Raw genomic sequence first — 56,451 nt, 5'->3', positions numbered from 1 at the left:
CAGGCGCGGCGCCTGCCTGGCAATTGCCCGGTGGGGGCGGTGCCGGTGGGTGGGGGAGCCGTCAGGCCGCAGTGTCGGCGAGGCGTTCCAGCTCGCCTCGGGTGTCGAGCTGCGCGTACTCCTCCTCGGCGCGGGCGATGGCCTGCTCGATGGTCATCACCTGCGGGAAGTCGAAGATCTCGACGATCCGCGCGAGGCGCTGTGGGATCGTCCCGCCGACGATGTGCACCGGAATCTCGAGCTCGTCGAGGGTCTCCAGGAGCAGCTGTTCGGCGAGCTGGCGGAATCGCTCGTTCACCGGGCGGTGCCCGTCCTCGACGATCGGGAACTCGATGGGCAGGTGGACGAACGCGTCGTAGTTGCTCTTCGTGTGCTGCTTCGCCGGGATCGCGATCTGCTTCATGACCTCGGCGTAGAAGCGGACGTCGTCCGGCATCTCGACGTTGTCGAGGTCGACGGACTCGTTGGGGTTGATGCCGACTTTGACCCGGACGTTGGCGTACGACCACTCGTGCAGGGCGGAACCATCCGATATGTATCCGCCGGGCAGGTGGCTCTCGGCGACCGCGCGCCCCTGGATCCGCCGTGTGATCAGCATGATGAGCTCGGCGCCGTTGCACTCCTCGAGCGTCTTCCCCGGAAGCGAGAGGGGAAGGAGTTCGCGCATGGTCGGGGCCGCGGTGCGCGGGATCCCGGTCAGGTGGGAGATCGCCATGCTGGTGATCGTCTTGCCGACGGAGTAGGTACCGGAGATGGACAGGTTCACTGATGCTCCCGGTGGAGTCGTGAGGGCGAGAAGTTGGGACGAACGCGGCGTGCCGCACTGCGAGTTGAGGACTCGACGGCCCACGTGAGAAGCATGGCAACGACTCCAGGAGGTGCCCAGACTCCGGATTCAACAGCGTTGGCGGGCCAGTCATTGCGCACACCATTGCTGACACCAACAGGGCGCCGGACACGGCCGGCGCCCTGTTGGTGTCATGGCCCTTGGGTCAGGTGTCTCGATGTGTGTGCTGCGCGAGCGCCGGGTGGCAGTCCTGCAGGCCCGCAAGGATCAAGTCCCACACGTCGGCCAACTCGGCGACCGGAGCCGCGCCGCTGTCGGGCAGGGCGGACTCCTCGAGCCCCGAGACGAGGTAACGCGTCAGCGCCGCGACGGTGGCGGGGGCCGCGCCCGGCTTCAACTCGTCGGCCTCGCGCGCCTGGTCGAGCAGGAGACGCACGCTGGGCAGCCAGCTGTCCTTCCAGTCGGCCTGGCTCGGTGTCCGCTCCCGGGTGAGGCGCGCGGCCGCCCGGACCACGGCATCTTCCGCAAGGAGTTCGCCCAGGACCAGCGTGATCTTCACGATGCGTGACAGGCGGGTGTCGGTGCCGACGGGCGCCGATGCCTCGGCGAGGGCGGACACGGCCTCCCGGGTGCGGGCCGCGCCTTGCACATGGATCGCGTATGCCAGGTCGAGCTTGGCGGGGAAGTGGAAGGTGAGTGCCCCCATGGTCACGCCGGCCGCCTTGCTGATGCGCTGCAGCGACGCGCCGTCGTAGCCGAACTTCGACATCTCCGCGGCGGCGGCGTCGAGCAGACGCTGTCGCGTGCGCTCGGCGCGCCGCTGGCTCGCCATCATCATCTGTCTCCTCGCGTCGAAGGATGCCGCCGTGGCCGGAGCAAAAAAACCAATCAATCTCTATCATTACCCAGGGTCATGGTCGCGGTGCAAGCCGTGTGCGGCAGGCATGCCGCACAGATAAGAGAGTGAACGTTCTGGTTCCATGGGGCGGGCCGTGGTCGACATGGACTGTCAACCTGCCTCAAAATGGGGCAAGTTGACCCAAGACCTCCGGAGGATCCGTCCACGTCCACGGGCGGGAGTCGGGTAGAAACAGAGTAACTCCTCTGTTTGGGGTGGAGAAAAAAAAGAGCAAACGCTATGTTGTTCGGTAGTGCCGCGCCCAAGCGGGCGAGTGTTCGTTGACGCGCGAAGGAGGACGACCACGATGACTGTCACGGGACCACCGGCACCCCGTGTCGCGCTATGGACGCGCGACGCGGGGCGACAGGGGGACAAAGGGGGGTGCCGGCAGAATCTGACGCAGGGCCTCGTATCCGCCAGACCCTCGAGCCTGAAGTTCGCCGAGCTCGGCAGCTTCCTCGCGGCTCGAAGGGCCGAGGTGACGCCCGAGCAGGTCGGCCTGCCGGGCGGCGGTTCGCGGCGGCTGACCGGGCTGCGCCGCGAAGAAGTGGCGATGCTCGCGGGGATCGGAGCGTCCTGGTACGCATGGATCGAACAGGGACGGGCGAAGAACGTCTCTCTCGAGATCCTCGAGGCCATCGCCCATGTGCTGCGCCTGAACGAGGTCGAGTGCCTGCACATGATGCGCCTCGCGGGATACGCCGTCCCGCGGCGGCCGCAGAACCCGGCTGATGGCGACCGTCGCCTCGCGGCACGCGTGGTCGACAGCTTCCTGCCCAAGCCGGCCTACTTCATGGACCGTTACTGGGACGTCCTGGCGGCCAACAGCACCGCGATGCGACTGCTCGGCCTCGACGGAACGAACCACAACTATCTGGAAACGCTGTTCCTCGACCCGCGGGCCCGCGACCGGTTCGCCGACTGGGAACGGGTGGCCGACGAAGCGGTCGCGCGGTTCCGGACCCGCAGCGGCGATTTCCTCGGTGATCCCCGGCTCGCCGCTCTCACTCAGGACCTGTGCGAATCGAGCCCCGCCTTCGCCGAGTTGTGGGAGCGGCACCGCTTCGGCGACGGGGCACATGTCAAGCAGGATGTGAGCCACCCCGACCTGGGGCAGGTGTGCCTGTCCCAGATCTGTCTCGACTTCGCCGCCCGTCCGGGACTCCAGCTCATCCTGCTCGATCCACAGTCCGGCGCCGTCGCGGACCGCGTGGCGCGGTGGGCCCGCGAGGTTCCGCTGTCGGGCACACCGGTCCGCGTATCCGCCTGAACCACTCCTCGGTGGCCGCCCGCGATCCGGTCGACGCGCACCACACACACCTGCCAACTCCGGAACATCCAGAAAGGCATTCAGACCCATGACTTCATCGGGTTCCGCCCGCCGCCCGGCCTTGATCCTGGCTGCGCTGGCGCTGGCGCAGCTGATCATCGCGCTCGACTACAGCATCGTGTTCGTCGCGCTGCCGGACATCGGTGAGGGGGTGGGCTTCTCCGGCCAGCAGTTGCAGTGGGTCATCGGGGCCTACGCCGTCGCCTTCGGCGGCTTCCTGCTCCTGGGGGGTCGGCTGTCCGACCTCCTCGGGCGCCGTCGCATGTTCCTCGTCGGGCTCGCCCTGTACGCGATCTCTTCTGTCGTCGGCGGTCTGGCCACGACTCCGGGCATGCTCGTCGGCGCCCGCGCCGTACAGGGCATCGGCGGAGCGTTCCTGGCCCCCGCGACCCTCTCGCTGCTCACCACCACTTTCGCCGAGGGGCGCGAGCGCAACCGGGCGCTCGGTATCTGGGGCGCCACCGGCAGCAGCGGCATGGTCGTCGGCTCCCTGCTGGGCGGCGTGCTGACCCAGGCCTTCGGCTGGGAGGCGATCTTCTACGTCAACGTTCCCCTCGCCGTCGGCGTCGGGCTGCTCGGCTTGCGGGTGCTGCCCGCCGACCGCCCGGTCGAGCGTCGGCAGGGCTTCGACCTGCCGGGTGGCATCTCCGTGACGGCCGGCGCACTGCTCCTGGTCTTCGGGCTCGTCCAGGGCCCCGAGGCCGGCTGGGCCGCGCCCGCCACGCTGCTCAGCTTCGTGGCCGCGGTGGCCCTCATCGTCGCCTTCGTCGTCATTGAGTCGCGCACCGCCGACCCGCTGGTGCCCCTGAAGGTCTTCTCCTACAAGAGCCTGCGTCTCGGTTCGCTGATCACGTTCATGTTCATGGCCACTTTCGGCGCGAGTGCCTACTTCATCACGCTGGCGCTGCAGACCGTGCGGGACTGGAGTGCCCTGGCCACCGGCCTCGCGTTCATCCTGCCCTGCGCCTGCGTGCTGATCGGTTCCATGGTCGGCGCCAAGCTGTCCACGGCGATCGGTGTCCGCGGCACACTGGTCCTGGGCCTGTCCGTCGGGGCAGTCGGCACCGGTCTCTTCGCCGCCTTCCTGGGGGCCGACGCGAGCTATGCGCAGATGAGCCCCGGCATCGTGATCTTCAGCCTTGCCCAGGGTGTCATCTGGACCGCCATGTTCGCTGCGGCCACCGCGGGCGTCGAGGAGCGCCTGCAGGGTCTGGCCTCCGGACTTGCCACGAGCGGGCAGCAGGTCGGCGCCGCCGTCGGCCTGGCCGTTCTGGTGGCAGTCTCCAACGCCGTCGCCGGCTCCGACCCGACGCCGGCCAAGCTGTCCGACGGCCTGCAGGCCGCGACGTACACCTCGGCCGTGCTCATCCTGCTCACCGTCGGACTCGCCCTGGCGCTGGGCAAGCAGCCCAAGGAGGCCAAGGAGTCCGAGCAGCAGCCGGCCGCGGCTGCTCCGGTGGAGCGCGCTACAGAGCCGCAGAACATCTGACGCACGGTCAAAAGCCGTCGGGGTGCGCCGAGGCCCGGTATCGATTCACTCGATACCGGGCCTCACCCGTGCAAGGACTGCCGCTGTGCGTATTGGTGGCAGCGGCAGGATTCTTGACGGTTGCGTCGTGGAAGCCGGTGACATTGAAGTCTGGGGCGCCGGGTTCTTCGCTGCGATGATTCATTTCGTAAGCAAGAACTTCCATTCGAAGTCCACGAAGAAACCGAACACCGCATTCAGTGTTCCGTCGCGTCGTTTTCCCCTCGCCCAGGCCCAGGAGGTACCGACAGATGAGACGCGCGAAAGTTGCCTTCTTCGATGTGGATCACACCCTGACCACATCGGGCAGCATGTCCCGGCTATTGGCCTATTACCACGCGGCATTGGGTCACCCCCGCCGGGATTTCGACGACCGGATGTGTGAACTCAAGGCCATGACGGCCCTTGGCTGTCCGCGCGAGGCGGTCAACCGCGCCTACTACGCCGGTCTCGCGGGCCTGGACACGGAGCTGATGAGCGCGATGGCGCGGGCCTGGTTCGATGCCGAACTGGCCACCGGCGGCTTCTACCACGAGCCCGCCGTCGGCGAGCTGCGCCGGCACCAGCGCCAGGGCGCACACGTCGTCCTCGTCTCCGGGTCGTTCCCCGCCCCACTGCGCCTCATCGCCGAGCACCTCGGCGCGGACGACATCCGCTGCACCGTCCCGAGAGTCGAACAGGGCCGCTACACCGGCACGTTGGACGGGCCTCCCATGATCGCCTCGGCCAAGGCTGACGCGGCGGTGAAGATCATCATCGAACGAGCGGCGGACGCCCGCGAGTCCATCGCCTACGGCGACCACATCTCGGACCTTCCGCTGCTCAAGGCAGCGGGGTCGGCCGTCGTCGTGGGAGGGGGCGACCGGCTGCGCACGCTGGCACGCGCGCACGGGTGGCCCCTGCTGCCGGGCACACCTCCGGCACCGGACCTCCCCCTGCCGAACTGGTCCGCCCGCCCCGCCCCCTGGACGAGGCCCAGCCGCACGCCACAGACCCTTCTCGCCCCAGCCCTCTATGACATGTCGGAGAGCGCATGACTGCCTGGTTCTTTCAACGACTGGAACAATTCGGGGACGCCGACGCGATCATCTTCGACGGCCGAACCCACAGCTACGAGCACGTACTTGAGCTCACCTCCCAGTGGGGGGCCCTGCTCGACGAGCACGGCATCAGGGCCGGGGACGTCGTCGCGCTGGAGGGGCCGAGCAGTGTCGAGGCCTGCGCCGGGCTGCTCGCCCTGATCGAGCGGGCGGCGATCGTCGTCCCGATGGCCCCGCTGCCCACCGCCAAGCGCGCCGAATTCCTCGAGGTGGCCGAGGCGGAGACGACCATCACCCTCGGGGCGGCCACCGCCGAGCACCGGGTCGAGCGCACGGGGCGCCGTGCGGCGCACGAGCTCTACGGCAGCCTGCGCGACGCCGCGACGCCCGGTCTGGTGCTCTTCAGCTCCGGAACGACCGGGCGCAGCAAGGCCACCGTCCTCGACATGGCCAAGATGCTCGGCAAGTACCGCGAGATCCGCAGGGCGAGCCGGACACTCGGATTCCTCAACCTGGACCACATCGGCGGCATCAACACGCTGCTGCACACTCTCAGCCAGGGCGGGGCCATGGTCACCATCGCCGAGCGCACCCCGGCCACGGTGTGCGCCGCGATCGCCGCCCATCAGATCCACGTACTGCCGACCACGCCGACCTTCCTGAACATGCTGCTGATCTCGGGGGAGTACGCGAGCCACGACCTGAGTTCGCTGCGGCTGATCACCTACGGAACCGAGCCCATGCCGCTCGGAGTGCTCCGCAAGCTCCATGAGGCACTGCCCGATGCGCGCCTCAAGCAGACCTACGGCCTGTCGGAACTCGGCATCCTGGCCACCAAGTCGCGCGGCGACGACAGTCTCTGGGTCAAGCTCGGCGGCGAAGGGTTCGCGTACGAGATACGCGACTCCATCCTGTGGATCCGCTCGGACATGGCCATGCTCGGCTACCTCAACGCGCCTGCGCCCTTCGACGAGCAGGGGTACTTCAACACCCAGGACGCGGTCGAGGTCGACGGCGACTACGTGCGCATCCTGGGCCGCAGGTCGGAGCTCATCAACGTCGCCGGGGAGAAGGTGTACCCGAGCGAGGTCGAGAACGTCCTGCTGGAGATGGAACTCATCGCCGACGCCACGGTCTCGGGCCGCAGCAGCCACATCACCGGCCAGGTCGTCCAGGCGCTCGTGAAGTTGACGCGTCCCGCCGACCCCAGGGACGTGGCCCGCCAGGTGCGCCTGTTCTGCAGCGAGCGCCTGGAGTCGTACAAGGTGCCGCTCCTGGTGGAGGTGTCCCAGGACGACCACCATTCAGAACGCTTCAAGAAGGCCAGGGCCGCGGCATGAACGCGACCCCGGTGCCGACGGACCGCCGCGTCGCCCTGGTGAGCGGAGGCAGCAGAGGGCTCGGCCGTGTCCTGGTCGAGCGGCTGCTCGCCGACGGCTGGTGCGTGTCGACCTTCAGCCGGACGTCCAACGAGTTCATCGCCCAGATGTCCGAGAAGCACCAGGACGCCTTCCACTGGGAATCCGTCGATCTGGCCGACTCCCAGGAGCTGCGCAGGTTCGCCCGCGACAGCGGCCGCCGGTTCGGCCGCCTCGACCTGCTCATCAACAACGCCGACGTACTGCACCAGGAGCTGTTCCTCACCGCCGCTCCCGGGCGGATGGACGAGCTGATCAGGGTCAACCTCCTGGCGCCCCTGCACCTGTCCCAGGCCTGCGCCCGGCTCATGGTGCGGGCGGGCGGCGGAAGCATCGTCAACATCTCGTCCATCAACGCCATCCGGGGGTACCGGGGCGTGGCCGTCTACGCGGCGGCGAAGGCGGGGCTCGAAGGCCTGGGCCGCAGCATGGCGCGCGAACTCGGGCCGCAGGGTGTGCGCGTCAACACCTTGACGCCCGGGTTCTTCGACAGCGACATGACGGCGGAAGTCACCTCGCGCAACCGCGAAAAGATCCAGCAGCGCACACCGCTGGGACGGCTGGGGACCGTGGACGAGATCGCCGACGCGGTCCTTTTCCTCGCCATGCCCCAGTCGCGCTTCATCACCGGACAGACCATGGTCATCGACGGAGGCATCACATGCTGAAGGACACCCAAGCCCCCAACAGCGCAGTGCAGCGGACCATCCTGCGCGAGATCGACAACGTACTGCTCAACGACGAGGGCAGCATCCAGTACAACATCGAGGACCCGCTGCTGACCGTCGGCCTCAACTCGCTGCTGCTCGCCCAGCTGCTGCTTCAGCTCGAGGCCGAACTCGGCGTCGACCCGTTCGCCGGGGACCGGTCCATCACGGACGTCCGTACCGTCCGCGAACTGATCGCCGCCTACGAGGAGTCCATACAGGCCGCAGGGGCGGGGGTGTGACGTGAGCACTGCCGAACGCGTACTGCTGCAGTCCATCGACGACTACCTCGGCCCGGGCGAGACCCGGTTCTTCTCCCGCGGCTACCAGCGGGCGGAGTACCGCGTCGGCGACCTCGTCGTCACGCCGGCCGATGCCCCGGACGCCGGGGTGCGGGGCACTGTCGACGTCGGCTATCCGGCCGACTGGTCCCGAAAGAAGGACGGCACGGATCTGCGGCCGCACCTCAGCACCGTCGACGCCCTGGTCCTGGGCGTCCAGCTGGCCGAACTCCACTTGACGCACGGTTACGGCCTGGACGCCGCGGCCCGCCGTCGCCTGCGGCTGCACAAGGTCGTCCTGCGGGCCGGCGGCGCGCCCCAGGAAGAGCTGAGCGACATCCCGCTCGCAGCCCGCCTGGTGGAAACCGAGGAGCTGCCCGGGCACGGCGGCCGTTTCCGGTCGGTGCACGACTGCACCGTCGGAAATCTGCGGGTCCGCTGCGAGATCGAGCACGAGATCGCCGCCCGCGCCGTGGAGGAGGCCCACCACAACAGCCTCACCGCGGCGCTCGGCCCGGAGGGGGAACGCTTCTGGGGCGGTGGGTTCAAACGCCGACACCACCACATCCGCGACGTCGACATCGACCTGCGGGACTTCTCCGCCCGCGCCGACATCGCCTTCGACCCGGAGCCCGAGGCGGCGCGCGAGGGGATCGAGGGCGACCGGCAGCCGGCCGTCTCCCTGGTCGACGCCTTCGTCGTGAACCTGCAGCTGGCCCAGGTCCTGATGTACGAACTGGACTCGATCAGCCGGGCCGAGAGCAACACGCTGTGGATGATGCAGACCGTCCTCGAAGCGGCGTCCGAGGCCTCGTGGCCGGTGGGAGCCGACTCCCGCGTCGCGCGGACCGCCCTGAGCAGCAGGCGGCTGCTGCCGCTGCGCGGCGGACTGTGGCGCAGCGTCGAGATCACCGGCGAGCTCGCGGGCATGAACCTGCGCTGCGGTTTCGCCCACGAACTGCCGCCAGGCGCTGCGGCCGCGGACTGAAGCAGGCCCGAAAGGCCTGGTCGGCGGCGCGCCGCGGATTCCCGCGACGCGCCGCCGGTCGCCCCTTGACCATGCCCCACAGAGAGACAGATGACAGTGGATCAGGCCGTACTCGACTGGTTCTCCATCAACCCGTCGGACATGACTCAACCCCCGGAACCCGAAGAGCAGTTCATCCCCGACCTACCGCCCGCACCCGTGGCCGCGATACGCGGCGCGGCCCCCGTCGAGCAGGAGCGCCTGCTCGAGGACCTCGTCTGCCAGGAGATCGGGCGTGTCCTGCAGTGCCCGGCGGAGGCGGTCGACCGGCACCAGACAATGACCGACCTGGGCGTCGGATCCATGATCGGCCTGGAGCTTCAGCGCCACATCGCCGCCGCCCTGAAGGTCGAGGTCGAACTCACCTTCATCCTGCGTGCCGCCGACACCGGAACGCTCGCCCGGCATCTCCTCGGGCTCCTCACCCCCTCCAAGGCAGGGACTGACCAGCGTGACATTGCCGATCCCGCCGCAAAGTAGCGCCGACCTGTGGATCCTGCGCCAGCCTCCGCTCGGCAGCTGTACGGGCGTACTCGACCTCACCGAACTCGACGCGACCGAACAAAGCCGCGCCGGGACCTGCCGACGCGAGGCGGGCCGACTCCTGTACAGCTCCGCACACGTGGGCCTGCGCCGGCTGCTCAGCGCCTACCTCGACACCGATCCGCGCAGCCTCAGGATGGGCAGGGAACCCTGCCCGTGCTGCGAGGAGCCGCACGGGAGGCCCGTCCTGGAGTCCCCGAGGACGCTCGTGCACTTCTCCCTCTCCCACAGCAACGGCATGGCCCTCATCGGGATTTCGACCGCGCCGATCGGCGTCGACGTCGAGAAGGTGCCGACGACCGGCACGGCACAGGTGTGCACGCCCGCTCTGCACCCGGACGAACAGCGGGAGCTGGCGGCCGCGTCCGCGGGCGTCGTCGAATTCGGGCAGCTGTGGACGCGCAAGGAGGCCTACCTCAAGGGACTCGGCACCGGCCTCGGCCGCCCCCTGGCGGCCGACTACCTCGGCGCCGACCCGGCGCGGCGGCCCGACGGGTGGGAGGTGGTCGACGTGCCCTGCGGCCCGCAGCACGTCGCGGCAGTCGCGCTGCGCACCGCGCCGCAGGTTCGGGTGCGGGTGCACTGGCTCGCCATGGAATGCCTGTACAAGGACGATCCGGTGCCGCTCGACCAACAGCGTTCCCTCCTAGCGGAGTTGGCGGCCTGAGATGCCGATCCTGGATCTCAACCCCGCCCTGCGCGGCGAGCCTGCCCACACTCTGGTGCTGCTGCACCACGCGGGCGGCTCGTCGCGCGGCTTCGCCCCGCTGCTGCCCCATCTGCCCGCGGACTGGCGGGTCTGGGGAGTCGATCTGCCCGGCCGGCTACTGGACCGCGGGACGCAGCCGTGCCACACGGCCGCGGAAGCCGTCGACTACCTGTGCGCCACCCTGGGGCCCGTGCTGTCGGGCCCGTTCTCCGTCTTCGGCCACAGCCTGGGCGCGCTGCTCGCCTTCGAGGTCGTCCGCACGTTGGAGTCCGAGCGCCGGGCCCCCTGCTGGCTCGGCGTTTCGGGCAGCCGGGCGCCGCGCCGATTCGGCGCGGGTCGCCCCGGCGCCCTGGAGCGGGCCGGGTCGGCGCACCGCATGCTGCGTCAGGTGCACGGCCTGGGCGGCCTGCCCGACGGTCACGGCGACCGTGACGCGCTGGCGAATCTGGTGGCACGGACCCTGCGGGCCGACCTGAGCCTCGTCGACGACTACGCGTACGCCCCCGGAACTCCGTTGCGCACGACGCTGTCCGTGTTCGGGGGCGAGGACGATCCGCTGGCCCCGCCGGCGACGCTCGCCGAGTGGTCGGCCCACACGAGCCGTCCGGTGTCCTGCCACACCTGGCCGGGCGGGCACTTCTATCTCTACGAGCACGCGGAAGCGGTGTGTGCCCGGCTCGTCGCGTCCTGCCGGTCCCAAGGCGCCGTCGCTTGACACCCTCTCGTCCGCACGACGATCGATGCCCTGCCGGCAGCGCCCGGCAGGGCATCGATCGTCGTGCGGTGTGGGGCCGCTACTGGCGGGTCCCGGTCCCGGCGGACCTGGCGATCCGGTCGAGGAGCCGGTGGTGCTCGACCGCGTGCCGGAAGTCGGGAACGGTGCGGCTGCCGGTGTGCAGGTCCTCACGCAGCTGGGCGTACGCGTTCGCCACCACGGCCGCGGGCCCCTCCACCCCGGGTACGTCCTGGAGGCCGTCCGGGACCGGGAGCGGCGCGAGCCGCGTGTCCTTGCCGCGCGCACCGCTGATGGTGAACTGGCCGAACTGGAGGTGGCCGAGGTTCCCCGACACCACCAGGTCGCCGTCGGTCCCGTTGATCTCCCAATGCAGATTGGTGGCCCGGCTCGACCCGCCGCGGTAGTGCAGTGAGGCGACCGCCCCGCCGGCCAGCAGGCCGGAGACGGCGATCTGGTCCTCGGCGGTCATCGGGATGCGCTCACCGGTGTCCGAGACCTGGACCGTCGGGCGCCGCGTGGCCGTCGTCGCGCTCAACTCCTCGAAGGGGGACAGGCACATGGTCAGGGCGTCGAGGGTGTGACCGAACGGGATGGTCATCAGGGTCGCCCCATTGCTCCGGTCGGCCGTGTACGCACCGCCCGACCCCACGGCCGGGCCCCAGCCGCCGCCCGAGCCGACCAGCGTGGTCGACAGGACCTCGCCCACGTAGCCGTCCGTGATCAGGTCGCGGAGGTGGCGCACCGCGGGGGCTGAGCGGGCCTGCAGGCCGACCGCGGTGCGCACGCCGTGCTGATCGGCGAGCAGGGAGAGCTCCTCGGCCTGCGCCAGGTCCGTGGCGAGCGGCCACTCGCTCAGCACGGCCTTGCCGGCCCGGAGCGCCGGCACGATCAACTCGCGGTGCCGGGGCACGCGTACGGCGATCACCACGAGGTCGACGTTCTCGTCGCGGGCCAGGTCGTCCACATCGGCGTAGGCCGTCGGCACGCCGTACGCCTCGGCGGCCCGCTCCGCGGACTGCGCGGAGGAGGCGGCGAGTGCGCGCAGCTCGTAGCCGTCGACGGCCTCGAGTGCGGGCACATGGCCCCGTGAGGCCCACCCGCCGTCGGCGCTCAGGCCGACGATGCCGACGCCGATGGGCTTGCGGGAGTCGGTGCTTGCTGTCATGGAGAGGTACCTCGCGTTGGTTCGGTGGGAAGGGTGAGGCAGGCGCTCAGTCGGCCAGCCGGCCGTACGAGCCGCGATAGAAGAGCAGGGGTGTGTCCGCCCCGTGGCCGCCGATGCGGTGCACCCGGGCCACGACCACGTCGTGGTCACCGGCCGGGTACTCGGCCTCGGTGGAGCACTCCAGCCACGCCGGCGTCCCGTCCAGAACGGGTGTTCCGCTGGGCGTGGTGCTCCAGCTCAGCCCCTGGAACTTGTCGCCTCCTCGGGCGGCGAGCCGGGTGCTGATCTCGCGCTGGCTGTTTCCCAGGATGTTCACGCAAAACCGCCGCGCGGTACGGATCTTGGGCCAGCTGCTGCTCGTGGTGGCCATGCAGAACAACACCAGGGCGGGATCCAGGGAAACAGAGGTGAACGAATTGACGACGACGCCCACGGGCTCGTCGTCGATTCCGTGCAGGGCCGTGATGGCGACCACCCCGGTGGCGAACCTGCCCAAGGTGGCGCGGAATTCATCGTGGTCGACGGGACGCTGAATTTGAGGAGGCGCGGCTGGCGAGGACATGACTCCATGGTTCGTCCGGCTGCGCGCCGCGGGCAAGTGCCCACCGGTGGTATTGGTGACGGCAACACCGAGGCCCGGTGCAACTCCCTTTCAATATCCGTAGGGTCGCACCCTGGGTATCGAGCTTCGGATCACGGATGATTGGGGGATCGACCGCAGCTATGAACATAAAGCAACTCGACGCCTTTCTGGCGGTCGCGGAGTCACGGAGTTTCACCCAGGCCGGGCGCCTGCTCGGGCTGGCTCAGCCGACGGTGACGGCACGCATCAAGGCGCTGGAGCAGATCCTGGACGCGCCGCTGCTCGACCGCACGGCCGACGGCGCCCGGCTCACCGCCGCGGGGCGGCGCCTGCACAGTTACGCGAGCCGGATCGTCAGGCTCAGCGAACTGGCGCAGACCTCCGTCGCCGAACCCGCGGGCCATGCGCCCTCGTTGGCGATCGGCGCGGCCGAGTGCATCACCACGTACCGGCTCGTCCCGCTGATCGAGTATCTGCATCTGCGTCACCGCACCCTGGGGGTGTCCCTGCGCACGCTCGACGACGACCCCGTCGCGCTCGTCCGGGAGGAGCGCGTGGACTGTGCGTTCTTCATCGGGCCGCGTCCGGTGACACCCGACGTGCGTCATCACACCTTGCGCCGGGAGAGCCTGAGCCTGGTGGCCGCCCCGAGCCATCCGCTGGTGGGTGTGTCCCTCGGCTCGGCCCGGGAGTTCGCCGCGAGCACGGTGGTGTGTGCGCATCGCTGGAGCGGTTACCAGCACACCTTCGAGTCCGTGCTGGCCGCCACCGGTGAGCCGGCCGGTGGTGTGCTCGCGGTGGGCTCGGTCGACGCGGTGAAGCGCAGCGTCGGCGAGGGCATCGGGATCGCGCTGCTGCCAACCGTCGTGGTCCGCGACGAGCTGCGGGACGGTCTGCTCGGACGCATCGGGTGGTGGCCCCCCTTCGAGGTCTACTCGCAGTGTGTCTGGCGTCGGGGCCTCGACGAGGACCCCTCCTTCGCGACGGTCCTCGACGCGGCCCGTCAGGTGACGGCCGAGGACGACCCGAGGGGCGGCGCCGTGCTGCGCGCCGCGTGCTGACGTCGACCGGGTTCCCTGCCGCGGAACCCGGTCGACGTTGTGGTGCGGCGGGTGGCTCACACGGTGACCCACGCGGTGAGCCGGTTGGTGAGCGCCTTGCGGTCCACCTTTCCGTTCGCGTTGAGCGGCAGCCCGTCCAGTACGGTGACGGACCCCGGCACCATGTAGGCGGGCAGCCGGGTGCCGAGACGCTCCAGCAAGGCGGCGGTGTCCGGGACCGATCCGGTGCACGCGGCCACGAGTTCGACGTCGTCGCCGTGGCCGGGCACGGCAAGGACGACGGCCTCGGCGATGCCGGGAAGATCGAGCAGGGCCGACTCGATCTCGCCGAGTTCGACGCGGTAGCCGCGGATCTTGAGCTGGTGGTCGAGCCGCCCGAGGTGGACGAGTTGCCCGTCGAGAAGGCCCACCCGGTCGCCGGTGCGGTACCAGTGGGCGTCCGTGAGCGGCTCCGTGCCGTCGTGGACGCGGGCGCGGCCGTCCACCATGCGCAGGAACCTTCCGGCGTTCTCGGCGGGATCCAGATAGCCGGGGAAACGCTGCGAGCCGCGCACGACCAGCTCGCCGTCCGGAGCGGGCCGGCCGTCCTCCCCGAGCACGAGGTGCTCCTGGCCCGGGTAGGGGGTTCCGATGGGGACGGTGCCGTTGGCCGGCCGCGGCCAGTCCGCGCGCTCGCGCGGCAGCCGGAACTCGGTCCAGGTGACGGTCATTTCGGTGGGCCCGTAGATGTTCTCGAGCACGGACTGCGGGGCCGCGGTCTGCCACGCCTCCGCATGACGCAACGTCAGGGCCTCACCGCAGAACAGGCTCCAGCGCAGTGTCGGCATGGAGCCGGGCCTGAGCGCGCGAAGACGCATCGCGATCGAGGCGACCGAGGGAACCGAGTTCCAGTGGGTGATGCGCGCCCGGTTCACGAACCGCACCGGCGCCAGGAGGTCCGCCTTGTCCGGCACGACGAGCGCGGCCCCCGAGCCCCAGGCCGCGAACATGTCGTACACGGACGGGTCGAAGGTGAGGTCGAAGGTCTGCGATACACGTGCCCCGGGGCCCAGTTCGTAGCGCGGGATCACGTGGCTCAGATACGCGGACACGTTGCGGTGGGCGATGGGCACCCCCTTGGGGCGACCGGTCGAGCCCGAGGTGAACAGGATGTAGGCGAGGTCGTCGCCCCCTGCCGGCGGGTTCGGCAGCTCGGGGACCTGTGCCGTACGCAGGGTGTCCATGCGGGTCGCGGAGAGTCGCACTGCCCGGACCCCCAGGTCCGTGTCGTCCTCGGTGATCACGAGGTCGAGTTCCGCGTCCGCGGCGATCGTCGCGTTGCGCGCGGCGGGCCAGAGCGGGTTGAGCGGTACGACGACGGCGCCGAGACGCTGCACGGCGAGATACCCGGCGTAGGCGGCCGTGCTGCGCGCGGCCAGCAGGCCGACCCGGGCGGGCACGCCGCCGTGCGCGGCGACGAGTTCGCCCGCGACGCGTGCGCAGAGTGCGTCGAGTTCGGCATAGGTCATGACCTCGCCGGCGACTTCGAGCGCGATCTGCCGGTCGCCGTGTCGGGAAACGGAGTGCGCGAACCAGTCGTACAGGGTCCTGGTGGCATTCATCTGGACTCCTCGTGGATACTCCGGCCCTGCAGGGCGGAGAGCGAAATGAGCGGCGGCGGGAAAACGGGCCGAGGGCGTCCAGAGAATGTTTTGCCGCGCATTCAGAAAGAGTCAAGGGTGCGGCTCCGCTGTGCGGGGCGGCGATAGAATATCGAAATGCTCTATTTGCGGTGACGGGGTCGAGGGCGGAGGCTATTCGGCGGGTGTCCCGGAGAGCGTCTCCGTGCTCTGCCTGGCGGCGTACCTGCGGGCCTTCGCACGATTTCCGCATACGCGCATGGAGCACCAGCGGCGGCTGCGGTTCTTCGATGTGTCCCAGAAGACCCAGGCGCAGGCGTGCTCGGAACAGCGCTTGAGCCGCGCGGCCTCGCCGGTGACGGCGAGCTCGCTCCAGGCGATCGCGAGGGCCGCGAGCGCCTTCCGGGGTGCCGTGAGATCCGGGTCGGGGACGAGAACGCTGTGGCCGCCGGTGCTCGTGGTGCCGGATTCCGTGGGGACGGTTCCTGCGTCGGCGGCTCCCGTGTCGCCCACTCCCGTGGTGACGACGACGGGCAGCTCCCGCAGTGCCGCGGTCGCCTCGCGCTGGAGCGCCGGGTCGGCCTGATCGCCCACGTGGACGCCCAGCTCTTCGCGGATGCCGGCGCGCATGCGCAGGCACAGGGCGTGGTCCGGTGAGTGCACCTGCGCGCCGCCGCGCAGGAGCCCCTGCTCGCGCAGCCACGTGTCGAGCTTGCGGGCAGTGTCCAGCTCGTCGGTCCCCTCCTCCACGTCGAGCGTGTTGGCGAACGCCTGGACCAGCTGGGCGGATGCCGGGGCGTCGAGCATGAGCCACCTCCCTGGGAAGGGGGCCAGTCTACACGCGACTAACCGGCTATCGCTTTGACCGGGTAGCGGCGGAGTGGCTTCCGTGCCAGACTCGGTCGGGCGAGATTCACCAGCAAAACCGTTTAGACGGTTAGGGGAGACTGATGAGTGAACACAGCGTCGACACCGCGAAGGCGCCGGTGGCGCTCTCCGACCCGCCGCCGGAGCCCGGGCCCGCGCCCTCCGTGCCGCACCCCAACGCCCGCCGCGGCACCCGCAACACCGTCGTCCTCCTCGTCTTCACGGCGATCACCAATCTCGCCGACGGCGTCACCAAGATCGCCCTGCCGCTCATGGCGACCCAGGTCTCCGGCTCCCCGGCCCAGGTCTCCGCGGTGTCGCTCACGCTGTCCCTGCCGTGGCTGCTGGCCGCGCTGCACGTCGGTGTCCTGGTGGACCGCCTCGACCGGCGCCGACTGCTGTGGGGCGCCAATGCGCTGCGGCTGAGCGCGCTCGGCTCGCTGATGCCGCTCGCGGCCGCCGATGCCGTCACCATCCCGGTGCTCTGCGCCGCGGGCGCGGTGCTCGGAATCGCCGAAGTCATCGCCCTGACCTCGGCCACCGCCCTGATTCCGGCGCTGACCCCGCCGGAGGGCAGGGAGCGGGCCAATACGTGGATCGCCGGCGCGGAGACGGTCTGCAACGAGTTCGCGGGCCCCTTCGTCGGCGGTCTGCTCCTGGCGGCGGGCACCGGCATCGCCCTCGGTACGACCTGGGTGTCCTACCTGGCCGCATCGCTCGTCGTGATCCTGCTGGTCGGCCGGTTCCGCGCCGTCCGGCACGACAGCGAGCGAGGTGCGCCCGCGGCCGTGCGGGTACAGATCGGCGAGGGTCTGCGCTACCTGTGGCAGCACGTGCTGCTGCGCACCATGGCCCTCATCCTGACCGTGCTGTGCGCGTGCTGGGGTGCCTGGCTCGCGCTGATGCCGCTGTTCGCCACGTCCGTGATGCACCTGAACTCGCGCGAGTACGGCACGCTGCTGAGCGCCCTGGGGGTCGGTGGCCTGGCCGGCGCGCTGGCCATCACCTGGTTGAACCGCTTCTTCGGGCGCCGCTGGGTGATGTTCGCCGACCTGTTCGGCACCTTCGCGATGATGGCCGTACCCGCGCTGACGACCAATCTGTGGGCCGTGGCGGCCGCCGCCTTCATGGGCGGCATGGGCGGCACCCTGTGGACGGTGAATGCGCGGACCCTGGCGCAGCGCCTGGTGCCCGACGACATGCTCGGCCGGTTCGGTTCCGTCAGCCGCCTCTTCAGCTGGGGCGCCATGCCCGTGGGTGCGGGGATCATGGGCCTGCTCGCCGAGTGGTTCGGTCTGCGACTCGCCTTCGGCGTCTTCGCCGTGTCCGTCGCCCTCACCGTTCCGCCGTTCCTGCGCATCCTGACGCGGCCCGTCCTGACGGAGGCGTTCGGCGACCCGCGCTCCTGAGACGGGCCGGTACGCGGGCGGCGCGTCGCCCAAGCAGCAAAGAGGAGGCCGGGCAACCGGCCTCCTTTTTGTCATTGAATTCCTTGATGAAATCCTTCGGGTGCGGCAGGCAATCAAACCCTTCAATGGGCGGGCAAGGCAGTCATTGACCGCCGCGGCCACCCTGCTGAATGATTTGTTGTGCGCCAGGAAGCGACCTTTTCCCGAGGAGTCTGACTAATGAAGAATGCGGGCGAGAGGGCTGACGGGGAAATCGGCTCAGCCATTTCCAGGCACATTCGAGTGCCCTTCGACGACCATGCCCCGCTGGCTGAAGTGGGGCTGCATTCGCTTTCCGTACTGCGAATAGCCAGTGAACTGATCACCGACCCGGATCAGGAGATCGACCCCACAGGGCTGGCCGCCGTGCACACGGTGGGCGACCTGCGGCGGTGGCTGCACGGACTCCTCGCCCCCAAGGAGAGCGTCCGATGACCATCGCTCCGCAGACCCCGGCCACGAGCACGAGCACGAGCACCGTCACCACCACCCTGCCGTTGACCGCGGCCCAAAAGGGGCTGCTCGTCGTGCACCGCACGGTGCCGGTTCCGCACCTGTACAACGTCGTGGCCGAGCTGGAGCTCGACCCGGACCTGAGCGCCGCCACCGTCGGCTCGGCCCTGACCGCGGTCCTCGCCGTACAGCCGGCGCTCCGGCTGGCCGTGCGCGAAGGAGCCGACCCGTGCGCCGTCCTCCATGACGTGCCAGACGAGGCACCCCTGCGCGCGGTCGCCACCGACCCCGCGGCCTACGCGCGGCGGCGCGACGAACTCCTCGCGGACCTGGGGGAGACCGCCTTCGACCTGACGAGGTCACCGCTGCTGCGGGCCGCACTGCTGCGCTGCGACGACGGCTCGCGCTCGACGCTGCTGCTCGTGGTGCACCACCTCGTGTTCGACGGCTTCTCGTTGCGGCAGCTCGTCCGCGACCTGACCGCCGCCGTCCGGCAGACCTTGGACGTCGAGACCGTACGCGCCGCCCGTGAACGGGCTTTGCACCGGGAGCTGGAGGCCCAACTGGCCTCCGCGGCCGACGAGCGGACCGAGCGCGCGGCCATCGCGCTGGCCGACCGCCTGCGGGCGACGCCGGCCACCGTCCTCGGACCGCGGCCGAACCGCCCCACCAGCACCGCCTTCACCGGGGCCCGGCGCGAGATCCGACTGTCCGCGCGGCACTCAGCCGAGCTGGACGCCCTGTGCGCGAGGCTCGGCGTCAGCCCCTTCGTCCTCTTCACCGCCGCCCACGCCGCGGTGCTGGCCCGGCACAGCGGCAACGCGACCGTGGTCATCGGCAGCCCGGTCATGGCCCGCCGCACCCTGGGCTCCTTCGAGCTGTGCGGCTTCTTCGTCAATACGCTGCCGCTCATCGTCGACGTCCCCTGGGACGCCCCCTTCGACGTCTTCGTCAAGGAGACCGTCCGGGCCGAGGCCGACCGGGCGAAGGCCAACGCGGCGGTCCCGTTCGACCGCATCGTCCGGCACGTCGACCCCGACCGCTCGACGAACCGCAACCCCGTCTTCTCCTGCATGCTCGCCCCGCAGGACGCGACCGATGCCGAGCCGGGCTCCGTGGTGCGCCGCGTGCGGGAACACGGCAACGGCACGGCCAAGTTCGACCTCTGGTTGGGTGTCACCCCCGGCCCCGACGGCTGGCTGCTCGAGCTCGAGAGCGACCGCGAACTGCTCCCGCATGCCCTGGCCGACGCGGTGGCTGCCTCGCTGACCGGACTGCTGGCGCGGGCCGTGGCCCGGCCGGACCGCACGGTCGCCGACCTCTTCGTGGACTCCTCGCCCGCGGACTCCCGCGCCCACGACGGCTTCCGGCGCCCCCTGGCACAACCCGACCTGTACCGCGTGGTCCAGGCCGCCGCGGCGGACCGGCCCGGCCGGATCGCCGTCGAGGAGGGGGAACGCGGCCTCACCTACGCCGAGTTGGATCATCTGGTCACGGCCGCCGCGCAGACACTGGCGGGACGTGGCATCGGCAGGGGCACCGTGGTCGGTCTCACCACGACGACGCTCGTGGACACGGTCGTCGCCGTCCTGGCCACCCTCGCCCGCGGCGGCGTCTTCCTCCCCCTCGATCTGACCCTGCCCGCCGAGCGGCTGACCTACATGACGCAGAAGGCGGACTGCCGTCTCGTCGTGGGGCAGGACCCGGTGGACGGCATCGACCTGGTCACCCCGGCCGAACTGGTCGCCGGACAGCACGACATGTCGTACGAGCCACCCGCCGCGATCGGCCCGTCCGACGGCGTCTACATCATGTTCACCTCCGGGTCCACCGGCCGGCCCAAGGGCGTGCTGATGAACAGCGGCCCGCTGATGAACCTCACCGAGTGGCAGCTCGACGCCCTCGACATGGACGAGCACACCCGGTTCCTGCAGTACGCGCCGCTCGGCTTCGACGTCTCCTTCCAGGAGATCCTGCCGACCCTGGCCGCCGGCGGCACTCTCGTCTCACGGGAGCCCGCCGACCGCAGGGACCTGCCCGCCGTCCTGGAACGCGTGCGTTCCCACCGTGTGTCCCACGTCTACCTCCCGGTCGCCGCACTGCCCGCATTCGTACGGGCCGTGCAGGACGCCGGGGACCAGCTGCCTCACCTGCGGCAGGTGTGCGTGTCCGGCGAGCAACTCCTGCTCGACGACCGGGCACGGGAGTTCTTCGACGAGCGCCCGCACCTGCGACTCGTCAACCTGTACGGGCCCACCGAGACCCACGCCGTCACCACGCACCGGCTCACCGCCGACAACGGGCCCTGGCCCTCCCACGTCCCCATCGGCCGTCCGATCACCGGTGTGACGGCCCATGTCGTGGACTCAACAGGGCACCTGGCCCCGCGTGGAGTGCCCGGCGAGCTGTATCTCGGGGGCGAGTGCCCCGCGCTCGGCTACGTCAACGACCCGGCCCGCACCGAGGAGCGGTTCCTGCCCGATCCGTACGTCGACGACCCCGAAGCCCGCATGTACCGGACCGGGGACCAGGTCCTGCGCGACGAGAGCGGCGCACTCGTCTTCCTCGGACGCGACGACGACCAGGTCAAGATCCGCGGATACCGTGTCGAACTCGGTGAACTGGAGACCGCCGCCACCACGCACCCCGACGTGCGCCGCGCGGTGGCGGTGGTCCACGGCACGGGCCACGAACGCCGACTGGCGCTGTTCTTCCTACCGGAGGACGGCTCCGAGGCCGATCCCGAAGACGTGCGCCGCCATGTCGCGGGAACCCTCCCCGGCTACATGGTGCCCGCGCGGGTCTGCCCCCTCGACACCGTCGCCACCACCCGCAACGGCAAGGTGGACCGCGCCCTGCTCGCCGACCGGGCCCAGCAGGCCCTGCGCGAGGAGGCCGACGCCCACGACACCGCGCCCAGCACGTCCGACGATCCGCTGATCGCCGCGCTCCAGCGGATGTGGGGGAGCCTGCTGGGACTGGGCGAAAGCCAGGTCCCCATCGACCGTTCGCTGCTGGCTCACGGCGCGCACTCGCTCACCGTCATGGCCGCGAGCGCCATCATCGAGGAGGAGCACGGCGTCCAGATCCCGATCCTCGACTTCTTCCAGGATCCGACCATCCGCGCGCAGGCCGCGTGGATCACCGCACTGCGCGAGGACACCTGATGCCGGCTACCACTCGTGACTCCCGGCTGCTCGTGCCGCTCGCCCGGCGTCCCGGACCGCTGCACAGTGTCCTCGTCCACCCGGCAGGCGGCGGACTCGGCCAGTACCTGGCCCTCGCCGCCCGGCTTTCCCGGCACGGCAGCGTGTCCGGCATCAGGGCCGCCGGGCTGCTGCCCGGTGAGACCCCGCACGACAGCGTCACGGCAATGACTCGCAGCTATCTCGACCTGCTGGAGCAACTGCCCGAACGACCAGGTCTGTTGGTCGGCTGGTCCCTGGGCGGAGTACTCGCCTGGGAGCTGGCCGCACGCATGGCCGAGGAGGGCCCCGCGCCCGCCGTCGTACTCGTCGACAGCTTCACCGAGCACACCACCGTCAGTGCCGGCGAACGCGTTGAGTTCCTGGACGCCATCGAGCGGTCCGTCAGCCACCTGGGTGGCAGCGCGGACACCGCACGTGCTCGCAGCACGGCACTGGCCCACGTCGAGGCCAGTGCCGCACACCGAACCCGGGCGAGCCACGAAGGTCCCGCGCTGCTGGTGGCCTGCGACAGTCCCGGACGCCCCCAACAGGTGCGCAAATGGCATGAGTTGGCGGATCGGCTGACCGTGTGCGAGCTCGAGTGCGGCCATTTCGAGGTCTTCACCCCGGAGCACGCCCCCGCGCTCCTGACGCACTTGGACGCCTTCCTGGCCCGGCTCACCGACACACCCCAGGAGACACCCCGATGACCCGCACCGCACCCCTCGCCGTCGTCACCGGCGGCACCCGCGGCATCGGCCTGTCGCTGTCCCGGCGGCTGCGGGGGCTCGGCTACCGCACCCTTGCCCTGTACCGCTCCGACAAGGACGCGGCGCTGCGGGCCGCCGACGAGCACGGGCTGATCACGGTGCAGGCCGATCTCGGCGACAGCGCGTCCGTGCGTGCCGCGGCCCGGCACGTGCTCGCCGAGCACGGTGTGCCCGAAGTGCTCGTGAACAACGCGGGTATCAACATCGACCGCCCCTTCCTCGAACTCACCGAAGAGGACTGGCGGAGCGTGCTCGACACCAACCTGTCAGGCCCCTTCCACCTCACCCAGGCATTCGCCCCGGCGATGCTCGACGCCGGCACCGGAACCGTCGTCAACGTCGGCGCGACCACCGGCCTGCGCCCCCGGAACAACGGCGTCAACTACGCGGCGTCCAAAGCAGGGCTGCTGCAGCTCACCAAGTGCCTGGCCCTGGAGCTCGCCCCCACCGTCCGCGTCAACTGCCTGATCCCCGGGATGACCGAGACCCAGGAACTCGTCGAACGGTTCCGGCTCGACGAGCCGGAGCGCCGCGCCGCGGTCCTGGCCGAGATCCCGCAGCGACGCATCGGCACCCCCGACGACATCGCCGACGCCCTCGAGTACCTCGTGGGTCCGCTCAGCCGCTACGTCACCGGTCAGAAGCTGATCGTCGACGGCGGCCAGTTCATGTGGTAGGAGATCATGACCGAAGAGTTGCTCGTATCCGCCCGCGCGGCCGTCGCCGCCGCCCCTCCGGTCGGCGACCCGGCGTACGCGCGTTACTGCGGCGAACTCGCCAAACGACTCGCCGCCCACTGGCCGGCCGTCCTGGCGGCCAACGCCGAGGACGTCGCCGCCGCCGAACGGCGCGGCCTGCCGCCGGTACTGCTCGACCGGCTCCGCCTGACCGAAGCCCACCTCGGGCAGCTGGAACGCCTCACCGAGGCCGTCCTGTCCGAGCTCGACGCCGTCACCGAGCCCGACGCCGGCGTGCGCGTGGGGGAGTGGGGGACGCGCCTGCGGGTGCCCAAGCCGCTCGGCATCGCATTCATGGTGTACGAGGCGCGCCCCACCGTCACCGTGGAAGGCGCCCTGCTGCCCGTCGCCGTCGGCAACGCCGTGATCCTGCGCGGCGGCAAGGAGATCGCCCGCACCAACCAGGCGCTGGCCGCCGTGGCCCGGGACGCCTTTGAGGCGGCCGGACTGCCCACCGGCCTGGTCACCGTGCTCGACGACCCCGACCGCGCCCAGCTGCGCGCCCTGCTCAAGCGCCCGGACATGATCGACGTACTCATCCCGCGCGGCAGCCCCTCCCTCATCAACCACTGCCGCAACGCTTCCACGATCCCCGTCATCGCCAGCGGCGGCGGCGTCAATCACCTCTACGTACACCGCAGCGCCGACCTCGAACTCGCCGCCGAGGCAGCCCTCGACAGCAAGCTCCCCGAGCCCACCGCATGCAACACCGCCGAGGTGGTCCTGGTCGACGACGAGGTCGCGGCCGACTTCGTGGCGGCCGTGCTGCGCGCCTCCGAGCGCGGCGAGCGGCATGTGAACGTACGGCTCGGGGCGCAATTTCCGCGCCCCGACGCCGCGGCCGCGGAGGACAGCCGGCGGCCGTGGCGCATCGAGGAGCTGCAGGAGCACGACCTTGGCCGGGAGTTCCTCGACGCCACCATCGGCGTGTACCCGGTCGCGGGCGCGGACGCGGCCCTGGAGCACATTCGCCGCTACGGATCCGGGCACACCGAGGGCGTCGTCGCCACCGATATCGAGGTCACCGAGGACTTCGCCCGCCGGGTCGACGCGGCCGCGATCGTGGTCAACGGCTCGCTGCGGCTGCACGACGGCCCGACCCTCGGCCTCGGCTCCGAAATCTCCATCAGCACCGGGCGCATGCACGTGCGGGGCCCCGTCACGCTGGGCTCCCTCGTTACCTACAGCTGGGTCGTCGATGCGCGCGGAACCTTGCGCGGCGCTCTCTGACCACCTCCACCATCCCCTTTCACGGAGCATCCAATGATCACAGGACTGGACCGGACCGCGGTCGCCGAATCCGTCAAGCGCGTGGTGCTCGCCGAGTCACGCCTGCCCTTGCGGCCCGCCGACATCGATGACCACGAACCGCTCAACGGGGAGGTTCTGCACGTCAATTCCCTCGGGTTCGTCGGCATGCTGGTGCAACTGGAGGACGAGCTGGACATCGTGCTGCCCGACGACCTGTTCGTCGGGCGCACCTTCCGCTCCGTCAACGACCTGATCGAGGTCGTGCTGCTCGGGGCGGAGGCCGCCCGATGACCGCCATGCAACCACCCACCACGTGGCGCAGTGTCCTGCCGCACCTCGACGAACGGCTGCCGCCGGACCGCACCCCCGAACACGCGGGCGCCGACGGCGTCCAGGTCAACCTGCCGATGGAACTGGTGCGCCAGAGCGTCCTGCACAAGGAGCACTGGGACATCCCCGCCGAGGTCGTCGAGGCGTACAAGGCCTTCCGGCCCACACCCTTGTGGCGGGCCAAGGGTTTCGAGCGGGCCGTCGGGGCGCGCGTGCCGATCTACGTCAAGTACGAGGGCGGCAACATATCCGGCAGTCACAAGCTCAACACCGCGCTCGCGCAGGCCTACTACTACGCGAAGGCCGGCGTGAAGGAGCTTGTCAGTGGCACCGGGGCCGGTCAGTGGGGCACCGCTCTCGCCGCCGCCTGCGCCATGTTCGGCATGAAGTGCACCGTCTTCATGGTGGGCAACAGTCTGCGGCGCAAGCCCTACCGGGGCACGCTCATGCGCACCCTCGGCGCCACCGTGCACGCAAGCCCCAGCCCGCTCACCGAGGTGGCGGCCCAGAGCGAGGCCGGTGTCAACAGCCTGTCCCTGGCCATCGGCGAGGCGGTGGAGTACGCCGCCCGCACGGAGGGCGCCGCGTTCTGCATCGGCAGCGGGGAGACGTACAGCATCCTGCACCAGTCGGTGATCGGTCTGGAGGCAGCCGATCAACTCGCGGCCCAGGATGCCCAGTTCGATGCCGTGGTCGGCTGCGTGGGCGCCGGTTCGAACTTCGGCGGAATAGCGCTGCCGTTCTTCGCCGCGGCGTCCGCCACCGGGGCCGAACCGCCGCTGCTGCTCGCCGCGGAGTCGAGCACCACACCCAAGCTGACCCGCGGCACGTACGCCTACGACCGCACGGACGCCACCGGCACGGGGCCGATGGAGGCCATGTACACCATCGGCAGCTCCTATCCGATTCCCGACTCGCACTCCGCCGGGCTGCGTTTCCACGGCGCCGCGAAGGTGCTGTCGGCCATGCGCCACCGCGATCAGATCGCCGCGACGGCCGTCGGCCAGGTCGACGCGCTCGACGCCGGACGCCTGTTCACCCGGAGCGAGATGGTGCTGCCGGCGCCGGAGTCGGGGCACGCGCTGGCCGCCGTCGCTCGGCTCGCCGCCGGGGGAGCGGAGGGAAACAACGGCCCGCTGCGCTCCGGCAAGGGCGTCGTCGTGTGCGTCAGCGGCCACGGCTACCTGGACCTGGGGGCCTACCAGCAGCTGCTGGACGGCGAGTTGAGCGATGTCTCTCCAGACCCCGGGGAGCTGCGCCGCGCCATGACCGATCTGCAGCCGGCGGGCGCGCTCGCCGGGGTCGGAGCGGGCCGTGAACGCTGACCATGCAGTCGACACCGACCGCCCGATCGCCACGGACTGCCGCCTGTTCGACTGCGTCCAGGTCAACCTGGCGATCCTCGCGGACCGGTGGCACGGCGAAGGCACCCACCTCAACCTCGGCTCCGTCCTGCGTTTCCGCCCCACGCCAGGACCGACAGGACTGCCCACGGTAGAGCGTTCCGTGACGGAACAACTCAGCGACATGGCACCGTTGTTGGGGCTCGCGGAGATCGGTCAGGAGCGTACCCGGACGGGCGAGCCCCCCGAGCCCGCCCCCGGCCGATACATCGTGTCCGATGCCTACCACCTGCCGTGGGTCCCGTACGCCGGGCAGCGCCACATGGAACACAGCTTCCTGCTGGAGCCGCATCCGGACGGCGCCGTGGTCGTGGACGGCTACCACAACGAGACACCATGGGGCAGCGCCAGACCCCTCACGCGCACCCTGGACCGCACGGAACTCGCCTCGGCCGTACCCGAGGCCGCGACCGTCGTCACCTTCGCACCCGCGCGGCCGGCCCCCGGCACACCCACCCCAGTCGTCGACCTGGCGGACGACGCGGCCGTCGACGCCTACGTGTCCGCGTATGCCGAGCACCCCGACCGGGTCGCCGCCTTCGACCGGCTCACCCTGGAGACCTGGCTGCTCGCCCGCTCCCGCCGACTGCACGCGGCCTTCCTCTGCGGGCCCGGCGGCCCTGGCGACGACCCGGCGCGGGACGCGCACGTGGCCGCGTGGGAGGCGCTCGCCGAGAGCGTCTACGTCGGCTACCGCAGGGTGGCCCGCGGCCGCGCGGAACCGGCGGAGACCTTCGTTCGGCTCGCCGCCCAACTCCGTCGTGACCGGGAGGTGTTCGGGAGCGCCGCGGCACACCATGTGACCGATGGCGAGAGCGCCGCCGTGGTGGTGCCCGCAGCGCTGCGCAGGCGCGTCGCCGACACCGTCGCCGCGGCGCTCGCCGTGGACGCCGCGGACGTGCTGGGCGCCCGCTCCCTGGCGGAACTGCCGGGATTCACGTCCTTCCGCGTCGTCGACATCATCGAGCGGCTGGAGCGCGATCTGTCCGTGGAGTGCGCCGCCGACGACCTCGTCCCCGAGAACCTCCACCACCTCGACGGCATCGGCCGCGTCCTCGTGCGCGCCACGCACACCGCACCGCACCCCGCGCCCGCCCGCACCGGAGGGAACTGATGTCTGCCCACCCAGAACTCCTGCACCACCTCCTCGACCGCGCGGCCGCCGCCACGCCCGAAGCATCCGCTGTGACCAGCGGCGACGACAGCCTCACCTACCGGGAGCTCGACGCAGCCGCTCGCCGGCTCGCAGTGTGGCTGCGGGCCCAGGGACTGCGCCGTGGTGACCGTGTCGTGGTGTGCGCGCCCGGCTCCGTCGTCCAGCCCGCCCTGGTGTACGCCGCCGCACGGGCCGGTGTGACCTTCTCCCTGTTGCACGAGCAGGTGCGCGGCGTCCAGCTCGAGCACGTACTTGACGACTGCGAACCCGCCCTGCTCGTCACCGACGATGCCGCCGCGCAGGAGTCCGGCCGCCGGCGCGCCGTACGCACGCACACCACCGCGGCCCTGTCCGCCGTGGCCTTCGCCGCGGGCCCCGTGCCCGAGATGGCGGAGCCCGGCACGATCGCCGTCGATCCCGTGTGCCTCATCTACACGTCCGGCACGACCTCGCTGCCCAAGGCCGTCGTCACGACCCACCAGCAACTGCTCTTCTCCGCGGGGGCCATTCAGAGCGTCCTCGGCTACCGGCCGGACGACGTCGTGTACAGCCCGCTGCCGCTCTCCTTCGACTACGGCCTCTACCAGCTGTTCGTGTCCGGTCTGGCCGGTGCCCACGTCGTGCTCGGCCGCCCCGCCGAGGTCGGGCCCGCGCTCCTCAACAACTTGGTGCGGGCCCGTGCGACCGTACTCGCCGCGGTGCCCTCCGTGGCCGAGGCGCTGGCCCGGCTGCTGCGCCGCGCCCGCCGGCATGACCCGCCGCCGCTGCGACTGCTGACCAACACCGGGGCCGCGATGCCCGCCGAGACGCTGGGCACTCTGCGGTCCTGCCTGCCCGGGCTGCGCGTGCAGCTGATGTTCGGGCTCACCGAGTGCAAGCGGGCCACGATCATGCCGCCAGACGGCGACCTGGAGCGGCCCGGTTCCAGCGGCCGTGCCCTGCCGGGCACCGAGGTCTTCGTCGTGGACGACGAGGGCCGCCGGCTGACCCCCGGCGAGATCGGCGAGATCGTGGTGCGGGGACCCAACGTGATGGCGGGCTACTGGCGCCGCCCCGAACTCACCGCGCAGCGCTTCCCCCGCGTCGAGGGACTCTTCCCTCAGCTCAATACGGGTGACTACGGGTGGGTCGACGAGGAGGGCTATCTCTACTTCGACGGCCGTCGCGACGACATCTACAAGGAGAACGGTTTCCGCGTCAGTGCCACCGAGGTCGAAGCGGCCGCCCGCCGGGTGGCCGGTGTCACCGCGGCGGCTGTGCTGGCGCCGCACCACCCCGCCCCGGCCCTGCTGTTCGTCGTGGGCGAGCGCTCCGCGGGCGAGGTGCTGTCCGGCATGCGGGAGGAGATCGAGGAGTTCAAGATTCCCCGGCACTGCCTGGTGCTCGACGCGCTCCCGCTGACCGGCAACGGCAAGGTCGACCGCAAGGCGCTGGCCGCCCTGACAGAGGAGGCCACACATGTCCGCACCCACTGAAGTCGCCGCGTCGGCCCTGCCGCTGTCCCCGCACGCCCTGGCCCGGATCCCCACCCCCGCCTACGTCTACGACCTGGCCGAAGTGCGGCGCAACCGGCGGGCGTTGAGCGAGGCGCTGCCCGTCGGCAGCGACGTGTACTACTCCCTCAAGGCCAACGCGCACCCTTCCCTGCTGCGCGAGCTGCGGGAGCAGGGAACGAGACCCGAAGTGTGCTCGAGCGGCGAACTCGACGCGGCACTCGGGGTCGGCTGGCCCGCCGCCGACGTGCTCTACACCGGCCCTGGCAAAAGGGACGAGGAAATCGACAAGGCGCTGCGCGCCGGGGTGCGCCTCTTCTCGGTGGACTCCCCGCACGCCATCGAGCAGCTGGACCGGATCGCGCGACGGCTCGACGCCGCCGCACAGTGCCTGTTGCGGATCAACGACGACCAGCCCGTCCCGGGGCAGGGCCTCGCGATGACCGGCGTGGCCTCCCAGTTCGGCGCCGACACGGGGTGGGTGCTCCAGGAACCGGCCAGGTTCGCCGGACGCTCGCACGCCGAACTCATGGGTCTGCACCTGTACATGGGCTCGAACCTGGCGGAACCCGAGGCGCTCATCGGCCAGTTCGCCCGCTCCCTACGGACCGCGAAGACCCTGCGCACGGCCCTTGCCGCGCACGGCGCGCGGCTGCGCGTCCTGGACCTCGGCGGCGGGTTCGGCGCTCCCTTCGCGAGCGCCGGGGAGCGCATCGACCTCAGCGGACTGCGCCCAGGGCTCACCGCGCTGCTCGACGAGGAGCTGCCGGACCGGCACACCGACGGCACCCGGATGGTGTTCGAGTCGGGCCGGTATCTGGTGGGCACCGCGGGCACCCTGCTGACCTCGGTGCTCGACGTGAAACGCTCGCACGGCAAGGACGTCGTGGTCCTGGAGTCCGGCATCAACCACCTCGGCGGTATGTCGGGGATGCGTCGCCTGCCGCCGCTCAACCCACAGCTCGTGCCGGCCGCCACCGGCCCGGCCGCCTCGTCCTCGGACACCGTCGACGCCCTGGTCAGCGGCCCGCTGTGCACCCCCCTCGACACCTGGTCGCGGTCGGCACACCTGCCCGAACTGCGCCCCGGCGACGTACTGGCCGTCCCCAACGTCGGGGCCTACGGGCTGAGCGCGAGCCTCGTCGCCTTCCTCGGCCATCCGCTGCCGCTGGAGGCCGTCGTCGACGGCGACCTGCCCGACACCGACGCCGAGATCACCCGGCTCCACCTGACCCGTACCCCCGCCCCGGCCGCGGCCGGCCCCACCCTTGGAGAGACATGATGGACCCCCGATTCACCGATGCGCTCGTGCCGTTCCTGAAGTTCCTCGACGGCCAGGAGATCGAGCCCGAGGCGTCCCTACGGTCGTACGGACTCGACTCCATGCAGGCCATCGAGCTGCTGTTCGCCCTGGAAGACGCGTTCGAGGTCACGCTCCCTGACGACGCCATGAACGACGCCACCTTCGCGTCCGCCGGCAGCCTGTGGGCGGCCGTCTCCGCGGCGGTCGAGGCGCAGGGCGGCCTGAGCGACACCTCCCGGGCGGCCGCATGAGCACGGCCGCGCTGCTCCCCCCACCCACGGCCGCCCTGACCGTGAGCGGACGTGTCGAGGAGGTCGCCGCCGTGGCCGCCGAGCACCTCGACCGGCATGAGCGGGAAGCCACCTTCCCCGTGGAGGCGCTCGCCCGGATGCGCACCAGCGGCCTGTTGGGGCTGCTCGTGCCCGAGGAGTACGGCGGGCTCGGCGGCACGCCCGCCGACGTGACGCGGGCGGGCACCGCCCTCGCCCGCGTCGACCTGTCGGTGGCGATGATCTTCGTCATGCACTGCCAACAGGTCGCCGCACTGGTGCGGTTCGGCAATCGGCGACTGAGCGAGGAGCTGCTCCCGGAGATCGCCGCAGGCCGGCAGTACCTGGCCTCGGTCACCACGGAGTCCGGCACGGGCGGACACCTGCTGACCTCGCAGGCGGCGCTCGCCTCCCAGGAGGACGGGCTGGCCATAGACCGGTTCGCGCCGATCGTCACGGGAGGCGAACACGCCGACGGCTTCCTCGTCACCATGCAGAGCCCCGGGGCTACGTCGCCGCACCAGGTCTCCCTCGTCTACGCCCACCGGGACCAGCTGCAGATCGAGCGGTCGGGGGACTGGCAGCCACTGGGCATGCGCTCCAGCCACAGCGTCGCACTCCGTCTCTCAGGAACAGTCCCCGCGCACCATGTGGTGGGGGAGCACGGCGACTTCCGCACGATCGTGACCACAGTGTTCGGCCCCATGGCGCACCTGGGCTGGTCGGCCTGCTGGCTGGGTACCGCGGCGGGCGCGCTCTCCCGCGTCGTCAAACTGCTGCGATCCCCGCGCGGCAGGGGCCGGGCAGATCTCGACTCGGAACTGCTGCTCACCAGGCTCTCCCGGGCCAGGCAGCGGATCGACACCGTGCACGCCCTGCTGGAGCACACCCGCGCCACCGTCGCCGAGGCACCCGATGTGAGCGCCCCTCGGGTCCAACTCCTCCTCAACGGCCTGAAGATCACCGCGGCCGAGGAGTGCTACCGGGCCGTCGACGATCTCGTGGACGCCGTGGGCATGCGCCACGGTTACCTCAAGGACTCGCCCACCCGGCTTGAGCAGAGCCTGCGCGACCTGCGCTCGGCGGCCCTCAACTACAGCAACGACCGCCTCCACCTCGTGGACGGCAAGCTCGCCCTGCTGGATTCCGAGGTGCGTCTTGACTGACCGTCAAGTGCAGGCGAACGTCCGGCTTCTGTCCCCACCACCCGAACGGACGGAACCTGTCACCGTCCTCGACTCCCTTCCCGATCGCCCTTCGGCCGCGCTTGTCTGGGAGGCCTGCGGTGCGGCCGGGCTGATCGAAGGGCTCTACGGCCGGGCGGGGCACGTCGTCCCCGGCCGGCTGGCCGAACTGCTCGCGGCCGTCGACACCCGCGGCGACAACGGCGTGACGCTGAGCGTGCTGGTCCAGGCGGCGAGCGCCCTGCCGGTGCTGGCCGCGGGCGCGCCGGACAGCGGACCCGTCCGCGCGGCACTCGGGCACGTCAGGTCCGGCGCCGCGACGCTCGCGCTCGCCGCCACGGACCGTGCGGCGGCCGGCTCCGATCTCGCCGACCTGGGTACGGAAGTCACGATCGGGCTGGACGAGCTGGTGCTGAACGGCGGCAAACGGTGGATCACCACCGCGTGCACGGCCCGGTACCTCCTCGTACTCGCCCGGCACCGCCCCGGCCGCCACTTCACCAGCTTCACCTGGGTGCTGGTGCCGGCCGACGCACCCGGTGCCCGGATCACCCGGGCCGACACGGACCTGCTGACCGGCGCCGACACCGGGCACATCGAGTTCAGGGACGTCCGGCTCCCGCCGGACCACCTGGTGGGCCGCCCCGGGCGCGGCATGGTGGCCTTCGCCCAGCACATGGGCACCGAACGGCTCGCGGGCGCCCTGTGGGCGGTGGCCCTGACCAGCCGGGTGCTCGCGGACACCAAGGAACGGCTGACCCGGCGCCACGTGGACGGCCGGCCGCTGTGGCACAACGCTTCCGTGCGCCAGCGCTTCGCCGCCTGCCTCGTCCAGGTCGCACAGCTCGACGCGCTGTGCGACAGCCTGGGAGACCGGGTCGCCGGGCACCACGACCTCGCTGCGGCGGCTGTGCTGAAGTCCGCCGTCGGCCTGGTCGTCGACCCCGTCCTGGCAGTCTGTGCCCAACTCCAGGGGGCGGACGGGCTGTTGCGCGACGGTGCTCAGCGCATCCGGAGCGAAGCCGCCGTGTTCGCGATCGGCGGCGGCGTGAGCGAGCTGGTCCTGGACACGGTCGCCGATCACGCGGACGCCCTCCTCACGGAGCTGCGCACATGACGACACTCATCACCCGGGCGGCCCCCGACGTATGGGTGGCGACCGGCGGGCTCGAGACGTGGGCGCGGCACGAGGCGCACCCCGACGACCTGGCCATGACGGCGACCCTGTCCCGGCGGCGGACGGCCGAATTCCTCGCCGGTCGCGCCCTGCTGCGCCACCTGCTGCGCCGCACGGTGCCCGAGCGGGCCGGAGCACCGATCCGGGCCGACGCCCAGGGACGGCCGGTGCTCGCCGGTGACCCCGGCACGGGCGTCAGCGTCTCGCACGACGGTACGGCGCTCGCCGTCGCGGTCGGCCGTCGCCGGAGCGTGGGCGTCGACATCCAGCTTCCCCTGGACGACGTGCCGGACGGTCTCCTGCGTCGCTGCCTCGGGCCGTACGCACAGGAGCTCCGCCCGCTGCCCGAGCAGCAGCGGGCCCTCGAACTCGCCTGGGTGTGGACGGCCCAGGAGGCCTGCGTCAAAGCCGCGGGCACCGGCCTGCCCGGCAGCCCCTGGTCGATCGACATCGCGCCCGGCAGCCGTAGGGGCCAGTGGCAGAGGTTTCGCTGGATCAGCCTGCGCGACCGCTCCCGCACGCCCCTCAGCTGCGCCTTCTCGGATCCCGACGACGACCTGGAGGCCACGTGTTCCTGACCGGTGCCCCGGACACCATGCCGGACCTCAGCTGCTACACGACCAACCTGCTCGCCCACCTCACCCCGGACGTCCCCGATGTCCGCCGCCGGCTCGCCACCGGAGTCCGACTCGCCGTCCGCACCGATCTGCCCACGGGCGAACTGGCCTTCTCCCACCACCCCCGTATCGACAGGACCGCCGACGGCCGACAGCTCGGCTACGCCGGCGCGCCGGACTGGCCGACGACGCGCAAGGCCCTGCACGCTGCGTTGCGGCGCGACCGAAGGGTACTGGCCGTCGGCAACACCAGGCATCTGCCCTGGGCGCCGTCACGAGGGCAGGCGGACGCCCCGCACTGGGTGGTGATCAGGGAGCGGCACGACAGCCGGTGGCTGGTGGCCGATCACTTCTCGGCCCTGACCCCGTTCGGTGACCAGGAGCCCTACCTGGGCTGGATCGCCGACAGTGAGCTCGCCATCGCCCTGGCGCCCTGGACCCGGCCGCCCGGGGAAGTCGTCCGCCGCGACGCGCTCGCGCTCGGCCAGGAGATCCCCGTGCCACCGGCCGACCACTACCGCTGGCTGGACTGGGTTCCCGCGCCTGAGGGCCACAACACCGTGCCAGGGCACGGCAGTTGGAGCCTGGACCTCGAGTTGTCGTTGCTGCGGGTCTCCGAAGTGCTGCGCGCCGAACCGCTCGCCGTCGCCCGCCATGTGGACGACCTGTGGGCCGCCGCCCGCCATCACACCTTCAAGCTCGCCTTCGACGTGGCGGACGGCACCACTCACCCCGAACCGGCCGCCGCCGCGACGGCGGCCTGGGACGAGCTTCCCCGGGCGCTGCGGTTCGCCGCCCAGTCCACCGCGCGGGGCCGGCCGCGCCCGGGCGCGATCGAGCGCTCCATCGAGCAACTCCTCACCGCTCTGCGGGACCTGACCGCACCCGACAAGGAATGAGACTCCCATGAGCAGGCCGATCGCTCTCATAGCCGAAAAGCTCGCACCTGCCGCCGTCGACGCCCTGGGGCATGACCTCGACATCAGGTACTGCGACGGCGCAGACCGCCGTGATGTGCTGGCGGCCGCCGCGGACGCCGACGCCATCCTCATCCGCTCGGCCACCCAGGTGGACGCCGAACTGCTCGCCGCGGCAGGCCGGTTGAAGGTGGTCGCGCGCGCAGGAGTGGGGATCGACAACATCGATGTGTCCGCCGCCACCGAGGCCGGAGTCCTCGTGGTCAACGCCGCGCACGCCAACGTCGTCAGCGCCGCCGAGCTCGCCTGCGGCCTGCTGATCGCCACGGCCCGCAACATCCCGCAGGCCGGCCAGGCACTGAAGAACGGCGAGTGGAACCGTGCCAAGTACGGCGGGGTCGAGCTCGCACACAAGACGCTGGGCGTGCTGGGGCTCGGCCGCATAGGCGGGTTGGTCGCGGAGCGAATGGCGGCGTTCGGCATGAACGTGATCGCCCATGACCCTTACGTGGCGCCCGAACGCGCCGCCGAACTCGGCGTACCGACCCTGCCGTTGGAAGCGGTCCTCGCCGCGAGTGACTTCCTCACCGTGCACCTGCCCAGGACGCCGGAGACACTCGGCCTGATCGGTGTGCGCGAACTGGGCCTGCTGAAGGAGGGGGTGCGTCTCGTCAACGCCGCCCGCGGCGGCATCGTCGATGAGCAGGCACTGTACGCCGCGTTGGTCGAGGGGCGAGTGGCGGCCGCGGGCCTGGACGTGTACACGCGAGAACCCTGCACGGACTCGCCGCTCCTCGCCCTCGACCAGGTGGTCTGCACCCCGCATCTGGGTGCGTCGACACGCGAGGCGCAGGACCGGGCAGGTGTCTCGGTCGCCCGGTCGGTGCGCCGCGCTCTTGGCGGCGCCCAGGTGCCGGACGCGGTCAACGAGGTCTGGTGGCACGGCACCGACGTCGCCCGGGCACGGACACCGGTCGGGTCTCGGGCCGCATGAACCCGTGCGAACCCGGGGTCCGGATCGAGTGTCCGGGCCCCGGGTTCCCCGCGTTCTACACCACGGCGGTGGTCACGTCGGCGGTGAACACCACCTGGTCGCTCTGCGTCAGCGTGACCCGGACGACCTGCGTCCCGTCCCGCCTCTCGGCCCCGGCGGCGAGGAGTTCCGCGCCGATGTGGCAGGGTGCGTCGAACTCGGTGTAGCGGATGAACCGCGTCGTCATGCCCACCAGGGAAGCCTTCCGGGGTGACCGGGCAAGGGCCGCCTGCCGGGCCGCCTCGAGCAGGAGCATCCCGGGCGCGTGGTCGACCGCGTGGTCGAAGAGGACGGAATGCCCGAGGTCCGCCCGCAGTTGCCAGGTATGCGGGCTGCCCTCGGGTGCCGCCGCGAGCACCACGTCCGTGCCGTTCTCCCGAGCGACGAGGCCCGGGTCGATCGGCGGGCCGGGCGGCAGCGCGCGGGCATGGGCGGAAGCCAGGTCTCCGTGGTCCCCGCGCAGGCGTTGGTAGACCGCGGGCGACTGGTTGTTGAACTTGGTTCTGACGTACGCCGCCGGCAGACCCTGCCACGACGCCTTCACCGTCATCGTCATGCCCCCGACGCGGGCGCCGCGGCGCAGGACGTCGGAGCACGTGACATCCAGTCGCATGCTCAGCGGAGTGTCCGTCCCGGCGAGCAGCGCGGGCTCGACGGCGAAGTGCAGGTCCTCCCAAGCCTGCCGGAAACCGAACGGTGCGTCGTAGGCGGAGTGGCAGAGCAGCGGTATCGACTGGCGGACGCACTCGACGAGCATGAGCGCGTCGCGGGAGCCGTGCGCTCCCGCGTAGAACCGGTGGTGGGCCGGCCAGCGCGCGGAGATCGCGAAGCGGTCGGCGTCGACCTGCTGCCAGTCGCTGAGCAGTACTTCGGTCGGGTCCAGCTTGTGCACCTCGGCCGCGGACACGGGCCGTGCGGTGAGGGTTGTCGCAGATGTTCTGGGCAGCGTGCTGAGCATGTTGTCCCCCATCAGGACGTGCGGAACGAACGAATGTGGGGCCCCCGGGATCCGGTGGGTCGCCCGCAGGCAGCAACATAAAGAGTGTTCGGTTTTTTGGGAAGGGAGGATGTAGTGGGCACCGATCCTGCCCCGTTGGGTAGGGCGTGGCTGGAGCCGCAAGGGCCTGCGGAAACGCTCAGGTACGACGCTTGCCGCTCTGTAGTTGGTGACATAACATAGAGAGCGTTACGTTTGTGGAGAGTGAGAAACCGTGGTCGAACCCAAGCAAGAACGAGCGGTGCAGACCCGCAAGGCGATCCTCAGTGCGGCGGCGGAGGCCTTCGACGAGTACGGCTACGCGGGCGCCAGCATCAACCTGATCCTGAAGCGGGCTGGGCTCACCACCGGAGCCCTGTATTTCCACTTCGACTCGAAGGAGGATCTGGCCCGTGCGGTGATGAACGAACAACCCGAGCTGATCGTCCCTCAGTTGCACTCCGAGGGGCTCCAGCGGCTGGTCGACATCACCCTGTTGTGGTCCCACATGCTCCAGATCGACCCGCTATTGAGGGCAGGCGTGCGCCTGACGGGGGAGCAGGCGGCCATGGGCGCTCGGGATGTGACGCCCTACCGCTCGTGGGCGGGCGTGATGACCGACTGCCTGCGGGACGCAAAGGAGTCCGGCGAGCTGCAGGCGGGTGTCCTGCCGGACGAGCTGGGCGAGTTCATCACCGAGGCGTGCACCGGTATGCAGATGTATTCCGCCGTGGCCAGCGGACGCGAGGACCTGACCGAACGCACCCTGCGCATGTGGCGGTTGCTGCTGCCCGGTGTGGCGGTCCCCGCGATCATCTCCCGCACCGAGATCACGCACGAACGCCTGAAGCGCCTCTTGGGCTGAGAGGTGCCAGGGAGGTGGACGTGTGTCAGGGATGGGACACCGCGAGCAGGCAGTGGATGATTGCCCGCGCCACGCTCCGTAGAGAGCCGGAAGTGAGCGCATGAACAGGGATGACCTAACCACGACCTTCTACGTGGCAGTGCCCGACGGCAGCTCTTGGGGCCTGAATGTCGAACGGTTCGAGGCCGGACTGCGAAGGCTGAGCGTCCAAGCCATGACGGCACCTCTGGCGGCGCCCCAGGACGTGCCCGAGCAGCTCGCATTCGACGGTCACTCGCTGGTGTTCGTCGTGCGCGTGGGGGACGTCGCGGTTGGCGGGCAGTTCATGGACGGGGCGCAGAGCCTCAACATCGGACCGTGCACAGCCGCCGAGGCGGCAGCATTCGTCGAATGGTTCCAGAGCTTGCTGCCGAAGGGGACGCGGATGCGCTTCAACAGCGAAGAGGGCGTCGAGAGCGGTGACATGAGCCACTACTGGATCCCGGTGGGCGCACAGCGCGACGCGGTCGCCGAGGAACTGCTCGGTCACCTCGAGGAGGTAGTGGACGAGTGACGGCCCGCGATTGACCGTAATGCCGCTGTCCACCAAGTGGGCAATCGGTTCTCACCGGGGCACGTTTCCGGGGGATTTGACTGCCTCGGCTCCGATCCGGTCGTAGATCCGCACGGCCAGCCTTAGATCCGCCATGCAGCCTTCGAAGTCGCCGGCGAGCATCCGGCTTCTTGCGGTGCCCTCCAGGGCGGTTGCTTCGTCGATGGGGCTGTGTGCGTGGCGCGCGAGGGTCAGGGCCTTTTGGTGTGCGGCAATCCCGTCCTGGGGCGTGGCAGTGTCGGTCCGCGGCGTTGTGCGTGCCGATAATTGCCTCCATGCAGGTCAGGAAGCATGTTGGTACTCGTGGAGTACGCCGCCGAGACGATCGTGTCGGCGAACGCGAAGCGGCTCGAGCTGTGGTGGATTGAGCGGTTCCGGCACGACTCGGAGGGGTGCGGCAGCCTGCAGTGTGCGGTGGGTGCGGTGATGGTTGTCATGCTGTTCGTACTCGCGGAGCGCTCGCCACAGGTGGGCTTCGTTCCAGAGCAGGGTGCGGTCGAGGACTTCACGGCGCAGGCTGCGAACCCAGCGTTCCATGGTTGAGTTCATGCGTGGCGTGCGGACGGCGGTGAGCACGGTGCGGATCCCTGCCTGAGAAAGGATCTCGTCGATGACGGCGGGGTATTTTGCGTCGCGGTCGCGGATCATGAACTTGATGGCGGTGAGCTGTCCGGCGTCTTCGAGGTCCATGACCAGGTTCTTGATCGCCTGGGTGACCCAGGCGTGGGTGGGATGCGTGGTGGTGCCGAGCGCACGGACGTTTCGGTGGGCGTGGTGGATGGCGGCGAGGATGTACTGACGCTGTCTGGTGAGGGTGATGGTCTCGATGAAGTCCATCGCGAGGATGGCTTCGGCTTGGGAGTGTAGGAATGTGGCCCAGGTGACGTTCGAGCGTTGGGTTGAAGGATCGATTCCTTCGGCCTTGAGGATTTCCCAGACGGTGGAGGGGGCCAGTTTGATGCCGAGGAGTGTGAGTTCGCCGTGGATGCGCCGGTAGCCCCAGGTGGGGTTTTCCTCGGCGAGGCGGAGTATGAGGCGGCGGACGGAAGTGACGGTGCGGGGGCGGCCGGGACGCGGGTTGCGGCTGAGACGGATGTGACGGTTAGTCATGAAGTTGCGGTGCCAGCGCAGGACAGTGTCCGGGGAGACGATGAGCCGTAGCCGGCCCAGGGGCGGTTCGTGGCAGCGGGGCGAGGAGAGCGGCCAGGAACGCGCGGTCGGCCTCCTGAAAGCCGGGGCGTTGGCTGCCGAGCCGGCGTTGCAGGACGGCGAGCTGGTGCCGCAGCGCGAGGATCTCGACGTCTTTGTCGTGGTCGCTCATAGGGATCAGCCGCAGGGCGGTGAAGGCGTGGGAGACGGCGATGCAGGCCAGGCGTACGAGCATGGACAGTGATCATTGCCGACCGCTGTCGTCGGCGCGACAACAGGGCTGAACTGCACCGACGTAATATTCGGCACCCACAAGGGGCAGGGCGCTCCGACTTCAGGGCCGAGCAGGAGTTCCGCTTCGCCCGCTGCATAGCCGTGCTCCATCTCCATGAGCCCCCACATGCCGGGGTGTGCGCGGCCGAACGAATGGACCAAGATCCTGGCCCAGGCCGGTGTGAGTGCACCGCCAGCGGAGCCCGGCTTGCGGACGGACAGCCACACCCCAACCCGGAAAGGACTCTGCCCCCACAGCTTCCACAATGCTGCTCACCCGTCACTTCGTGTCTCAGGTTCCTCAGCTTGCCTTCCAGCGCTGGAAGGTGAGACGGCATAGCGAAAGGAGGACGGTCACCTTGATTCTTGTCCAGGAGAGATCCGCAGGCCATACGTGATGTTCGGGCCGCCGACCATGAGCAGCCCGTCGGGGGTGAAGGTGAGGGCTGAAGCCTCCTGCAGAAGAGCGAAAGCGCGGGTCCGGCCGGTCAGGACGTTGGTGAGGTGCAGCTCCGCGTCGTTCCAGGCGGTGGCCAGGACCGGACCGCTAGGGGTATCGGCGGCGGCGAGGGCGGTAACAACGCAGGGGCGCTGCTCAATGGGGTCAGACATCGGCTCGCTGCCCAGACCCCACAGCCGTACGGTCCCGTCCATCCCGGCGGAGAAGATCAGAGTCACCTCGTCGTCGGCCAGGTGCAGGCAGGTGGTGGCAGTGACGGGTGCGGTATGGAGCCGCGTGGTGCGCGGGAACGGCTGGTAGGTGGCCAGTGGCCAGACATGGACGGCGCCCTGGTCGTCTCCGATCACGGCGGTGGCCGCGGACGGATCGCTACCCAGGGCAGTAGGGCGCACGGGCTCGGGGGCGAAGGCAGCCTGACCGTGAAAGGCGGCGATGGCGTCCGCGACGGGGTCATCGCCCGTGGCGGGCAGGAGGGTGCCCGGTTCGTCCAACAGCAGCCGCGCGGCGGCCATTTGGTAGGGCCTGGCGGTGGGCGGTGCGGGCAGCCTTCCGGTGTGATGACCGGTGCTTGGGTCCAGAGTGTGCAGGGAACCGAGCGGATCGGCGGCGGCTACGGTGCCCTCTGCGAGCGAGGCCAGGGCCGTGACAGGGAACCCGGAGTGCGCCCACATGGCATGCAGGGGTTGCTCCTGGGCCAGTGAGTGCAAGGAGTTGGCCAGGGCGGCGTCGTGGGCGAGGGCAGCGGTGTGCAGGAGCGCGGCGCGCTGTGTGGTGCCGTGGTCGAGGGCGGAGAGCTGTGGGGCGACCAGGGCCCATACGGCGCGCAGGCTGGGCGGGGCAGGGGTGTTCGGATCGGCGAGGGTGGCGCTGATCGCGGTGGCCGGACCGTGCAGCAGGAACTCGGGGTCACTCAGCAGACCCCGTATCGCCTCCTGGTCGGGGGCCTGGTCCAAGAGGCGCTCGCGGTCCTTGCGAGGAGTGTTGGCTCAGTCGGGACGTTGGTGAGTGGTGCGCGGGACCGTGGCGAGGAGCGAGGCGAAGTCGCTCTGCGGCCGGGGCGGTTCGTACGCCCCGGGCCCCAAGACGATGACGTGTGCCGCCTCCTCGAAGAGCGCCTCGTCGTCGCTCTCGACGACCATGCGTACCTGTGGCACACGCAGCAGCGGACCGAGCAGGTCCGCGACGGCTGCCGCCGGATCGCGGGTGAGGTGCAGGTCAGGTACGAGCATGAGTAGCGGGCGCGGATCGGCGGCTACTCGATCGACGAGACCGTGTACCGGCTGCGGCCCGTAGCCCAACTGGCGGCCCAATTCCCATGCCAGACCATCGACATGCAGTCCCTTGGCCGGGACCGTGGCATGGACGACGGTGCCCGGGGTACTGCCCGAGATGACCAGGAAATGGGCGAGCAGTTGGCTCTTGCCGCTGCCCCGCGCACCGGTGACCTGGAACAACCGGGATGTGTCGCCCGTGGCCCAGTCCAACAGCGCCTGCGCCGCCTGAGTATCGACGATCTGGCTGTCCGTCTGCACCGTGCGCTCCCCCTACTGCTGCTGTCCTGCTGTTGTTGTTCTACTGCTGCTGTGTGGCGGCTTCACGTAGCTGGCGAATTCCCTCGGCCCGCGAGTCGGCGCTCTCCCCGTAGGGGAAGTTGTGCGTCATCTGCGCATCGGGGAAGACCTGACCGAGCCATATTGAGCAGTAGTGTCCGGGCGTGAAGCACGGCTGCAGTTCCGTGTGGATGCGCAGCACCTGCTCGGCCTCAAAGCCTGCCGCGTGCAGCTGCTCCCACAGCTTCTCTTCGGGGTGAACGCCGATACCGCCAGAGGCGGTGACGATCTGCTTCTCGTCCTGACCATTGAGGACTTCGAAGGCGGTGAACCACTCGGCGTTTGCGGTGTCGCGGATGTCGTCCAGGACCAGCGGCCACCAGTTCTCACGCCCGGCGAAGGCCTGAGCATCGATACCGCGCAGCCCCTCCTCCAGTTGTGCGAAGGCCTGCCCGGCCCGCTGGGGCTCATCCGTGGCCAGGATGAATCGCAGCGCCTGATCCAGCGCGGACAGTGCTGCGGCGAATGCCCCGGGAGAGGAGCTTACGTAGCGCAACTCCTCCTCCCAATCCAGCAGTACGGCCCGCACTGCCCCCTGGGCGTCGACACACAACTCGAATCCCTGGTCAGTTCCGAGACGCGCCCAGGTGCGACACTCGTCCCGCACAACCTCCCGGCCCACGGATGCCGCATAGTCGCCGAGCAACACAGGCTCCTCAGCCTGCGTCGCGAAGTACGGCCCCACACGGAGCGGCAGCGCAAGCTGCCCGAGCCGCAGCACGCTGCTGGGAGTGTCGAAGGGGTCACCATTTGCCGCTGCGCCGAAATGCCGCATGCTAGCGCCTGACAATTGAATTTCCTATCTGGAGTGTCGCGCGTACGCGGGGTGATCCTGTCGTGCGGTATCAGTAATGCAGTTCAGAATCGACGATGTAGTCCAGGACTTCATGCCAGCGGGAATCCGGATTCTCCAGCGCTGCGGCGTCGATTTCTTCCATGGCGTCCTTGACTCGGCGGCGCGTCATCTCCGGGTCGTCCTCGCCCTCCTGCTCATACCTTGGGTGTTCGATGTCGAATTTCGGCCGTTCCGACTGCAGCAGGTAAAGGAAGTGGATGAAGTTTCGGAGGCTGCTGTTGAACGGGTAGATTCCGGATTCATCGGAGAGGCAGTAGACCACCCCGGTGGACGCGTCGAATGCGATGTCGTCGTACGGGATTGTCCCGAGTGAGATCCACTCTTCGGCGCCCTGTGGAATTTCATCAAACCGATCCGCGAGACCGACGTCCCAGTCCGAGACGCGCTGGAGTCGTTCGGAGATCTCGTCATCCATGTCGAACCATGGATTCTCCCAGACCGGGAGTCCAAGCGTGCGCAGCACCTCCCTGGAGTCGACGTCTGGAATCTCTCCCAGGAGTTCCTCGCTCGGTAGCATCAACTCGTCTTCGGAAAAGACGGTCAACATTTCATTTCGAGTTAGCGGGCTGCTCATGTCGCTCCATTATCATCCGTGACCGCAGGATCCTATCTCTTTGAACGGAGCTGGTCAAGATAGTTCTCCATGGTCGAGTTTCCTGCGGCCCGAGATTCCTTGGTGGCGCCGTATTCGACGCTGTGGGATACGTCCGTGTTCGGAAATCGTTCGGCTATCCACGAACTGCAATTCGCGCCGGTCGCGCACGGGGCTCGTTCCGTGTACATCTCGCCTATTCGGTCCCCCTCCCCTTGTCGCAGGAAAGGGGTTCCTATCATTCGCTCCGAATGCCGGAAGCCATTGCTTCGTCCGACCAGTACGAAATCGTCGGCGTCATTGCTTCCCGAGACCCGTGCCGCGGCGTAGTTGTTGCTCTGGAAGTCGCCGTTCTTCTTGTGGCCGCCGTAACTCTTGCCCGTGTGCCGTGCGAGTTGGGTGGCGCGTGAGAGGTCGGTGCTTCCCAGGGCGACCTGCTGGGAATCGGATCGTTGGCGTGGATCCGTCTTTCCCTCAGTCTTGGTCTTGAGGCTGGCATTGCGTTCCCCCGGCTTCGGGCGTCCGACGGACGCACTGTCGAGCCCCAGGCGTGCATGGTCGTCCTGCGTCAGTTCGGAGGTCTTTCCGCTGCTGTGCAGGCGCTGGATGGACCCGTTGTCCGACATGAGATACATGGGGCTCTTGTCGCCCCGTTTTCCGAGCTCGTCCAGTGACAGGGCGACATTCTTGTCGTTCTCTCGGTGATTGGTGGCCATCCTCTTCAGGCCACGGGGCATGGTGTCGTCGAGGTGGCTGGCCAGGCGCTTGGCACCCTTCTGAATGCCGTCCATGACGGTGTCCAGGCCGGCGTTGGCGGCGTCTGCGAGGGCGTCCTTGCCGCGGGTGCGGCCGTGGGCATTTCTGGCGCGGCCGAGTTTGCGGTCATGGGAGGAGCCGAGGTCAGTGCCGATGTTCCTGAGCTTGGAGCCGGCGGAGTCGAAGGCGTCCAGGTCGATACTGAACTTGCCCGAACCGCCGCCTGCTCCACCCGACGCGCCCCCGCCGGAGGAGCCTTCGGCGCTGAGGAGTTGCATGGACCCGGACTGCTTGGCTGAGTCGACTCCCGCGTTGAAGCTGTCCTTGCCGGCATTGGCGGCCTGGGAGGCGCTGATGCCCTGCTGTGTGCCCATGGCGTTGCCGGCCGCCTGGATGGCGAGATCGCCGACCATCGAGCCAAGTGCCTCGTAGACCGGCCCCATGGCGGTGTTCACGATCTGCTCGGCGATCTGCTCGCAGACCTCCTTGAAGATGCGTTTCACCGCGGTGCGGGTGGCCACCGTCCCGGCCAGGCCGCCCAGGGTGGACAGGCCGAGAGTGAAGGGCGCGGCCGCGGCGGCGGCGGCGATCTCGGCGGCGAGGATGCCGAGTTGGACGATCGCGGCGATCTTCGCGCCCTCGATCAGGACGGCCACCGCATCCAGGGCGGTGCCGGTCAGTCGACCTGCCTCGCCGAGGTTCGCCAGATGGGCTCCCCTGACCTTGGACCAGTGGGCAGACAGGGCCTCGACGGCCGCGCCCTCACTGTTGCCGATCAGATCGTTCAGCAACTGGTGGGCATCCATGGCTCCGTCGTCCACCGCATCGGCAAACTCCCGCATGGCGGCCGCCATTTCGCGGTAGTCGTCCTCGTCTACGTTCGGCCACGAAACACCGATGATGTCCAAGGCCTCGTCTGCCCAGCCCGGAAGGGTGATGCCCTTCAGCTTCCCCCGTTCGTACGTTCGTTGATCGAACATACGGTAGTAGAGGGTGGCGAGGGCAAGGAGGGGCGAGCGTGGGACGCCTGCGAGGCAGATGCATACAGTGATGCCGTCGCAGAGCAGGTAGACGGGCGAGAGGGGAGTTGCTGGTGACGGCGAGTCAGGCGAAGCGCGAGGTCGACCCCGCGGACCTGGAGGACATCGAGTCGCCGGAGCGCGCGCAGGATGTTCTGCGTGCGATGCGGACTCTGGCATCCAACCCAAAGGTCGATGACACCGTCCGGGAGATGGCGAGGGGTGTGCTCTCCGGGAACCTCAGCTTGCGCGAAGCCGTGCTCTCCGATGTCTACATGGACGCGGTCGGTGCACGGGTGAGCGAGGCGTTCCAGGCGGCCAAGGCGCTGGCACCCGAGGAAGAGCAGAAGAACGCGGACCGCTTCAATGCCTGGGTGGCAGAGCAACGCCGGGCGGATGAGGCTGAGTCGCCGCGCACTGCAGACTTGGGACGAACCCCCAGTGGTGCGGTGCACGACCTGCGACGTTCGTAGTCGCCAGCTACGCATAGGCTCGGGCCCCAGGGGTGGTCCGACTGCCTGCCGCTCAATGCGCGTCTCAATCCGCGTACACCACTTTTTGGCGACTACGACGACGTGCTGCGACGGAACGCCCCCTGCGGCTGTCCGCGAGGTCTACGTCAACTGGTCGCTGGCCAGGGCCATGACGGATCGGACAAGAGCGTACGCGCTGATCGACTCGACGATGCCCCAGTGCTCGAGGAGGCGTTGGCAGCCGGCAGGCGCTATCAGGCGCCGCCGGTGTCATGAGGAGCACGCGAGCAGTCGCTGCGATGATGGAGAAGGTCTGCGCCGACATGGCCGCTGTCGTCGACGACACGCGAACGGCCGCGACGACCGGGCCCGTCGCCGTTCGGAGCGGCGGTCAAGTCGGCAAACTTTCCCCGGGAGAAGTCCCTGCGGGCCGTCGACTTCAACGCGAACCCGATCATCGACGCCGCGACCGTCCACACCCTCGCCAGTTGCGACTGGATCAAGGACGGAAGGCCGCTCTGCCTGATCGGAGACTCCGGCACCGGCAAGTCGCACCTGCTGATCGCGCTGGGCACCGAGGCCGCGATGAAGGGCTACCGCGTCCGCTACACGCTCGCCACGAAGCTGGTGAACGAGCTGGTGGAAGCCGCTGAGTCATTTCCGGTTCGGGACAGGTTGTTCGGCAGAACTTCATGAACGCCGACAGAGCGTCAGGCGGGAGAGGTCAGCGCGGCGGGGATCTTGGCGAAGGTCTCCTCGACCAGTTTCATCAAGCCGTCGCGGCCTCCGTGGCCGCCCTGTGCCGTCCAGTGCAGGGAAGCTGTGCGCCAGGCGGCCACGAAGATCTCCACGGTCAGGGGGAGGCGCACCTCGTCGGTGTCGGCGCCGGCGGAGCCATTCACTGCCTTGACCAGGGATCGCGTCGTGTCCTGGCAGTAGCCCAGACTGTGTGTCCGCAGCGCGGGGGCGGTTTCCGACAGCTCGCGGGTGGCCAGGAAGCGGCGGTCCCAGTCCGGGTCCATAGCGCTCAAGGTGGTTGCCAGTGCCTGGCGGAGAGCCTCAAGGAGCGGGCCGTCCATCGCCAGGGTGGCCACGTAATCGAGATAGGCCGACCACAAGTCGCTGTCGGCGGCCAGCGCGACGTCTTCCTTGGAACGGTAGTTCCGGAAGAAGGTCCGCTTGGACACCTCTACGGCGTCACACAGGTCATCCAGTGTGGTGGCGTCGTACCCGCGTTCAGTGAACAGGCGGAGCGCGGTCTCGGCCAGAGCCCTGTGAGTGCGCAGCTTCTTCCGTTCGCGCAGCGGCAGGTCGCGCAGGTCATCACTCACACCGTGAGGCTATCACCCGGGAGCTGTTGCCCTTTGACAGCTAATGCCACTGAGTGGCACTGTCGCCTCAGTGGCCAATCGTGGTTGCTGAACTCCCCCTGAAGGAGCCTGGATTCGTGACTACCGTCCCTACGGGCCGCTCCCGTCCGGCGATCACACTGGTGGTGGTGCTGCTGGCCTTTTGCACCGTGCCGATGTCCATCTCCGGAGCAGCCGTCGCGCTCCCCGGCATCGGTGAGGACCTGCACACCGCAGGCGCACCGCTGCAATGGGTCATGAACGCCTACAACTTGACGTTTGCCTCGTTCACGCTGGTCTCCGGCTCCGCGGCAGACCTGGTGGGGCGTCGGCGGGCCTTCATGATCGGCGGCGGGGTGTTCGCCGTCGGCTCGCTCGCGGCCGCGGCCGCACCCAATACCGTTTTCCTGGACATCGCCCGTGCTGTGTCGGGTATCGGTGCGGCCGGCGTGTTCGCCAGTGGCGGCGCGATTCTGGCCACCACCTTCGACGGTGCCGCGCGCACCCGCGCGTTCGCGGCGCTCGGCAGCGCCGCCGGACTCGGTCTTGCGGCCGGACCCACCCTGTCTGGCTTGCTGGTCAGCGCGTTGGGATGGCGTGCCACCTTCGGAGTGCACGCCGTCATGGTGGCCGTGGCGCTGGCCGGTGTCGGCTACGTCGCCGAATCCCGCGCTGAGCAGCGCCCCCGCCTTGATGTGACCGGTGCCGTGGTATTCGTCGCCGGCCTGGGCGTGCTGGTTCTAGGGTCGGTCCAGGGACCGGAGTGGGGCTGGGCGAGCCCCGGCGTGCTGGCGTTGCTGGTCGCCGGTGTGGGGCTCCTTGTGTTCTTCGTCGTCCTCCAGGCGCGCTCCGCCGCCCCGTTGCTCGACCTGTCGCTGGTCAAGAACCGCCGATTCCTGGCGCTGTGCATGGTGCCCGTCGTATCGACCTTCGGCTTCGTGACGCTGCTGACCTACCTGCCCACCTACTTCGTGGGCGCTAGCGGCTTCTCCTCTCAACGGGCCGGAACAGTGCTGCTTTTGATGACCGCTCCGGTACTGCTGGCTCCGCCGCTGGCGGGCGCTCTGGTCAACCGGGGTGTGTCGGCCCGCGTGATGATCACGATCTCGTTGGCCTTCTTCGCCGGCGGCAACGTGTGGCTCACCGTGATCGGCCCCGACACGTCTGTCGCCGTGATCGCCGGGCCCCTGCTGATGGTCGGTCTCGGCGCCGGCCTGTCGTTCGGTGTGGGTGACGGTGCCGCGATGAGCATGGTGGAGCCCGAACAGGCGGGCATGGCCACCGGGTTCCTCAACACCATGCGTATCGGTAGCGAGGCCATCGTCATCGCTGTGTACGGCGCAGTACTGGTCAGCGTGATTAGCACCCGCGTCGGCTCCCAGGAGCTGGCCGCGAAGGTCGCCGCGGGGGACCTGACCGGCGGTGACTTTGGTGTACTGGCCAACGGGTTCACCCATGCCCTGCATGTCGCCCTGGATGGAACGGCCGTCGTGTGCGCGATCGGGGCGGTGGCCATCGCCGTCGCCTTGGTCCCGCCACGCCGCGACACCGCCGCGACGACCTCCCCTCCCAAGGACCAGCTACCCACCACGGTCGCCTGACCAGACACACCAAGGGCCTTGGATCTCACCGCGCGGACACCGGGCTCGGCTCCCGACCAGCACGGCACCGAACTCCTCTTCCAGGATTAGGCAGAGGGGGAAGAAAGCGTGGCTTCGCCACCGGCGAGCCAGCGGATGAACGAAGACCTTCAACGCACCTGCGCCGCCTCCTACGCCTTGCTGACCCGGGCGAAGAAGGCCAGCTGATTTCGCCGGTCTCGGCGCGACGGCCCGCCGCCCTCTTGGGGGGCGAGCCTCCCTACACCGCGACGTCATTTCTCGGTTCTGGCACAGATCTTGGGGAGCGGTCGCGGAGGGTCATCGCGTTGTTCGATTGTGAGGAGACGGGTTCGCGCGAGACCGCGTACGCCTTGTCGTCCGACGAGCGGAAGTGACGCTCCCTCAGGTGCTCGCCGACCGCTGCTGTCGTCGGTTGTTGCCCGTGATGGTGCTGGTAATGCAGACCGATGCACCGTTCTGGGACTCGCTGGTGTTCGACGGGATCGACGATGTGGAAGTCGAGGCGGTTACGGCCGCGTTCGGCACAGTCGAGGTGATGGCGAGAGGCCGCGCGGCGGGGGCGGCTTGTCCGGACTGTGATCGCTTTTCGGACCGAGTCCACGACCGATACCAGCGCAGGCTGAAGGACCTTCCACTCGCTGAACAGGGTTTCGTAATCCGGTTGACGGTCCGGCGTTTCATCTGCGGAGTGGCGGACTGTCCCCGCCGGACGTTCGCCGAGCCGTTCTCCCGACTGGCCGTCCCGTACGCACGGTTCACCGCTCGGCTCAACCATGCCCTGGAGCGAGTGGGGCTCGCGCTGGCCGGGCGGGCCGGTGCTCGGTTGGCCGCCCAGTTGGGTTTCGGCGTGGGACGGATGACCTTGTTACGCAGGGTCGTGTCGTTGCCCGATCCACGGTTCAGTACGCCGCGGGTGCTGGGCGTGGACGACTTCGCGATCCGTCGTGGCCAGACCTACTCCACCGTCTTGACCAGCGTCGAGGACCATCGCGTGGTCGATGTGCTCCCGACCCGCGAAGCCGGGCCACTGGCCGCCTGGCTGACCCGCCACCCTGGCGTGGAGATCATCTGCCGGGACCGGGCGGGCGCCTACGCCGAGGGCGCCCGGCGCGGTGCCCCAGACGCTTTGCAGGTAGCCGACCGGTTCCATCTGTGGCAGGGCCTCGGCCGGGCCGTTGAGACATGCGTCGCCGCCCACCGTGAGTGCCTGCGCAACCCGTCGCCCACCGGCATGCTGCCAGGCGCGACCCGTCCCGACCCCGGTCGGTCGCAGGACGATTCGGCGCCTGTCGGCCGGCGGGCCGAGCGGAAGAAGGCAGCACACGCCCTGGTCCATGAGCTCCTCGCCCAAGGTCACTCACGCCGGGCGATTGCCCGGCACCTGGGCTGGGGTCTCAACACCGTGCTCCGGTACGCGAACGCCGCATGCTGGCAGGACACCATTCGCGACAGTCTGCCCCGACCCAGCAGACTAGACCCCTACAAGCCCTACCTCGAGCGGCGATTCGCCGAGGGATGCACTAGCGTCACCCGACTGCACGGCGAACTCATTGCAGCCAACGCGCCCGTCACCTACCAGATGGTCCGCGCCCACATCGCATCCCTCCGCAGGACTCCGGCCGGCGCGGCACCGCGGCCGCCGTCGGTGCGACAGGTGACCGGCTGGCTCACCCGGCACCCCACGGCCCTGGCCGAGGAAGACCGGGCCGCCCTGAAGGACGTCCTGGCCCGTTGCCCCGAACTGGACAAGGCCGCCGAACATGTTCGCGGCTTCGGCGAGATACTTACCGACCGCCTTGGCTCGACACTCCCCACCTGGATCGACGCCGTCGACGCCAGCCAGTTACCCGGCCTCACCGGCTTCGCACTGCACCTGCACCGAGACTTCGACGCCGTGAAAGCCGGGCTCACCCTGGACTGGAACTCGGGCAGCATCGAGGGCGCCGTCAACCGCATCAAGAAGATCAAGAGGCAGCTCTACGGCCGAGCTGGATTCGAGCTGCTCCGCAAAATGATCTTGCTTCAGTAGCTTCCGCGATGGCGGTCTGTCGCTGGTCGGCACGCTAGAGGTCAGAGTTCGGTAGTCCAGATCCCGACAGGGTGCTCATTCGGCGGCAGCCACAACTGAGGCTGCGACTCCCGATGCCGTTCCTCGGCCCGTTCTTCCCAGTGGAAGCGGTCATCCGCGTCAGACCACGCGACTTGCAGCACAGGGAAAGGAGGCCGCCGGTAGAACCCGATGGCCTGCCCGAAGAAGGTCCGGTACCAGCGGAGGTCAACGTGTCTGAGCGCGACGTGGTGACCGTCGACAACGTCAGGGTGTCTCTGGCCGTCAGCCAGTACGGCGCCCGTGGCGGACTTCTCGCCGACTCCGTTGAGCATGCGGTGCATGGCGTGGATGTCGAGTCCGAACATGGCGAGTTCAGGGGCGCCGTAAGTGTGTGCGAGGCCGATCGTGTAGGCGAATCCAGGACCGATGTCGTCCTCGGGAACCATCACGACGTGCCATCCGTGCCGCTGCACATTCTCGATGATCGTCAAATCCATACGGTCCGCTTCGTCCCGGTCGCCGTAGTCATGGCAGAGGACGCAGCGGCACCGGAACGGATCAGCAGTCATACGCGGAGGCTACGAGGTAAGTGCTTGAGTCGGTAAGCCGGGCTCGTGACCACCCGTTCAATCGAACGACATCGTCACCCTCAGCGACCGCTCCCCAAGATCTGTGCCAGAACCCATCAGCCATCAACACTGTCCGCCCAGCATTTGAGCTCTGCTTTGGTGAGGGCTTCGATGATGTCGTGGCGTCGGGCGGCGGTCAGGTCGTGAGTGGATCCGGGCAGGGCCGGCGAGGCCCAGAGCAGCCGTCCGAACGGGTCGGTGAGGACCTGGACGTTCATGCCGTGGCGTTTGTGTTTCCCGTAGTAGTACGGGGTGTCGGCGGCGATGCGGTCGATCGGGAGCAGAGTGCCGTCGAGAATGACGAACGCCTTCGTGCGGATCGTCTTCATCGCCTCGTCCAAGGTCGGGGCGAGGGTGGCCAGGACGTCGATGGCCTCGCGTATGTAGCGGAAGACGGTCGCGATGCCGATGCCGAGCCCTGCCGCGAGCTGGGCGTAGGTGTCACCCGCACCGCAGGTGTGCCAGGGCGAGCAGGGCCTGGCGTCCGGCCGACAGGCGCCGCCACCGCGTCCCGATCTCCACTTGTCGGGCTGAGAGTTGCCCGGCCAGGAACTGCAAGGTCCGGCTCGACAGATCGATCGCGGACGGGTGGACAAGCACGTGAAGCTCCTGGCGGACATGGGTGATCTTGGTCGAGAACCCCGTCTACCAGGAGCTTCGTCGTTGCGCAGGACTGTCCAACTCGCGGTCAATGTCGTCATGTTGGAAGAGGCTCATTGGTGAAGGGCTATCGGGCTGCTGTTTCCCGTTGGTGCTCGTTCTCGATATGCTCGCCGACCACCTCTGTGCCGAAGTTGCAGAGAATCGTAGGGGTTCAGTCTTGAGGACCTCCGTGGCCGGCTCACCGGTGCGGAGCGAGGTCGTACGAGCCCTCCTGCTCCGCACCGGATTCCGCAGTCCGTCACCGCCTCGATGGCAGTACGCTCCCGGCGGTAACGGGAGTGCTCACCTCCGCGAGCTGGCTGCGACCCTGTTCGGCGAGGCGTCCCAGGCGTACGAGCTGGGTGTCCTGGACCGGCTGGTCGCCGCCTTCGACCGCGCTGCGCAGGGCGTCGCGGGCGGCCAGAACCTCTTTGCGGAGGGTCGCCGGATAGGCGTCCTGCTCGGCGAGTCGGATGGTGATGATCGAGGTGCGGACCGCTGGGTCGAGTTGGGTCCAGAGGTCCTCGGCCCGCTCCGTGGCACCCCGCATCGCGTCGGCATCCATGGCTCTGCGTGCGTCCATGACTGCCTCCGCGGCGTCCTTCAGTTCCTTCAGGAGCTGCATCGGCAGCAGCCCACGTCCGCCTCGGGCGGCGACGCTTGCCTGGGCGGAAGCAAGCCGGGCCCGTGTGCACAGCTCCAGGATGTCGCGGGCCGAGTCCAGCAGTCCGTCCAGGGAACGGCTCACCGTGTCCCCTCTGCCAAGGGCCGAAAGATCCTCCATGGTTTCGGTGAGGGCGTCGTGTTCGGCGGGCGTGACCTCCCGGCCCCAGTCAGCCAGGAAGGCGTGGCAGCGGGCGTGGAGTTCGTCCGCCTTCCGGCCGACGGTGGCGGAGACCATGCTGCGTCGCAGCCGGGCGCCCCGCGACTCGCCGGAACCGACGCGATACCTCATATCGATGGTCCGATCGGCATCGAGCCGTACTTGCAGGGTGAGCGGTACGTCTCCCCGGAGGAGATCGTCGTCCATGTGGACGAAGCCACCGCAGAACTCATTGCGTTGCGCGGAGCGTGCGTGCGGTCCTTCCCAGACGCTGAAACGCACCGTGTTGCCGCCGTGGCCGCGCACTACCAGGTCGTCCACCCGGTGCCACTCGGTCGGGTAAGGCGTGCCACCAGGGAAGAGAACCTCCACGGTGCCGTCCGTGAGTTCAAGTCCGATGTGCTGCGCCGTGACCTGTTCGGCGACGGCGGTGCCGAAGTCGCCGCCGCAGAACGAGCAGGTGCTGAGACCGGTGGCGTTGATCATGCCGCAACCGGTGCATTTCAGGCCGCCCGCGTCCAGCGGCGCGTCGCAGTCGAGGCACACGGTCGCCGACGCGGGGTTGTCGGTCCGGCCGCACTCCGGGCACTCCTCCATGGTGGTCGCCGGAGTGACCGCGCTCAGTCCTTCCAAGCCCGTGGCGCACACGGAACAGGCGGCGGTGTGCTCCGGGGCGGGGACATGGCAGCCGGGACAGTCCACGGTGGCCGCGCCGAGCAGCGGTGCGGCGCACCCGGGGCACGTGTCAGCGGTGGCAGGAATGCCCCCGGCGGTGCAGGTCTCGGCGGGACAGTCGAGGGTACTCAGCAGACCCGCCTCCACGGCAGCTCCATGGGCGACGGCCATCATGGGCTCCACCATGTGCGAGACCGTGTCCTCGCCGAAGAGGCCCTCAAGGCTGCGCCGGACAGCCGGGATACGCGTGGAGCCGCCCACCAGTAGAACGTGTTGAACGTCTTCGGGCAGTGCCTCGCCCTCCTTCAGCACCGACTCGACCGTGTCCCGCATCCGCCGCAGGTGCTTGGTGAGGAGTTCTTCGAAGACCGTGCGCGTCATGGCCCCCGACCAAGAGCCGCCCTGGTGGCCGAGCGGAGCGAGGACCACCTCGGAGACGTCGCGCGAGGACAGCTCGACTTTCGCCCGCTCGGCGGCGGCCCGGATCCGGTAGGCGTCTCCCTCACCGCCGTGGTCGCGTCCGCCGAGCTGCGTGCGCAGATGCCTGTCAATCAATGCGTCGAAGTCCGCGCCGCCGAGGAGGTTGTCCCCGCCCAGCCGGTCCACCGAGAAGTAGCCCGGCCCGATGGTCAGCAGCGACACGTCGAAGGTGCCGCCGCCCAGGTCGAAGACCAGCACGGTGGCGTGCTCCTTGGTGCTGTCTTCACCTGGCCTGACGCCGAAGGCGTGCGCGGCGGCGGTCGGTTCCTGAATGATCCGCGCCACGTGGAAACCGGCCAGCCGTCCCGCCTCGCGTACCGCGTCGAACTGCGGCTCGGCGAAGTACGTCGGCACTGTGATAACCGCGCGCCGGAACGGCACCCCTGCAGCGCTCTCGGCGTCCTCCTTGAGCCGGCGCAGCAGGATGGCGGAGACCTGCACCGGGGAAAGGTAATGCTCACCGAGCCGGATCTCCACCGAGCCGTCGGCGCTCGCCCGGACGGGCGGCGCGTCGTCGGGCCGTGCCTCGAGCGCCTGCTGCACCAGCTCGTCGTCCCAACGCCGCCCGATCAGCCTCTTCACCTCCGTGATCACCGAACCAGGCGACGCAGCACGCCAGTTGACGGCTTCGGCCCCGATCAGCAGTCCGCTGTCCGAGTCGATGCCGATGGCTGATGGGGTGGACTGTTCGCCGAGCCGGTTGGGCAGCACGACGGGGACGCCGTCGTGCAGCCAGGCCGTGACGGAGTTGGTCGTGCCGAGGTCGATGCCGAGGGTCCGGTGCATGGAAGGTCGCATCCTGATCGTCGAGAGGCGTCGTGAGCGTCGTACGGAAGGCTTGGGAAGTACGGTGCGGGTGCGGCGCGAGGGCCACCGGGTCAGGCGCGGCGGGAGCGGCGGGAGCGACGCCCTCGCCATGCCGGTGACTTGTGCGACAGGCGCCGCTGGGAGCGGGTGGTACGCCGTGGCTGTGACCGCCCGCCGTCGGCCGGGGCGACCTCGGCCGCCACCGAATCCGGGACGTCCTCGGCCGGCGCCGGCTCGGCTTGCCGCGCTGTGCCGGGCACCGCGACGACCACCTGTGCGGGGCGCAGGATGGACGTGCCCAGGCGGAAGCCGGCGAGCCGCTCCCGCAGCACCGTGCCGTCCGGGACGGACAGACGGCCTTCCGTCCCGACGACGTACATCTCCGCCGGATCGACCGCCCTGCCCACCACCTCCATGGGCCTGACGTCGTGCCGGGCGAACTCGCCGCGCAGCATCAGGTGTGCCGCCTCGATCTGCTCGCTCAGCGCGATAGCGGCCGAGGTCGCCTCGAGGGCGGATCGCGCCTCGTGCAGGACGCCGGCCCGGCGGCGGGTGTCGGCGAGCAGGTCGTCCAGCGGCAGCAGGCAACTCAGTAGGTCGTGCAGTCGGGCGTCGGCCTCGTCGCGTTTGCGGGACAGCGCCTCGACCCGGCGACGCAGCTTGTCGACTTCGGACGGCGGGCCGGCGGGGGCGGCCGGGTCGGGACCGTTCACGGAAGTTCCTCGATGTCGTGGCGGGGCAGGGGCGGGGTGAGCATTTCGGCTACAAGCGCGGCGGCGGCACCGCGGGACGCCTGGTCGGCCCGGTGGATGAGCTCCGCCTGCCCGTCCGAACCCTTCCGGGCTGAGGCGAGGGCCTGCGCAACCTGCCTGCGAAGGACTGGGGCCCGGCTGCCGGGCACCGCACCGGGGACGAGTTCATGGAGCGTAGGGCCGAACCAGGGAATCGGGGGCGCTGCGGTGTCCCAGGCCCCACGGACGAACTTGTCAGTGGTCAAAAGAGAGCCCCTTGTCCAGAGTCGTGCTGCGGGCGACGGCTGCGGGGAACGGGACCGAACAGCAGGCCCTGGGCCGGGAGTCCGGCACCGACCCGTTGCGCGCACGAGCGGTCGCGCCGAGCCCCGCCGAAGTCGCCTTCCTCCTCGCGTGCCGCGGCGCGGCGCAGATAGGCGGTCACCACGGTCTGGTCGAAGCGCGCGCTGACACCGGTCCGCACCAGGTCCCGCAGGAACAGCTCGATGACGTCCGACGGAGAGGCTGTGGCCTCTAGGTGCTCGGCGAGATCGAGCACCGTCGTGACGAGTGTCTCCCTGACTTGACTACGGGCCGGGCCCGCCATGCCTTCGGCCGCGCTCAGCAGGTCGACGCGGCGTTCCCACTCGGCGCGGGTGCTCTGGGCTCCGGCGGGTCGGGCCGCGCCGATCAGGAGGTCGGCGAGCGCGCTGCTGACGAACTCCTCCCCGTACGGGCCCTTGCCGCCGTCGTACTGGAGCATGCGCCGCACGGCGGCCCGCGCTGCTGCCATGTGCCCGCCGGACGCGGCGGCCACGGCCCGCTCGGCGTAACGAGTCGTCAGCCACCTCAGGGCCGGTGCACAGTCCGGATCGCGGCGCAGCAGGTGTCGTACCGCGTCTGTGCTGAACGTGTGATGGGGGAGTAGCCGTACCCGTTGCGGCTCCGCCCGACGTTGTGGCCCGCGCGAAGCACAGCTTCGCGTTCCGAGGCGTCGAGAGTGTTTCCGAGCCGCGCCGCCGTGCTGAAGTCCGCGAGCGTCTCGCTCCACTTCTTGGCTCCCGCCTGGTCTTTGCCCCGAATTGCAAGGGCTTGGGCGAGAGCGTCGCGGCACGCGCGGTGGTCGGGCGAGTCAGTGGTCCAGGTGCCGGGGTCGGGGTGGCGTGCGGTGTAGGCGTCAAGGAGGTCGATGTGACGGCCGCGGTCCACGAGATGCCAGGCGGCGTCCTCAAGCGAGGACATGCCGTCGGGCCCGGTGTCCTGGAGGACGATCATGGGGTCGGCACGTTCGGCCTCCCAAGCCGTCTCCCATGCGGCGAGTACGTCACGCTCACCCCGGACGTCCAAGGCGTGCAGCAGGTCGTTGATGCGGCCGAGCAGGTGGCGGCGTGCCTCCTCCCACAGTTCGTCGCGCGCCGGGGCGCTGCGTCGGCCGGTGAGCAACGCGCGGAAGTCGCCCGGGTCGTCCTCGTCCAGGAGGTGGGCCCACAACACGATCGCGAGCGCCGCCGTGCCGGACTCCGTGTGCCGCCCGCCCTCTTCCGCCAGCCTGCGGAGCGCGCTCACCGCGAGGCCGTGTACGACCCCGGTCGAGGCCAGGTGCAGGTAGCTGTCGGGACACCGCCGGACCGCCTTCTGCCAGTCGCCGACCCGCGCAGCCAGTGCGGCACGTAGTACGGCGTACCGTACCGCCGCCTCTTCGCCGTCCGGTGTGCCGAACTGACCTCGAAGGCGATGGAGGAGCGGACGTACGGCAGTGAACTCGGCGCGCTGGAAGGCATGCTCGGCATCGGTCAGCAGGCGATCCGCCGTCACGGCTTGGTCTGGTTCAGCGGTGTCGTCCACCCGCACGCTCTGTCGCCCCCCTGGTCCCCTACGCAGCAAGAGCCACCGTAATTAAGACGATGTCTTGATTGGCGCTGGTTCGTTGTCCTGGCATGGAGATAGTTGAACGGCTGGTGCCGGACGAGTTGTGGGAGATCTTCCAGAAT

At 69.6% G+C, this 56,451-nt stretch carries 52 protein-coding genes and 3 pseudogenes; 35 read left to right on the top strand and 20 right to left on the bottom strand.

What is annotated here, in order from left to right:
- Positions 1–61: 61 nt before the first annotated feature.
- Together ACFYWS_RS28525 and ACFYWS_RS28520 are read right to left on the bottom strand one after the other, a co-directional pair.
- Positions 62–766 carry an AAA family ATPase gene (locus ACFYWS_RS28525; protein WP_389281173.1) on the bottom strand — a complete coding sequence of 235 codons (705 nt, stop codon included), beginning with the start codon at positions 764–766 and terminating at the stop codon, positions 62–64.
- Positions 767–992: 226 nt separating this feature from the next.
- Positions 993–1,625: a TetR family transcriptional regulator gene (locus ACFYWS_RS28520; protein ID WP_389281171.1), complete on the bottom strand. Its 633-nt coding sequence runs from the start codon at positions 1,623–1,625 to the stop codon at positions 993–995.
- 457 nt (positions 1,626–2,082) lie between these two features.
- Between ACFYWS_RS28520 and ACFYWS_RS28515 the strand changes: the two genes are divergently transcribed.
- From ACFYWS_RS28515 to ACFYWS_RS28470, 10 genes are all read left to right on the top strand, one after another.
- Positions 2,083–2,958 (top strand): helix-turn-helix domain-containing protein, encoded by an 876-nt coding sequence (locus ACFYWS_RS28515; RefSeq protein WP_389281553.1) that lies wholly within the window; start codon positions 2,083–2,085, stop codon positions 2,956–2,958.
- A gap of 88 nt (positions 2,959–3,046) precedes the next feature.
- The gene (locus tag ACFYWS_RS28510; RefSeq protein ID WP_389281169.1) at positions 3,047–4,507 is read left to right on the top strand and encodes an MFS transporter; all 1,461 of its coding nucleotides are present in this window, start codon (positions 3,047–3,049) and stop codon (positions 4,505–4,507) included.
- Between the two features lie 290 nt (positions 4,508–4,797).
- Positions 4,798–5,583 carry an HAD-IB family hydrolase gene (locus ACFYWS_RS28505; RefSeq protein WP_389281168.1) on the top strand — a complete coding sequence of 262 codons (786 nt, stop codon included), beginning with the start codon at positions 4,798–4,800 and terminating at the stop codon, positions 5,581–5,583.
- Positions 5,580–6,926, top strand: coding sequence for a class I adenylate-forming enzyme family protein (locus tag ACFYWS_RS28500; RefSeq protein ID WP_389281166.1), 1,347 nt, complete (start codon positions 5,580–5,582; stop codon positions 6,924–6,926). Before ACFYWS_RS28505 ends, ACFYWS_RS28500 begins: the two co-directional genes overlap by 4 nt.
- On the top strand, positions 6,923–7,672 hold the full coding sequence (locus ACFYWS_RS28495; RefSeq protein ID WP_389281165.1) for an SDR family NAD(P)-dependent oxidoreductase: 750 nt from the start codon (positions 6,923–6,925) through the stop codon (positions 7,670–7,672). Before ACFYWS_RS28500 ends, ACFYWS_RS28495 begins: the two co-directional genes overlap by 4 nt.
- A complete protein-coding gene (locus ACFYWS_RS28490) occupies positions 7,666–7,953 on the top strand; it encodes a phosphopantetheine-binding protein (RefSeq protein ID WP_389281163.1) in 288 nt (95 codons plus the stop codon). The genes ACFYWS_RS28495 and ACFYWS_RS28490 overlap by 7 nt, the downstream gene beginning before the upstream one ends.
- Before the next feature lies 1 nt (position 7,954).
- Entirely contained in the window at positions 7,955–8,980 is a 1,026-nt protein-coding gene (locus tag ACFYWS_RS28485) for an AvrD family protein (protein ID WP_389281161.1), read from the top strand.
- Between the two features lie 90 nt (positions 8,981–9,070).
- The gene (locus tag ACFYWS_RS28480; RefSeq protein ID WP_389281160.1) at positions 9,071–9,499 is read left to right on the top strand and encodes an acyl carrier protein; all 429 of its coding nucleotides are present in this window, start codon (positions 9,071–9,073) and stop codon (positions 9,497–9,499) included.
- Positions 9,471–10,229, top strand: a complete 759-nt coding sequence (locus tag ACFYWS_RS28475; protein ID WP_389281159.1) for a 4'-phosphopantetheinyl transferase family protein — start codon at positions 9,471–9,473, stop codon at positions 10,227–10,229. Before ACFYWS_RS28480 ends, ACFYWS_RS28475 begins: the two co-directional genes overlap by 29 nt.
- 1 nt (position 10,230) lies before the next feature.
- Positions 10,231–10,986 (top strand): thioesterase II family protein, encoded by a 756-nt coding sequence (locus ACFYWS_RS28470; protein ID WP_389281157.1) that lies wholly within the window; start codon positions 10,231–10,233, stop codon positions 10,984–10,986.
- A 79-nt stretch (positions 10,987–11,065) separates the two neighbouring features.
- On the opposite strand, the gene ACFYWS_RS28465 is transcribed toward ACFYWS_RS28470, so the two are convergent.
- Both ACFYWS_RS28465 and ACFYWS_RS28460 read right to left on the bottom strand, forming a co-directional pair.
- Entirely contained in the window at positions 11,066–12,172 is a 1,107-nt protein-coding gene (locus ACFYWS_RS28465) for a Gfo/Idh/MocA family protein (RefSeq protein ID WP_389281155.1), read from the bottom strand.
- A gap of 46 nt (positions 12,173–12,218) precedes the next feature.
- The gene (locus ACFYWS_RS28460) at positions 12,219–12,734 is read right to left on the bottom strand and encodes a flavin reductase family protein (RefSeq protein ID WP_389281153.1); all 516 of its coding nucleotides are present in this window, start codon (positions 12,732–12,734) and stop codon (positions 12,219–12,221) included.
- 161 nt (positions 12,735–12,895) lie between these two features.
- Here ACFYWS_RS28460 and ACFYWS_RS28455 point away from each other — a divergent pair, with 161 nt between their 5' ends.
- Entirely contained in the window at positions 12,896–13,816 is a 921-nt protein-coding gene (locus ACFYWS_RS28455) for a LysR family transcriptional regulator (RefSeq protein ID WP_389281151.1), read from the top strand.
- 56 nt (positions 13,817–13,872) lie between these two features.
- Here ACFYWS_RS28455 and ACFYWS_RS28450 read toward each other — a convergent pair whose 3' ends face one another.
- Together ACFYWS_RS28450 and ACFYWS_RS28445 are read right to left on the bottom strand one after the other, a co-directional pair.
- Positions 13,873–15,417: an amino acid adenylation domain-containing protein gene (locus ACFYWS_RS28450; RefSeq protein WP_389281149.1), complete on the bottom strand. Its 1,545-nt coding sequence runs from the start codon at positions 15,415–15,417 to the stop codon at positions 13,873–13,875.
- Positions 15,418–15,609: 192 nt separating this feature from the next.
- The gene (locus tag ACFYWS_RS28445; RefSeq protein ID WP_389281147.1) at positions 15,610–16,242 is read right to left on the bottom strand and encodes a CGNR zinc finger domain-containing protein; all 633 of its coding nucleotides are present in this window, start codon (positions 16,240–16,242) and stop codon (positions 15,610–15,612) included.
- Between the two features lie 143 nt (positions 16,243–16,385).
- Between ACFYWS_RS28445 and ACFYWS_RS28440 the strand changes: the two genes are divergently transcribed.
- The 17 genes and pseudogenes from ACFYWS_RS28440 to ACFYWS_RS28360 form a co-directional block, all read left to right on the top strand.
- Positions 16,386–17,711: an MFS transporter gene (locus ACFYWS_RS28440; protein ID WP_389281145.1), complete on the top strand. Its 1,326-nt coding sequence runs from the start codon at positions 16,386–16,388 to the stop codon at positions 17,709–17,711.
- Positions 17,712–17,993: 282 nt separating this feature from the next.
- Entirely contained in the window at positions 17,994–18,185 is a 192-nt protein-coding gene (locus ACFYWS_RS28435; RefSeq protein ID WP_389281143.1) for a phosphopantetheine-binding protein, read from the top strand.
- Complete coding sequence (locus ACFYWS_RS28430) at positions 18,182–21,370, top strand: amino acid adenylation domain-containing protein (RefSeq protein ID WP_389281142.1); 3,189 nt, start codon at positions 18,182–18,184, stop codon at positions 21,368–21,370. The genes ACFYWS_RS28435 and ACFYWS_RS28430 overlap by 4 nt, the downstream gene beginning before the upstream one ends.
- Positions 21,370–22,101: an alpha/beta fold hydrolase gene (locus ACFYWS_RS28425; protein WP_389281140.1), complete on the top strand. Its 732-nt coding sequence runs from the start codon at positions 21,370–21,372 to the stop codon at positions 22,099–22,101. Before ACFYWS_RS28430 ends, ACFYWS_RS28425 begins: the two co-directional genes overlap by 1 nt.
- Complete coding sequence (locus ACFYWS_RS28420) at positions 22,098–22,838, top strand: SDR family NAD(P)-dependent oxidoreductase (protein WP_389281138.1); 741 nt, start codon at positions 22,098–22,100, stop codon at positions 22,836–22,838. The genes ACFYWS_RS28425 and ACFYWS_RS28420 overlap by 4 nt, the downstream gene beginning before the upstream one ends.
- Before the next feature lie 6 nt (positions 22,839–22,844).
- Positions 22,845–24,128 carry a glutamate-5-semialdehyde dehydrogenase gene (locus ACFYWS_RS28415; RefSeq protein ID WP_389281136.1) on the top strand — a complete coding sequence of 428 codons (1,284 nt, stop codon included), beginning with the start codon at positions 22,845–22,847 and terminating at the stop codon, positions 24,126–24,128.
- 33 nt (positions 24,129–24,161) lie between these two features.
- Positions 24,162–24,440, top strand: a complete 279-nt coding sequence (locus tag ACFYWS_RS28410) for an acyl carrier protein (RefSeq protein ID WP_389281134.1) — start codon at positions 24,162–24,164, stop codon at positions 24,438–24,440.
- Positions 24,437–25,804, top strand: a complete 1,368-nt coding sequence (locus ACFYWS_RS28405) for a TrpB-like pyridoxal phosphate-dependent enzyme (RefSeq protein WP_389281132.1) — start codon at positions 24,437–24,439, stop codon at positions 25,802–25,804. The genes ACFYWS_RS28410 and ACFYWS_RS28405 overlap by 4 nt, the downstream gene beginning before the upstream one ends.
- Complete coding sequence (locus ACFYWS_RS28400; protein WP_389281131.1) at positions 25,794–26,996, top strand: hypothetical protein; 1,203 nt, start codon at positions 25,794–25,796, stop codon at positions 26,994–26,996. The genes ACFYWS_RS28405 and ACFYWS_RS28400 overlap by 11 nt, the downstream gene beginning before the upstream one ends.
- On the top strand, positions 26,996–28,513 hold the full coding sequence (locus ACFYWS_RS28395; RefSeq protein ID WP_389281130.1) for a class I adenylate-forming enzyme family protein: 1,518 nt from the start codon (positions 26,996–26,998) through the stop codon (positions 28,511–28,513). The genes ACFYWS_RS28400 and ACFYWS_RS28395 overlap by 1 nt, the downstream gene beginning before the upstream one ends.
- A complete protein-coding gene (locus tag ACFYWS_RS28390; protein WP_389281129.1) occupies positions 28,497–29,813 on the top strand; it encodes a type III PLP-dependent enzyme in 1,317 nt (438 codons plus the stop codon). The genes ACFYWS_RS28395 and ACFYWS_RS28390 overlap by 17 nt, the downstream gene beginning before the upstream one ends.
- Positions 29,810–30,085: an acyl carrier protein gene (locus tag ACFYWS_RS28385; RefSeq protein ID WP_389281127.1), complete on the top strand. Its 276-nt coding sequence runs from the start codon at positions 29,810–29,812 to the stop codon at positions 30,083–30,085. The genes ACFYWS_RS28390 and ACFYWS_RS28385 overlap by 4 nt, the downstream gene beginning before the upstream one ends.
- Positions 30,082–31,269: an acyl-CoA dehydrogenase family protein gene (locus ACFYWS_RS28380; protein WP_389281125.1), complete on the top strand. Its 1,188-nt coding sequence runs from the start codon at positions 30,082–30,084 to the stop codon at positions 31,267–31,269. Before ACFYWS_RS28385 ends, ACFYWS_RS28380 begins: the two co-directional genes overlap by 4 nt.
- Positions 31,262–32,404 carry an acyl-CoA dehydrogenase family protein gene (locus ACFYWS_RS28375; RefSeq protein WP_389281123.1) on the top strand — a complete coding sequence of 381 codons (1,143 nt, stop codon included), beginning with the start codon at positions 31,262–31,264 and terminating at the stop codon, positions 32,402–32,404. Before ACFYWS_RS28380 ends, ACFYWS_RS28375 begins: the two co-directional genes overlap by 8 nt.
- Positions 32,401–33,042, top strand: a complete 642-nt coding sequence (locus ACFYWS_RS28370; RefSeq protein ID WP_389281121.1) for a 4'-phosphopantetheinyl transferase family protein — start codon at positions 32,401–32,403, stop codon at positions 33,040–33,042. The genes ACFYWS_RS28375 and ACFYWS_RS28370 overlap by 4 nt, the downstream gene beginning before the upstream one ends.
- A complete protein-coding gene (locus ACFYWS_RS28365; RefSeq protein WP_389281119.1) occupies positions 33,033–33,980 on the top strand; it encodes a hypothetical protein in 948 nt (315 codons plus the stop codon). Before ACFYWS_RS28370 ends, ACFYWS_RS28365 begins: the two co-directional genes overlap by 10 nt.
- Before the next feature lie 7 nt (positions 33,981–33,987).
- Positions 33,988–34,926 (top strand): annotated as a pseudogene (locus tag ACFYWS_RS28360) (hydroxyacid dehydrogenase); the annotation flags it as partial.
- A 121-nt stretch (positions 34,927–35,047) separates the two neighbouring features.
- Here ACFYWS_RS28360 and ACFYWS_RS28355 read toward each other — a convergent pair.
- Positions 35,048–35,938 (bottom strand): ScbA/BarX family gamma-butyrolactone biosynthesis protein, encoded by an 891-nt coding sequence (locus ACFYWS_RS28355; RefSeq protein ID WP_389281117.1) that lies wholly within the window; start codon positions 35,936–35,938, stop codon positions 35,048–35,050.
- Between the two features lie 304 nt (positions 35,939–36,242).
- On the opposite strand from ACFYWS_RS28355, the gene ACFYWS_RS28350 reads away from it, so the two are divergent.
- Positions 36,243–36,872, top strand: coding sequence for a ScbR family autoregulator-binding transcription factor (locus ACFYWS_RS28350; protein ID WP_389281115.1), 630 nt, complete (start codon positions 36,243–36,245; stop codon positions 36,870–36,872).
- A gap of 214 nt (positions 36,873–37,086) precedes the next feature.
- A complete protein-coding gene (locus ACFYWS_RS28345; protein ID WP_389281113.1) occupies positions 37,087–37,425 on the top strand; it encodes a hypothetical protein in 339 nt (112 codons plus the stop codon).
- A gap of 321 nt (positions 37,426–37,746) precedes the next feature.
- Here the strand turns inward: ACFYWS_RS28345 and ACFYWS_RS28340 are convergent, their stop codons facing one another.
- Positions 37,747–38,574: a helix-turn-helix domain-containing protein gene (locus tag ACFYWS_RS28340; RefSeq protein WP_389281111.1), complete on the bottom strand. Its 828-nt coding sequence runs from the start codon at positions 38,572–38,574 to the stop codon at positions 37,747–37,749.
- A gap of 40 nt (positions 38,575–38,614) precedes the next feature.
- Between ACFYWS_RS28340 and ACFYWS_RS28335 the strand changes: the two genes are divergently transcribed.
- On the top strand, positions 38,615–38,857 hold the full coding sequence (locus ACFYWS_RS28335; RefSeq protein ID WP_389281109.1) for a hypothetical protein: 243 nt from the start codon (positions 38,615–38,617) through the stop codon (positions 38,855–38,857).
- A gap of 383 nt (positions 38,858–39,240) precedes the next feature.
- Here the strand turns inward: ACFYWS_RS28335 and ACFYWS_RS28330 are convergent, their stop codons facing one another.
- From ACFYWS_RS28330 to ACFYWS_RS28310, 5 genes are all read right to left on the bottom strand, one after another.
- Positions 39,241–40,299 (bottom strand): WD40 repeat domain-containing protein, encoded by a 1,059-nt coding sequence (locus ACFYWS_RS28330; RefSeq protein WP_389281107.1) that lies wholly within the window; start codon positions 40,297–40,299, stop codon positions 39,241–39,243.
- A gap of 33 nt (positions 40,300–40,332) precedes the next feature.
- A complete protein-coding gene (locus tag ACFYWS_RS28325) occupies positions 40,333–40,878 on the bottom strand; it encodes a hypothetical protein (protein WP_389281105.1) in 546 nt (181 codons plus the stop codon).
- A gap of 40 nt (positions 40,879–40,918) precedes the next feature.
- A complete protein-coding gene (locus ACFYWS_RS28320; RefSeq protein WP_389281103.1) occupies positions 40,919–41,731 on the bottom strand; it encodes a nucleic acid/nucleotide deaminase domain-containing protein in 813 nt (270 codons plus the stop codon).
- 70 nt (positions 41,732–41,801) lie between these two features.
- Positions 41,802–42,386: an SUKH-4 family immunity protein gene (locus tag ACFYWS_RS28315; RefSeq protein ID WP_389281101.1), complete on the bottom strand. Its 585-nt coding sequence runs from the start codon at positions 42,384–42,386 to the stop codon at positions 41,802–41,804.
- Between the two features lie 32 nt (positions 42,387–42,418).
- On the bottom strand, positions 42,419–44,140 hold the full coding sequence (locus ACFYWS_RS28310) for a nucleic acid/nucleotide deaminase domain-containing protein (protein ID WP_389281099.1): 1,722 nt from the start codon (positions 44,138–44,140) through the stop codon (positions 42,419–42,421).
- 113 nt (positions 44,141–44,253) lie between these two features.
- Between ACFYWS_RS28310 and ACFYWS_RS28305 the strand changes: the two genes are divergently transcribed.
- Together ACFYWS_RS28305 and ACFYWS_RS28300 are read left to right on the top strand one after the other, a co-directional pair.
- A complete protein-coding gene (locus ACFYWS_RS28305; protein WP_389281098.1) occupies positions 44,254–44,652 on the top strand; it encodes a hypothetical protein in 399 nt (132 codons plus the stop codon).
- Positions 44,653–45,010: 358 nt separating this feature from the next.
- Positions 45,011–45,306 (top strand): annotated as a pseudogene (locus ACFYWS_RS28300) (ATP-binding protein); the annotation flags it as partial.
- Positions 45,307–45,362: 56 nt separating this feature from the next.
- On the opposite strand, the gene ACFYWS_RS28295 reads toward ACFYWS_RS28300, so the two are convergent.
- The gene (locus ACFYWS_RS28295) at positions 45,363–45,983 is read right to left on the bottom strand and encodes a TetR/AcrR family transcriptional regulator (RefSeq protein ID WP_389281097.1); all 621 of its coding nucleotides are present in this window, start codon (positions 45,981–45,983) and stop codon (positions 45,363–45,365) included.
- A 116-nt stretch (positions 45,984–46,099) separates the two neighbouring features.
- Between ACFYWS_RS28295 and ACFYWS_RS28290 the strand changes: the two genes are divergently transcribed.
- Both ACFYWS_RS28290 and ACFYWS_RS28285 read left to right on the top strand, forming a co-directional pair.
- Positions 46,100–47,602: an MFS transporter gene (locus ACFYWS_RS28290; protein WP_389281095.1), complete on the top strand. Its 1,503-nt coding sequence runs from the start codon at positions 46,100–46,102 to the stop codon at positions 47,600–47,602.
- Between the two features lie 406 nt (positions 47,603–48,008).
- A complete protein-coding gene (locus tag ACFYWS_RS28285) occupies positions 48,009–49,652 on the top strand; it encodes an ISL3 family transposase (RefSeq protein ID WP_389281094.1) in 1,644 nt (547 codons plus the stop codon).
- A 41-nt stretch (positions 49,653–49,693) separates the two neighbouring features.
- On the opposite strand, the gene ACFYWS_RS28280 is transcribed toward ACFYWS_RS28285, so the two are convergent.
- From ACFYWS_RS28280 to ACFYWS_RS28255, 6 genes and pseudogenes are all read right to left on the bottom strand, one after another.
- Entirely contained in the window at positions 49,694–50,242 is a 549-nt protein-coding gene (locus ACFYWS_RS28280; protein WP_389281092.1) for a DUF4262 domain-containing protein, read from the bottom strand.
- Between the two features lie 131 nt (positions 50,243–50,373).
- Positions 50,374–50,902 (bottom strand): annotated as a pseudogene (locus tag ACFYWS_RS28275) (transposase family protein); the annotation flags it as partial.
- Positions 50,903–51,203: 301 nt separating this feature from the next.
- Positions 51,204–53,708, bottom strand: a complete 2,505-nt coding sequence (locus tag ACFYWS_RS28270) for an Hsp70 family protein (RefSeq protein ID WP_389281090.1) — start codon at positions 53,706–53,708, stop codon at positions 51,204–51,206.
- 92 nt (positions 53,709–53,800) lie between these two features.
- Positions 53,801–54,442, bottom strand: a complete 642-nt coding sequence (locus ACFYWS_RS28265) for a nucleotide exchange factor GrpE (protein ID WP_389281088.1) — start codon at positions 54,440–54,442, stop codon at positions 53,801–53,803.
- Positions 54,443–54,722: 280 nt separating this feature from the next.
- Positions 54,723–55,253, bottom strand: coding sequence for a hypothetical protein (locus ACFYWS_RS28260; RefSeq protein WP_389281086.1), 531 nt, complete (start codon positions 55,251–55,253; stop codon positions 54,723–54,725).
- Between the two features lie 56 nt (positions 55,254–55,309).
- Complete coding sequence (locus tag ACFYWS_RS28255) at positions 55,310–56,275, bottom strand: hypothetical protein (protein ID WP_389281084.1); 966 nt, start codon at positions 56,273–56,275, stop codon at positions 55,310–55,312.
- Positions 56,276–56,451 lie beyond the last annotated feature (176 nt).

Origin of the sequence: Streptomyces sp. NPDC002795, assembly GCF_042888725.1 — a bacterium.
Classification (GTDB): domain Bacteria; phylum Actinomycetota; class Actinomycetes; order Streptomycetales; family Streptomycetaceae; genus Streptomyces.
The sequence above is the reverse complement of the archived record's forward strand: the minus strand, read 5'-3'. Positions and strand labels throughout refer to the sequence as shown.

Excerpts from the sequence above, each read along its gene's own strand:
- ACFYWS_RS28260 (WP_389281086.1), bottom strand. The coding sequence starts at position 55,253 with ATGGCAGCAGCGCGGGCCGCCGTGCGGCGCATGCTCCAGTACGACGGC.
- ACFYWS_RS28430 (WP_389281142.1), top strand. The coding sequence starts at position 18,182 with ATGACCATCGCTCCGCAGACCCCGGCCACGAGCACGAGCACGAGCACC.
- ACFYWS_RS28420 (WP_389281138.1), top strand. The coding sequence starts at position 22,098 with ATGACCCGCACCGCACCCCTCGCCGTCGTCACCGGCGGCACCCGCGGC.
- ACFYWS_RS28500 (WP_389281166.1), top strand. The coding sequence starts at position 5,580 with ATGACTGCCTGGTTCTTTCAACGACTGGAACAATTCGGGGACGCCGAC.
- ACFYWS_RS28345 (WP_389281113.1), top strand. The coding sequence starts at position 37,087 with ATGACGGCACCTCTGGCGGCGCCCCAGGACGTGCCCGAGCAGCTCGCA.
- ACFYWS_RS28425 (WP_389281140.1), top strand. The coding sequence starts at position 21,370 with ATGCCGGCTACCACTCGTGACTCCCGGCTGCTCGTGCCGCTCGCCCGG.
- ACFYWS_RS28335 (WP_389281109.1), top strand. The coding sequence starts at position 38,615 with ATGAGCCGTAGCCGGCCCAGGGGCGGTTCGTGGCAGCGGGGCGAGGAG.
- ACFYWS_RS28385 (WP_389281127.1), top strand. The coding sequence starts at position 29,810 with ATGATGGACCCCCGATTCACCGATGCGCTCGTGCCGTTCCTGAAGTTC.
- ACFYWS_RS28460 (WP_389281153.1), bottom strand. The coding sequence starts at position 12,734 with ATGTCCTCGCCAGCCGCGCCTCCTCAAATTCAGCGTCCCGTCGACCAC.
- ACFYWS_RS28320 (WP_389281103.1), bottom strand. The coding sequence starts at position 41,731 with ATGCGGCATTTCGGCGCAGCGGCAAATGGTGACCCCTTCGACACTCCC.
- ACFYWS_RS28520 (WP_389281171.1), bottom strand. The coding sequence starts at position 1,625 with ATGATGATGGCGAGCCAGCGGCGCGCCGAGCGCACGCGACAGCGTCTG.
- ACFYWS_RS28340 (WP_389281111.1), bottom strand. The coding sequence starts at position 38,574 with ATGACTAACCGTCACATCCGTCTCAGCCGCAACCCGCGTCCCGGCCGC.
- ACFYWS_RS28455 (WP_389281151.1), top strand. The coding sequence starts at position 12,896 with ATGAACATAAAGCAACTCGACGCCTTTCTGGCGGTCGCGGAGTCACGG.
- ACFYWS_RS28445 (WP_389281147.1), bottom strand. The coding sequence starts at position 16,242 with ATGCTCGACGCCCCGGCATCCGCCCAGCTGGTCCAGGCGTTCGCCAAC.
- ACFYWS_RS28480 (WP_389281160.1), top strand. The coding sequence starts at position 9,071 with ATGACAGTGGATCAGGCCGTACTCGACTGGTTCTCCATCAACCCGTCG.
- ACFYWS_RS28510 (WP_389281169.1), top strand. The coding sequence starts at position 3,047 with ATGACTTCATCGGGTTCCGCCCGCCGCCCGGCCTTGATCCTGGCTGCG.
- ACFYWS_RS28490 (WP_389281163.1), top strand. The coding sequence starts at position 7,666 with ATGCTGAAGGACACCCAAGCCCCCAACAGCGCAGTGCAGCGGACCATC.
- ACFYWS_RS28270 (WP_389281090.1), bottom strand. The coding sequence starts at position 53,708 with ATGCACCGGACCCTCGGCATCGACCTCGGCACGACCAACTCCGTCACG.
- ACFYWS_RS28280 (WP_389281092.1), bottom strand. The coding sequence starts at position 50,242 with ATGACTGCTGATCCGTTCCGGTGCCGCTGCGTCCTCTGCCATGACTAC.
- ACFYWS_RS28495 (WP_389281165.1), top strand. The coding sequence starts at position 6,923 with ATGAACGCGACCCCGGTGCCGACGGACCGCCGCGTCGCCCTGGTGAGC.
- ACFYWS_RS28505 (WP_389281168.1), top strand. The coding sequence starts at position 4,798 with ATGAGACGCGCGAAAGTTGCCTTCTTCGATGTGGATCACACCCTGACC.
- ACFYWS_RS28470 (WP_389281157.1), top strand. The coding sequence starts at position 10,231 with ATGCCGATCCTGGATCTCAACCCCGCCCTGCGCGGCGAGCCTGCCCAC.
- ACFYWS_RS28465 (WP_389281155.1), bottom strand. The coding sequence starts at position 12,172 with ATGACAGCAAGCACCGACTCCCGCAAGCCCATCGGCGTCGGCATCGTC.
- ACFYWS_RS28315 (WP_389281101.1), bottom strand. The coding sequence starts at position 42,386 with ATGAGCAGCCCGCTAACTCGAAATGAAATGTTGACCGTCTTTTCCGAA.
- ACFYWS_RS28390 (WP_389281129.1), top strand. The coding sequence starts at position 28,497 with ATGTCCGCACCCACTGAAGTCGCCGCGTCGGCCCTGCCGCTGTCCCCG.
- ACFYWS_RS28415 (WP_389281136.1), top strand. The coding sequence starts at position 22,845 with ATGACCGAAGAGTTGCTCGTATCCGCCCGCGCGGCCGTCGCCGCCGCC.
- ACFYWS_RS28450 (WP_389281149.1), bottom strand. The coding sequence starts at position 15,417 with ATGAATGCCACCAGGACCCTGTACGACTGGTTCGCGCACTCCGTTTCC.
- ACFYWS_RS28380 (WP_389281125.1), top strand. The coding sequence starts at position 30,082 with ATGAGCACGGCCGCGCTGCTCCCCCCACCCACGGCCGCCCTGACCGTG.
- ACFYWS_RS28370 (WP_389281121.1), top strand. The coding sequence starts at position 32,401 with ATGACGACACTCATCACCCGGGCGGCCCCCGACGTATGGGTGGCGACC.
- ACFYWS_RS28405 (WP_389281132.1), top strand. The coding sequence starts at position 24,437 with ATGACCGCCATGCAACCACCCACCACGTGGCGCAGTGTCCTGCCGCAC.
- ACFYWS_RS28410 (WP_389281134.1), top strand. The coding sequence starts at position 24,162 with ATGATCACAGGACTGGACCGGACCGCGGTCGCCGAATCCGTCAAGCGC.
- ACFYWS_RS28395 (WP_389281130.1), top strand. The coding sequence starts at position 26,996 with ATGTCTGCCCACCCAGAACTCCTGCACCACCTCCTCGACCGCGCGGCC.
- ACFYWS_RS28310 (WP_389281099.1), bottom strand. The coding sequence starts at position 44,140 with ATGTTCGATCAACGAACGTACGAACGGGGGAAGCTGAAGGGCATCACC.
- ACFYWS_RS28440 (WP_389281145.1), top strand. The coding sequence starts at position 16,386 with ATGAGTGAACACAGCGTCGACACCGCGAAGGCGCCGGTGGCGCTCTCC.